The sequence below is a fragment of the Kribbella sp. NPDC058245 genome, from assembly GCF_042882005.1.
In the GTDB taxonomy this organism is placed as follows: Bacteria; Actinomycetota; Actinomycetes; order Propionibacteriales; family Kribbellaceae; genus Kribbella.
Map to the genome: position 1 here is coordinate 173014 of NZ_JBHVWY010000008.1, position 57671 is coordinate 230684.

The following is a 57671-nucleotide window of genomic DNA, read 5'->3' on the forward strand; positions in this document are numbered from 1 at the left end:
TCGGCAGCCGGATCCCGAACGTCGATCACTACCTGCTCCCGATCATCGCCCTGATTGTGCTCGTCTCGCTGATTCCGCTGGCTGTCGAGTTCGTGAAGCATCGGAAGGCTCGCGCCACAGCCTGATCACGCCGAGGACTGTTGCGAGGAGTGCCAGCCAGGTGAGGGCGAGCGTCCAGCCGGCCAGTACGTCGGTCGCCCAGTGGTAACCGAGATAGACGCGGCTGAGACCGACCGCCGCGCTGAGCAGCAGGGCTAGCGCGGTGCCCGCGAGCTTGGTGACGAGGAAAGCGTTCGAGTACCAGAGCAGTGCCGCGAGCAGGGAGAAGAACACCAGCGAGCTGAGGCTGTGGCCGGAGGGAAACGAGAACCCGGTGCTGACCGTCCCGACGACGATGGAGGAATCGGGACGGTGGCGGCCGATCAGGACCTTGAACCCGTAGGTCAGCCCGGCGGCGCCGAGCATGCCGACGATGAGAATGAGGGCGGGCCGCCACCGATGAGTGCCGGCCCGCAGGATCAGGGCCGCGATGATGGTCAGGCCGGTCAGGACAGGGATCTCACCGAGGAAGGTGATGGCCCGGACCAGGGGCGTGAGCTCGTCGATCCGGTGGCTGACGAAGGTGCCGGTCAGGTGCGGGTCGAACGCGGCCAGGTCGTCGCCTTCGGTGGCCGCATCGGCCAGCCCGGCGAAGGCCGCCGCGCCGATGCCGACAGCGACCACCCCGGTGGCGATGCGCGCTCTGCTCATGTCAGCCGCTCCGGGCCGCCGCGCCGGATCAGCGCGCGGAGGCGGGCGACCAGGATCAGGAAGCTGAACGGCTTGGTCAGGTAGTCGTCGGCCCCGAGGTCGAACGCGTCGGTCTGGTCGTACTCGCCGTCCTCCACGATCAGTACCCGCATACCAGCCAGTGTGGTCTGCGGTCGCTGAGAACCAACTGAGTGACGCGGCTGATCACTGCCTCGGGAGCGTGACCGTTGCCGTCGTACCCCCGCCCGCGCGCGGCGTCAGCGTGATCGAGCCACCGTGCGCCTTGGTGATCTCCTGCACGATCGAAAGCCCCAGCCCGGAGCCGCCGCTGGTCCGCGCACGGCTGCTGTCCAGGCGCACGAAACGCTCGAAGACTCGTTGCCGGTCCCCCTCGGGGATGCCGTCGCCGTCGTCCTCCACAGTCAGTACGGCGGCTCCGTCCGCCTCGCTCGCGGTCAACCGTACGGTGGAGTGCGCCGCGCGGGCCGCGTTGTCGACCAGATTGCGGATGAGCTGGCTGAGCCGCGCGGGATCGCCGCTGATCCGGACGGGATGGATGTCGCCGGTGACGGTGAGATCGGGAGCGGAGCCACGGAGTCGCTGAACCTCGGCCTCGACCAGATCGTCCAGATCCACATCGGTGCGTTGCATCCGCAGACCGGCGTCGTCGGCCTTGGCGAGCAGGAGCAGGTCCTCGACCAGCCGGCCCATCCGCTCGGTCTCGGCACCCATCAGCTGACTGAGCTCCTGCCAGGCCCGTCCGGTCGGATCCGCCTCGGCAACCTCCAGCGCCGCGGTCAGAGTGGCCAATGGAGACCGCAGTTCGTGGCTGGCATCGGCGACGAAACGGCGCTGGGTCGCCTGGCCCGCTTGGAGCCGGTCGAGCATCTCGTTCATGGTTGCGGCCAGCTTGGCGATCTCGTCCTGCGTCTCCGGCACCGGCACACGCTCACCCAGGTCACCGGCCCCGATGCCCTGGACGCGCCTCCGGATCCGCTCGACCGGTCCGAGTGCCTGCCCGGCCAGGAACCAGCCGGCCACTCCCACGACGACCAGCAGGATCGGGAAGCCGACGAGCAGGTACTTCGTCACCGTGGTGACTGTCTCGCGCTGGGTCTCGACCGACGACGCAACCACGACGACGTATCGCTGACCGCCGTACTCGGCGCCCTGGGCAACGATCAGGTAGCCGTCCTCGTCGAGCAACGGCATCCGCCCGACCTCGGAACGTTCGATCACCCCCGGTGCTGGGCGCAGTGTGGTCAGCGGCTGGGTGTCCACGCGGCTGGACGAGGCCGCGACGACGTGTCCGGTGGCGTCGATCACCTGAACCAGTTGGCTTTGTCGCGTCGTTTCGCCCAGCTCCGCGCTGAGTCCCTTGACGCCCTCCTCACCGACCTGCCCGACGACCTCGGTGCTGCGGGCGTCGGCGGCGTCGGAGACTCCAGTGATCAGGGCGCGCTGGAGCAGGAGCAGTAGTACTGCGGCGCCGAGAGCCATCGCGACGGCCACCACGACAACAGCCGCCGCGGTCGACCGGCTGCGCACACTGGATCGACGCAATCGCCCGACGACCGTTCCCCGTACCGGCACCGCACACCGTCCTTCCCGCTCGGTATCCATCTTGGCAGAGCTAGGAAGTTCGCAGGGTGGCGAAGAGGTCGTCGAGCGGCGTGCCGGGTGGCCGGCCGTGTTCGACGTACCACTCGTGGCCGAGCATCCTGCGGAACAGCCAGCGCGGGAGTTTGAGCAGCACCCCCACGGTTCGCTGCCCGGATTCGGCGCTGGCCTGACTGGCGTGAGCCTGGAGGGCTCGGCGTTTCTGACCCGCGTACGCGCGGACGTCAACGCGGTGGGTGATCGTGGCGGAGTCCGAGTATGCCGTGTCGTAGGCCGCTGCCCGAACCTGCGGCAGTACGCCGGGAATGGCCTCGACGATCCGGATGAGCCGCTGGATCAGCCGGCGGTCGATCGTTGCCTCGAGCACCAACGGCGTACCGGCCTGTTGTGCGGCGTACACGCCCACGGTGTGCACCTGCTGATGATCGGGGTGGCCGTAGCCGCCGGCCGGGTCGTAGATCGTCAGCGCGTCGGCTCCCTCAGACCTCAACAGCTCGATCAGCGGCGCTGCTGCCTCGCTCACCGGCAACCGGCTGAAGGACCCCTTCGGCGCAGTGCCCGCCGATCCCGAATCCGGAAAGCCGAACCGGACGACGCGGGCGCACCCGAGCGCGGCAGCGGAGCGATCCAGCTCGTCGCGCCGGTGCCAGCCCAAACCACTGCCGGCCCGGTACGGCGAGGCTGCGGCGCCCGCCTCGCCGTCGGTCGCGACTGCGAGCACGACGCGGTGTCCCTCGGCGGCGAGTCGCGCGAGGGTTCCGCCCATCAGCAAGGCTTCGTCGTCCGGATGGGCGTGGAAGGCAACAAGGGTGAACGGCGCCATGGTCCGAGAGTGCCACGCCCTGGAGGTTTCGCCGAGTCGCTCTCAGCGGCGCCTCAGCGACGTGCTTCCACTCTGGGGAGATGGGACGTAGGCGGGTGTTCATCTCGGTAGTGACCGGGCTGGCGACGGTTGCGCTCGTGGTACTGATACCGCGGGTGGTGGGCGCGACCTGGAACGAGGTCGGCGGCATCCTCGGCCGGCTGACACCAGGCGATCTGATCGCGCTCACTGTGATCTGGATCGCCGGGCTCTGGGCGCACACGTACGCATTGGCCGCATCGCTGCCGGGCTTGACGAATCGGCGGGCGCTGACGCTCAGCTTGACCGGGAGCGCGGTCGCGAACGTCCTGCCGCTCGGCGGGGCGGCCGGGACCGGGCTGAACTTCACGATGATCAGGGGCTGGGGTTTCAGCGCCGGCGCCTTCAGCGGATTCATCGCGGTCACGACCTTGCTCAACATCGTGTCGAAGCTGGCCGTGATCGCGGGAGCGCTCGCGCTGATCCCGTGGCTGCACAGTGCCTCGGCGTTCGGGCCGGCGAGTTTGCTGTTCATTCCGGTTCCGGTCGTCGTCGCGTTGATGATCTGGGTGCTGGCTCGTGAGTCCGCGGCCGGGAAAGTCGGGGCAGCACTCGGCAGAGTGGTCCCGCGTTTGCGGTTGACGGACCGGCTGCCCGCCGTACGGCGCACGATTCTGGACGTGTTGCGCGGTGGATGGCGTCCGATGACCGGTGGGATGGTGGGCTACCTCGCGTTACAGCTCGCTCTGCTGTGGTTGTGTTTCGCCCTCGTGGGCGCGCCCCTCGCGATGCCGGTGCTGTTCACGGCTTTGGCGGTCGAGCGGCTGCTGACGCTGGTGCCGATCACACCGGGCAGCGCGGGCGTGGTCGAGGTCGGTACGACGGCGGCGCTGGTCGCTCTTGGCGGCGCACCGGCCAGTGTGGCGGCCGGACTGCTGCTGTTCCGCGGATTCACCTATCTGCTGGAGATCCCGGTCGGTGGCGTGCTGCTGGCCGGTTGGCTGTTCAGCCGGCGTGCGACGCGCGAGGCGGTCTCATGAGAATCGCGCTCGTCAGTGACTGCTACCTGCCACGACTGGGTGGGATCGAGCTCCACGTCCACGATCTGGCGGTTCAGCTGAACCAGGCGGGCCACGAGGTCACGGTGTTCACCACGACGCCGGGCCCGGCCGAACCTTCCGCGGTCGGCGTCGTCCGCCTCCCGGCCATTCCGCGACCGTCAGCAATCAGAGCAGTGCGCGACTTCGATGTCGTCCATGCGCACACGTCGATCTTCTCGCCGTTGGCTTGGCGAGCCGCTCGGGTTGCCGAGGTGCCGCTGATCACGTTGCACTCGCTGCCGAGCGCGTCGATCCCCTGGCCGATCGCGCGCCTCGACCGGTACGTCGGTACGGCACGCTGGACCGCGGTGAGCGAGGTCGTGGCCGACGTACTGCGGTCTGCACTACCCGGGCGCTCGGTCGGGATCCTGCACAACGGAATCGATCCGGCGCAGTGGCAGCAGTTGCGCCTTTCACACCAAGCCCGCACGGTCGTCAGCACGATGCGCCTCACTCGGCGGAAGCGGCCCCTGGCGCTGCTCCAGATACTCGAACGAGTGCGCGAGGCCGTCCCGGCGGAGGTGCCGTTACGCGCGGTCATCGCAGGCGAGGGCAATCAGGAGGCGGCCTTGGTCGGCGAGCTGCGGCGGCGCGGCTTGGCCGGCTGGGTCGAGCTGCCGGGGCGCCTGAGCCGGTTCGAGATCCGGCAGCTCTACGCGGCCGCCGACGTCTACCTGGCTCCAGCGGGGCTGGAATCGTTCGGTATCGCGGCGCTCGAGGCTCGTTCGGCGGGTCTCCCGGTGGTGGCGATGGCGTCCGGGGGAGTGCGCGAGTTCATCCGGCCCGGCATCGAGGGCTATCTCGTCGGCAGCGATCGCGAGATGGCGGACACGACCGCGATGCTGCTGACCGACCCGGACCTGCTCTCCCGGATCTCCGAACACAATCTCCGGACCGATCCGGCGATGGTCTGGGATCAGGTGGTCGCGGATCATCTGGACGCCTACCAGGCTCAGCGTGCTCTCAGTACGCCACATCTAGCGTCGGCCTTATGAGCGCTGAAGACACGGAGTTGGCTGGCTGGGGCCGGACAGCGCGTAAGCGGAGCCGAGTCCTGCGGCCCGCGTCCACCGACGCGCTGGCCGAGTTGGTGCGCAATGAGCCTGCGGTGACGGTGCGTGGGGCGGGCAAGAGCTACGGCGATGCCGCGCTGCCCGGCGCGGGCGTTGTACTGGATATGACCGGCCGGAACCAGATCCTGTCCTTCGATCGGAACACCGGCCTGGTGATCGCCGAGGGCGGTGTCTTGCTGAAGGAGATCATCGAGCGGACGCTGCGGCTCGGCTGGCTGTTGCCGGTGATCCCGGGGACCGAGCGGATCACAATCGGCGGCGCGATCGCCTCCGATGTCCACGGCAAGAACCATCCGGGGGCAGGCTCGTTCGGTCACCATGTGTTGTGGCTCGATCTGCTGCGGTCCGACGGGACCGTCACGCGGCTGTCTGCGAACCAGGACCCGGATGGCTTCTGGGCGACCATCGGTGGCATGGGCCTGACCGGCGTCACGGTGCGCGCGGCGATTCAGCTGCAGAGGGTCGAGACGGGGTGGGCGATTCAGAACCGCCGGCGCACGCGCTCGCTCGAGGGCACGCTGGAGGCGCTGCGAACGCTGAGCGGCTGGCAGGAGATCGATCCGGACCGCCATGTCATTGCTTGGCTTGACGGCAGGGCGGCGAAAGGTGCGCTGGGGCGCGGCATCATCGACGAATTCCGGCCGGCTTCGTCCCGAGACCTCCCCGGCTCGGTGGCGCCCTACCCCGAACGCCGGATGCGAGCCGGCGCCCCCAGATCATCTTTGCCCGGACCCGGCGTCGTTTCGCGTCGGACGATCGGTGCCGCGTCGACCGCGCGCTGGTGGCTGAGCCGTCCGGCCAATGCACGGCTGGTTCCGTTGGCTACGGCGCTCTGTCCATTGGACGGCGTCGAGTCGTGGCCGGCCGCGTTCGGGCGCGGGGGATTGGTGCAGTACCAACTCGCTGTACCGCCGGATCGGGAAGCTGCGATCCAGGACGTACTGCATTTCTTAGCTGCCCGTCGACTGACGCCTGCGCTCGTGACGTTGAAGAGCTTCGGCTTCGGAAATGCTGGACCGCTGTCTTTCCCGGTTCCGGGCTGGACGCTCGCGCTAGATCTGCCGGCTCGCTGGCTGGGGGATCCGAAGCTGTTGCGGCCGATCGACGCGTTGGTGGCCGACGCCGGTGGCCGGGTCTATCTGGCCAAGGACGCCGTCGTCGATCCAGCGCTGATCCCACAGATGTATCCACGGCTGGCTACCTGGCGGGAGACCAGGGCCCGCCTCGATCCGGTCGGTCGCTGGACGTCTGCGTTGGCCGAGCGTCTGGACCTCGTGCCGTGACTGCTTTGCTGGTCGGTGGGTCGTCCGAGATCGGCATGGCGGTGCTGCTGGAGTTGCTCGGTCCGCCGCCGCGCCGCGTCGTACTGGCGGGCCGTGCGAGCGTTGAGCTCTGGACGAATGCGGAGAAGCTACGGGCTGCTGGGTTCGACGTGACGACGACCCAGTACGACGCCACGCTGCCGACCGCCGAGCTGGACGGCCTCGACCAGCCGCTCGATCTGGCGATCGTCGCGGTCGGCGCGATGACGTCTGCGTCGTACTCCGAGGGCATCGTCGTCAACGGATTGTCGGTCGCCTTGCTGCTGCGCACGCTCGCGCAGCGCGGCGCGAAACAGGTGGTCCTCGTCTCGTCGGCGGCAGCCGTTCGCCCGCGTCCGTCGATCGATGCATACTCGCTCGGGAAGCAGCTCGCCGACTCGGCAGCGCTCCTGCTGGCTCGCCAATCCGAGGCCAGGGTGGTCGTCGTCCGGCCGGGGTTCGTCGGCACACGGATGACCGACGGGCTCGCGAAGCCGCCGCTGGCGACGACGCCGCAACAGGTTGCAAAGCGGGTACGGCGGGCGCTGCGCGGCCGCCGTACGGTGGTGTGGGTGCCATGGGGGATGGGTGTCGCGGTGCGGATCCTTGGACTCGTCCCGCGGCGGTTGCTGCCGGTGGGCTGGCGATGAACGTTCTCCGGATCCTCTCAGCGGCTCCTCGCTCTACTGAGACCATGAAGCAGAACGCAACCAAACGCCGGCGCCGGATCCGCAAGCGCTGGATCGCCTTGATCTGCTGCCTGTTGCTCGTGGTTCCGGTCGTGTCGTACGTCCGGGCTCTGCTGTATCCGGGCAGTGCGACCTTCGCGGTCCGGACGGTCGAGTGGCTCCGCGATCACGGCGGCGGAAAGATCATCGACACCATCGAGACCTGGAAGTACACCCATCAGCAGCCGCCGAGCACCGGCGTACCAGCGGATGTGACGACGGCGGCCCCACCGGCGCGGCCCTCGAACCTGCCGACCGTCCAGTTGCTACCCGGTACGGCGGCACTGCCGCACGAAGGCGCCTGGACGGTCGCCCGCCGTACGGCGAGCGGCAAGCCGTTGCTGTGGGCAACATGGTTCCGGCCGGACCCGGCGCACCTTCCGGTCTCGGTCGGTGCGGCCGTGATCCCGCAGTCCGGGACCCGGCTGGTGCTGATGCCGGGGACGCGGGAGCCGGTCGTGGGAATGTCGTCGGCGAACGGATACTCGGTGCCGGCCGCGGATCGGAGCAAGCTGATCGCCACCTTCAACGCCGGGTTCAAGATGAAGGACTCGCACGGCGGCTGGTGGACGACCGGCAACGCCGCCGTGCCGCTGGTCGACGGCCGGGCGTCCGTGGTGATCCACCGCGACGGTACGGCGCAGGTCGGAGTCTGGGGGCAGAACCTGCGGATGAGCGCGGATGTGGTGGCAGTCCGCCAGAACCTCGATCCGGTGATCGTCGACGGGAAGATCGTGGACGGATTGACCGCGAACGCCAACGGACGCTGGGGGAGTGTCCGGAGCCAGTTCCAGTACACCTGGCGATCCGGGCTCGGAACCGATGCTCACGGCAACCTGACCTATGTCGCCGGCAACGGGCTGACCTTGGCGAGTCTGGCGAATGCGATGCACCAGGCAGGGATCCAGCAGGGCATGGAGCTCGACATCCACGCAACGATGGTGAGCTTCGACATCGAGCAACCCGGACGCGGCGGTGTGATCAGCAAGCGCCTGCTCCAGTCGATGAACTCACCTGCGGATCGCTACCTGGTCGACGACCAGCGCGACTTCTTCTACGTCGTGACGCGATGACTGGACTCCGTGCGCCGGCAGTCGCCCAGCCGGTCGGCCTCGGGACCGGTCTGCTGCGACTGAGCCGTCCGCAGCAGTGGCACAAGGCGCTGATGCTGTTCGCCGCTCCGGCCGCCGCAGGGGCCTTGGAAGCACCGCAGGTCGTACTGCGCGCTGCGATCGCGGCCGTCGGGTTCACGCTGCTCGCGGTGGCGATCTACGCGTTCAACGACATCCGCGACGCGCCAGACGATCGTCGGCACCCGCGGAAACGGCTGCGTCCGGTCGCGGCCGGCGTCGTGACTCCGTCCACCGCCGTGATCTTCGGAGTGATCGCAGCTCTGTGGGGGCTCGCGATCACAGCGTCTCTCGGACCTGCCACGCTCGCGCTTGGGGCCGCCTACCTGGTGGCACAGTTGCTCTATGTCTTGGGGCTGAAGCACGTCGCGGTGATCGACCTGATCCTGGTTGCGCTCGGATTCGTCCTCCGTGCGGCTGCGGGCGGCGTCGCTACCGGCCTCCCGGTGTCGCACTGGTTCCTCCTGGTCTCCCTGTTCGGTGCGCTGTTCCTCGTCACCGGCAAGCGGAAGGCAGAACGCACAACCGCGAGCAGGCCGGTACTGGCGTCGTACCCGGCCGAATGGCTCGACCAGGTGATGACGGTCGCACTGCTCGGTGCCGCGATCTCCTACGGCCTGTGGGCCTTCCAATATCTCGGCCAGGACGTGTACCGCGAACTGCTGGCGATCTCGTTCCTGCCGTTCCTGACCGGCCTGCTTCGCTACGCGCTGCTGGTCTCCACCGGCAGTGGCGACCGGCCGGAGCACCAGATCTTCCAGGATCGGGTCCTGCTCGCGGCCGGATTCACCTGGGCGGCATTGGTCGGAGTCGGGCTCTATCTCGCGTGAGGTAAGACCCCGGCGCTGGTGGGCGCCGGGGTCTACCACCGCGAGCTGATCACCCGAGCGTGGTCAGCAGGGCCTGGACCGCCTTCTTCTCGGCGGCCGGGTCCTTCGTCAGCACTGGAGAAGAGCCAGTCTTGACTCTGTAGTTGGGTCCAGGGTTGAGGATGGGGCTATGCGAACCAGCGAGCTGGCTGACCAGGCCGGTGTGAACCCCGAGACGCTGCGCTACTACGAACGCCGCGGGCTGCTGACCCAGCCGCCTCGAACTCCGGGTGGCTACCGCGACTATCCGCCCACGGCGGTGGAGCTGCTGCGGTTCATCAAACGAGCCCAGGAACTCGGCTTCACCCTCGACGAGGTCGAGGAACTGCTGCACCTGGACACCGGTGGTCCGGACAGCTGCGACGCAGCCCGTGCGCTGGCCGAGCACCGCCGCGCTGACCTGGAACGCCGGATCCAGGACTTGCAACGGATGCGCGACTCGCTCGCCGACCTGGTCGCGACCTGCGACCTGCCCCGTGCCGACCGCAGTTGCGCGCTGCTCGACGCGATCGACCACCGCCAGGAGGCGACCCGATGAAGCTCGAAGTCCTGCACGTCCCGGACTGCCCGAACCTGGCCCCGCTGCTACAACGGTTGGCCGAAGTCACCGACCTGCCAGTCAGCGCCCGTGTCATCGACAATGACGCTGAGGCTGCGCAGTTCGGCATGGCCGGCTCCCCAACGCTGCTGATCGACGGTCACGACCTGTTCGCCATCGCAGGAGCGTGCGAGTGTGGGGTGTCATGCCGTCTCTACCGCGACGAGGCGGGTCAGCTCGTTCCCGCACCATCGGCCGACCAACTGCGCGCCGCGCTCACCGCCGCGGACCAGCCGACCGTTCCCGGTGAGATACTGAGCGCCTGGCGAACCCGCGCCCTGCCGCAAGATCCGGTCGAGAAGGCCATCCACCAAGCCATCCTGCGGGCCTTCGCCGCCACCGGCCACCCACCAGCGTCCGCCCACCTCGACCCGATCAGCGCCGGCACCGGCCGCAGTACGGGCGAGGTCCTGAAGGCGTTGCACGAGGCCGACGCCATCCGGCTGGCCCCGGACGGTCAGATCGCACTCGCCTACCCGTTCTCAGCCACCCCGACCAGGCACCGGGTCCGCATCGACGACCGGGTCGATGTCTACGCGATGTGCGCGATCGACGCCCTCGGCATCGCCGCCATGCTCGACCGCAACACCCGCATCGAGTCCGCCGACGTCGCCACCGGCGACCCGATCACGGTCACCACAACGGCCGGGCACACCAACTGGGAACCCGCCGGAGCGGTGGCGTTCATCGGGGCCGATGCCGGCGGCGGACCCTCGGCCGACAGTTGCTGCGACTACCTCAACTTCTTCACCGACCGCGCCGCGGCCGAAGCCTGGACGGCCAGCCACCCGGCAGTTCCCGGGCAGATACTCGACCAGGCAGCAGCCGAAGACCTCGGAGCCCGCCTGTTCCGGCCGCTCCTCGCGCCCTGAACGTCACCGACGGCTAGAGAAGGTGGCGAGTGATCCGCCGCAGCAGCCCCCGGCAACTGACAGGCGATGCCATCCGCGCAGCGCCCGTCCCAGCGGTGATTCTCTGGTCGACTGTGCGCCGGCGGGTCAGGCACAGGTTCGCCGCAAAGTCAGCGCTGTGACCGACCGTGTGTTTCACGGCGGTGCCGGGGTGGTCGCGCGACCATCACCCGCTGACCACGCTGGCCGATGCGGCAGACGTCTTGAAGCAAATCTGAACTTGCTCCGAAGTTGCTATGCCGCGGCGGTTACTGCGCTCGGCGCGTGCCTGCACCATGGGTGAGCAGTGCAGCGACAGCGGAACGAAGTCGGACAGGGCAACGAACGGCGTGCCTTGAGCCAGCGACGCCGACTACGTCGTCATACGGTGCCGGTACCCAGCCGGAGTCGACGATGCAGGTTTAGCTGTGTCCGGCGTGGTGGCGGGCGACGCGGGCGCGGTTGCCGCAGGCGGGGCCGCACCAGGCCTGGTTGGTACGGCGCTGGAAGAAGAGCTGGCCGCATCCGGGGGCGTCGCACAGGGCGAGATCGTCGCGATCCTCGATCAGTACGTCGCGGACGGCGGCGGCGAGTTTGGTGAGGAGCAGGGCGAACGGCGCCGGAGAGCCGATGACGTGCGAGACCGCCGTACCGGGGTGGTCGCCGAGGATGAGGACTTCCGGGAAGCGGGTCAGATGCTCGTTGAGAGTTTGGACGTCGGCGCGGTGCCGGGCGCCGTGACCGGCGGCAGCGCGGAGCAGGCGGAGGGCGGCGTCGCGGAGTGGCAGGAACGCGTGCAGGTCGTCGTCGGTGACGACGGGTGGACGCGCTGCGGGCAGTGCCGCGGCATCGAGCCACGACTCCAGATCGGCGGTCGAGGTGATCAGCTCGTGCTCGGTCCAGCCGCGCCGGATCACGGTGTTCGCGAGGTCGAGCGAGGGATAGCCCTCCAGCCACGCCCAGGTCAGCTCGATCGCCACAAGACGAGGCTACTGCACAGATCTAACGGTTTACAAATCTAAAACCATTAATATACGGTGGGGTGGATGGAGAGTTCACGGAGTCGGCTCGTCGCCCTGTGCGCGATTCAGTTCGTCGATGTGATGGGCGTGACCGTGGTGGTGTCCGCGCTGCCGCGGATGCTCGCCGATGTCGGTGGATCCGCGGCGCAGGCCGGGCTGCTGGTGCCGGTCTACGCGGTGGGCTTCAGCAGCGCTCTCCTCCTGGCCGCACGCCTCGGCGATCGGTTGGGGAGTAGGCGAGTCCTGATAGCAGGCTTGGTGTTTTTCGCGGTCGGCTCGGTCGTTGCGGCGGCGGCCCCGACGATGGTGATGCTCGTCGCAGGGCGCGGGTTACAAGGCCTGGCCGCCGCGGTCTCGGTACCGAATGCGTTGGTGTTGCTGACCCGCGCGGCCGAGTCCGAGGCCGCCCGGGCGCGGGTCCTCAGCGCCTGGAACGCGTGCGGTGGACTGGCCGGCGCAGCCGGGTTGCTCGTGGGCGGTCTGACTACCTCCGCCGTGAGCTGGCGAGCGATCTTCTGGGGCAATCTGGTGGTGACCGCGGCGCTGGGGGTGATGGTCTTGCGCGTGGTCGAGCGGGATCAACCGATCGCAGACCGGCCCAAGGCGTTCGCTCCGCAGTCGATCGGGTTGCAGGTGCTGGTCGTCGCCGCGATCGTCGCGGCCGCGAATACTTATAGCCAGCCGTGGCCGGTCGTGACCGCGCTCGCCCTGATCGGCGTGATCGCTGCAGTCCTGCTGGTACGGCGCGAACGTCGTACCAGCTCGCCGTTGGTGCCGAGCGAGTTGTGGCGGCGGCCGTTCGTCGCGGGGCTGGCCGGTTCGTTCGGCATCACGGCGACGACGAGCTCCTTCGTTGTCGTCGGCACCATTTTTCTCCAGGAGGCCCGCGGATTCAGCCCGGCGACGGCCGGTTTGGGCATCTTGCCGTTCAGTATCGCGGTCGTGGTAGCGGCGTGGTCCGCGGGCCGCTTGCCGGTCCGGGTGAGCCTGCGCGGCAAGCTGGTCGGTGCGCTGTTGTTGATTGTCGCCGGCGCCGTGGTGGCTGGTGTGTGGCTGTCGACGGCAGCGTTGTTCGCCGGTCTGGTGCTGGCGGGTCTGGGCAACGGGCTGGGGGCCGTTGCTGCCTACGGTCTTGGTACGGCGGTGCCGGCCGAACAGCAAGGCAGCGCGGCCGGTCTCCTCAACACCGGTGCGCAGATCGGCACTGCGACGATGGTCGCGGTCACGATCGCACTGGCCGGTCGCGCCACCGGCCTGAGCTACAGCGTCGGGTGGCTCACCGTCGCAGTCACTGCAATCCTCGTGACGGTCGGCGTCTCCTGCGTTACCCGGAAACGCACGCGGTCCTAGGGACAGCTGCGGCAGTACAGCAGGCCGTTGGGAGGACCGGCCGCGGCGAAGTCCGAGGTGGGGGGACTGGCCGCGGCCGGCGTTCGGGGTCAGTTCCACCAGTAGAAGTAGTAGCCACCGCCTCGGTAGTAGATCTCGCCGACGATGTAGTTCTTGACGAATCCGTAGTCGTACCACTGCCTGACGCAGGCGTCGTACACGTAGCCGCACGACACCTCGCCTTCCGACTGGGTTCCGACGGGCTGTGCCGAGGCGGCGGTCATCCCGCCGCCGGTCACAGCCGCCACGATTCCGGCCATCGCGATCGCTCGTCCGATAGGTCTCATAGTTGTTTCACCCTTCGCTCCCGCTGCTTGCCGTGCGCAACATCGTCACGCCTTGTGAATTTCGGTACCCTCCGTAATTGCTCGCAATCGCTACCGTTGGTAACGATTGATTGCGGAGTGGAGTGGTGGGGCACCGGTGCGCCAGCGCGCCCGTTTCCAGCCGCGCCGATGATGGGGGGCTGGCGTTGGGTCGAATGGGCGTGGCAATCTTGTTCTCACCTGTTGAAAAGCCAGCAGTCGAAGCGAGTGCGATGTTTTGGCTGGAGTCGGGATGACTGTCGGTGGTGTTGACACCTACTACGACTACGACGAGAAGCAGTGGAAGAGCCGTCGGCTCGGTGGTGGTCCGATCGCCTCGGGACCGGTGTGCCCGGCGCCCCAGCGCGCGGCCGGTGCGGAGAAGCCGACCGCGGCCTGTTCGGCCCCCGAGGGCCGTCCGGCGCGGGCGAAATAATTGCCTGCATAAGTTCGGTGCGGGTGGGTATCAGGTAGTCGCTCTTTGACCGCGGTTCAGATGTGTGCCGCGCCGTGACGAGTTGTCGCGAGGTCAAAATGACGGTTTCTGTGATGAGTGTTGGTCATTCGGTCGCGGAGGATCGGGCCGCCCGGGAGGCGGCGACGGTCGAGCTGTTCGAGGCGCGGGCCGCGGCGTCGGATCCGGAGCGGCAGCGGGTCTTGCTGGAGCGGATCGTGGAGTTGAACCTGGAGATCGCGCGGGGGATCGCGCAGCGGTTCCGGGGTCGCGGTGCGGAGCTCGAGGACCTGGAGCAAGTGGCCTACGTGGGGCTGATGAAGGCTGCCACGAACTACCGCCTCGAGGCGGACACACCCTTCATCGGGTACGCCGTACCGACGATTCGCGGCGAGGTGAAGCGGTACTTCCGCGACTGTGCGTGGACGGTGCGGATCCCGCGGCGGTTGCAGGAGATCCAGGGGCTGGTGTCGGCGAAGTTGCCGGAGCTCGAGCAGTCGCTGGAGCGTGAGCCGTCGACCGAGGAGCTGGCCGAGTTCCTCGAGCTCGAGGTGAAGGATGTCGAGCAGGCGTTGGCGGCGCGGGGTTGTTTCACTACCTTGTCGCTGGACCGGCCGGCGGACGAGACCGGGCTCAGCCTGGCCGAGGTGATGCCCGACGAGGACGATGTCGCCGTCCGCCAGTTGGAGGCTGTGGACATGCTGCAGCCGATTCTGCACGACTTGCCCCCGCGCGAGCGACGGATCCTGGAGTTGCGGTTCGTCGAGGGGTGGACGCAGGCCGATATCGGGGCCGAGGTCGGTGTCAGTCAGATGCAGGTGTCGCGGCTGCTTCGCGGCACCCTCGACAAGCTCCGGCATCGGCTGACCCCGCTCCAGGCTGCTGCCTGATCGGAAGCTTCATCCTCCGCTCTCGACCTTCTTCCTCAGCCCGGTACCCCCGGTTGTGGGAGATACGCGTGGTTTCGCGGCGGCCGTCGTGGTCACCGGTAGGGCGTGCGGTCGCGCCACGATCCCCCCTCGGCCGGCGCGACCGTGCTCCAACTACACGTAAAGGTGGTCATGATGGGCAACATCACCGAGTCGGTGGACGTGAACGTGCCGGTCCGGACGGCGTACAACCAGTGGACGCAGTTCGAGTCGTTCCCGCAGTTCATGGACGGTGTCGACGAGATCCGCCAGACCGACGACACCCACACGCATTGGGTGACCTCGATCGGTGGGGTGAAGCGGGAGTTCGACGCGACCATCACCGAGCAGCACCCGGACGAGCGGGTCGCCTGGAAGACCGAAGACGGCCCCAACCACGCCGGGGTCATCACCTTCCACCGGCTGTCCGACGCGGAGACCCGGGTGACGGCACAGATCGACATCGATCCCGACGGCCTCGCCGAGACGGTCGCCGACAAGACCGGAGTGATCTCGCGCCGGGTCAAGGGCGACATGGCCAGGTTCAAGGAGTTCATCGAGGCCCGCGGTACCGAGTCCGGTCAGTGGCGCGGCGACGTCCAGCCGGAAGTCTGACCCCGTTACCCACGTGAGAGGGCGAAGACATGGCTGACACGGTCGCTGACGTGATGCTGGCGCGGTTGCGGGAGTGGGGTGTCGATCACGTCTTCGGGTACGCCGGGGACGGGATCAACGGGCTGTTGTCGGCCTGGCAGCGGGCGGGGGACCAGCCGCGGTTCGTGCAGGCCAGACATGAGGAGATGGCGGCCTTCGAGGCGGTCGGCTACGCGAAGTTCACCGGCCGGGTCGGAGTCTGTACGGCGACCAGCGGGCCGGGCGCGATCCACCTGCTCAACGGCCTGTACGACGCGAAGCTCGACCACGTACCCGTGGTGGCGATCGTCGGGCAGACGGCACGCAGCGCGATGGGTGGCAACTACCAGCAGGAGGTCGACCTGCACACGCTGTTCCAGGACGTGGCGAGCGACTACTGCGAGACGGTGATGGTGCCGGAGCAGTTGCCGAACCTGCTGGATCGCGCGATCCGGATCGCCGTGTCCCGCCGTACTGTCACGGCATTGGTGATCCCCTCCGATGTTCAGGAGCTGGAGTACACCGCGCCCGGTCACGAGTTCAAGATGGTGCCGTCCAGTCTCGACCTGACGTGGTCGGCTCCGGTGCCGGGCGACGCGGATCTGCGCCGCGCGGCCGACGTGCTGAACGCGGGGGAGAAGGTCGCGATCCTGATCGGCCAGGGCGCGCGTGGCGCCGGCGAAGAGGTCACCGCGGTCGCTGAAGTCCTGGGCGCCGGGGTCGCGAAAGCCTTGCTGGGCAAGGATGTGCTGTCCGATGAGCACGCTTGGGTGACGGGTTCGATCGGGCTGCTGGGCACGCGGCCGTCGTACGAGCTGATGACCGGTTGCGACACGTTGTTGGTGATCGGATCGAACTTCCCGTACAGCCAGTTCCTGCCGGAGTACGGCAAAGCGCGGGCGGTGCAGATCGACGTGGATCCGACGATGATCGGACTGCGTTATCCCTTCGAGGTGAACCTGGTCGGCGATTCGGCCGAGACCCTCCGCCGGCTGCTCCCGATGCTCGAGCCGAAGACCGATCGTTCCTGGCGCGACGACCTCGAGCGCAAGGTCGCCCGGTGGTGGGAGGTGATGGAGCGGCGCGCCCACACCTCGGCGGACCCGGTCAATCCCGAGCTGGTCTTCCATGAACTCTCCTCGCGCCTGCCGCACAACGCGATCGTCACCGCCGACTCCGGCTCGGCGGCGAACTGGTACGCGCGGCACCTCCGCTTCCGCGGCGACATCCGTGGCTCGCTGTCCGGCACCTTGGCATCGATGGGACCGGGTGTTCCGTACGTGATCGGCGCCAAGTTCGGCCGGCTCGGCCGGCCGTGTATCGCGCTGGTCGGTGACGGCGCGATGCAGATGAACGGCATCAACGAGCTGATCACGATCGCGAAGTACTGGCAGGACTGGGACGACCCACGCCTCGTCGTCGCCGTCCTGCACAACAACGACCTGAACCAGGTCACCTGGGAACTACGCGCCATGGGCGGCTCACCACAGTTCCTGCCCTCCCAGGAGCTGCCGGACTTCCCGTACGCCGGGTACGCACGCAGCCTGGGGCTCGGCGGCATCCTCGCCGCCAAGCCGGAAGAGGTGGCTCCCGCCTGGGAGGAGGCGCTCGCGGCGGACCGGCCCTGTGTCGTCGAGTTCCTGACCGATCCCGCCGTACCGCCGATCCCGCCGCATGCGACGTGGGATCAGCTGGAGAAGTCGCTGGAGTCGATCGTGCGCGGGGACTCCGACCGGATCGACGTGATCAAGGAAGGCGTGAAGTCGAAGCTCCAGGAGTTCCTCCCGGGACGCGGTGCCTGACATGTTCGGTTGATCCGTACGGCACCGGCCGATCGTCGATCGGCCGGTGCGCGGTCTTTCTACTCGGCCGTGACCTGCTGCGCGCGGTCCCAGGCGCGGTGCAGGCCGACGGCGGCGAAGAGCTCGGTGGTGAAGGGCTTGCCGATCGCGTCGCCGAGGACGATCCCGGGCGCGGTCGTGTCGACGCCGGCCGCGGTCAGCACCTCGACTCCGTTGCCCTTGCACGCGAATGAGGCGTGGGCGTACGCGATGCTCGGCGCTGCTGATCTGGTGTGCGACGCACTCGCTCGGGCGGAGGGCGAGCTTGATCGAGTCGATGTTGCGACGGTTCCGTCGTGGGCAAGATTCTCGCTGGCTCCTGGGGAGCTGGATGGCATTTCGGGCGTCATCTACGGTCGCCTGGCAGCGCATTCTGAACACCGGAAGTACGCGACACAGGCGATTGAATGTGGCGCTAGCGCATTCGGTCGACGGGTGGCGGGGGAGGAGAGGAGCCAGACCTTTGACGCGATCTCTGTTGCGATCGGCTACATGCTCGACGGGCAGTTGAACGAGGCTGAGCAGTACGGGCATCGGGCGGTCGAGATGGCCACTGTGACGGCGTCTGTTCGTGCGGCTGACAGGCTCCGTGGTCTGGCTGCGTTGGCGACGCCGTACAAGGCTCACAGCGGAGTTGCCGAGGTGGTCGCTCGCATCGGCGCACTCGCGACGGGCTAACCTACGGCGGCGTGACGAGTTCTCAGCGCGAGTGAGCGGGCGCGACTGTTTGATGGGCTGTCCGCGATCTGCCTCGCGGCTGGGTTTGACCCGAGCGATGCGGTGCTGCTCCGGTACACGATGAACGCGGTCTTCCGCTTGGATCGTGCGGGCGTCGTGGTCCGGATGGCGCCGATCACGAGTTCAGATGTGGTCGACAGAGTCGCCAAGGTTGCGACCGCCTTCGGGCAGCTTGGATTGCCGACCGCTCGGCTGGCGCCGGGGATGAGCGAGCCGGTTGCCGAGGGCAGTTGGATCGCCACGGTCTGGACTTTGCTGCCACAGGCGCCAGGGCGTCGTCACGACCCTGTTGATCTTGCTGGGCCGTTGCGGGCGATACACGCTCTCCCTGAAATCGACGTCGAGCTACCGGGCTGGGACCCGCTCGGACAGATCAGTGGTCTGCTCTCCAAGGCTGCTTCCCTGACCGGTGCCGATCACGACTTCCTGTCGGAATGGGCGACGCGAGAATTCGGCTTGGCGCTCGGCCAGGTTCTAGATCATCTGCGGGACAAGTGCGGTGAGCTGGCTGTCGATCTGGAGGCGGCGGAATGGACACTGCCGCGCTCGGTCATCCATGGCGATGCGCATGCCGGCAACCTGCTGGACGACTTGAGTGGGCGAGTCGTCATCGGCGACCTGGACTCGGTATCGATCGGCCCGCCGGAGTGGGATCTGATTCCGGCTGCACACGGCGCACTGAGGTTTGGCGATGATCCTGCGCAGCATCGGGCGTTCGCGCAGGCTTATGGGCTTGATGTTTCGGTGTGTCCCGCCTGGGACGTTCTGAGGCGGGTCCGTGAACTGCAGTTGGTAACAAGCGTGATTCCGGACCTTCGCGGACGCCCAGGTGTGGCCTCCGAGCTGGCGCGGCGTCTTGCCAGCACCTTGACCGGAGCGGTCGGGGAGAGCTGGAACCGCTACACCTAGAGTCCATCGCAGGGGACCACGATGGACCCCTGCGATGGGTCCGTACTAGGCCTCCCCGACGGGCTCCCGGCAACCGGCCCCACGATCACAAACTCAGGCATGTAGCGCAGAAAAGGCGTTGCAGTCACGGAGGTGAGCATCCGAACCTCACGTCGTCTCTCACCTCCGTGACCGTCCTTCTACGTCGTCTGGGGAGTGGGTTCGTTGTCCGACGGGTTCTGGATTCTGAGTGTGGTTGCGGTTGCGCTCTACATGCGAATGCTCGTTGAAATCCGCGAAGAGGTCCGGGGCCGAGGATGAACGACCGTCGAGCGGACGTCATCCAGTCTGCGTACCCGCTGGCCCTGGGCTACATGCGGAGGTATCCGCTGACGCGAGTTGACGAGGTTGCGCGGACTCAGGAAGCGCTCGCCAGCTACGCCCGACGCAACGGCCTCACCTTGGGAACCGTGCACGTCGAGGACCTTCTGACCGATCCGCAGGCGTTTCTCGAGATGGTTGCTGCGATCAACCTCTTCGAGATTCCAGCGGTGGTGATTCCGACAGCTGCTCATCTCGGAGATCCCGTAGTGCCTGAGTCGAAGCGAGCCTATTTCGATCGCGAGACCAAAGCCCGAGTCCTCGTTGCGGACCTGTCGAGATCGCCTGTCACCTGAGCCGGAGCCGGAGCCCGAGGCTCCAAGACGTCCGGAATCCCTGCGTCTGTCCGGGGCGCCTTGAGTCTCGGGGTTGAGGTCCTGTTGTCAGAAGTTCCATAGGCCGGCGGGGCGGGCGTGCTGAGGGGTCCCTCTCCTCGATGTCCCCTGCACTCCGCGTCCGTTCCGCCGCCCCACCGGGTCTTGTCTCCGAGCTACCTCACGGGCCGTGAAGGCATGACCTACGAGGCCCGGTCCGTGCTGACACCTCGCAGCGCGGGCCGGGCCTCGATGTGCTGTGGGTGAGGTCACAGGCGCTGTCAACTACTTTGGTCGCCGACCGCGATGGGCGGGGTGATTGCGGTGCCGCATGTCCGCGACGAAGGAGCGGGCGGGAGCGGCGGCGGTTGGGGATCACGGTTGCCCGGGATTGTTTTTGGAGATGAAGCGGCGGTAGCCGCGTGAACGGGTGGGTGGGGCGAGGGGTGGAGCACGCGACGTAGGAGCGGGCGTGCCCTGAGCGGGGGCGAGCGTCGTACGGGAATGCGAAAAGCTCCGGAAGCTTGTGCTTCCGGAGCCCTTATTGCTGTGTCCGAGGCCGAACACGCACCTTAACCACACGCCTCAATCTCGACCCGGAGTGGCTCGACCGAACTCCGTGACCGCTGACTAGTAGCTGAGGTTGATCGCCCTTTGCCGCCGAGGCGCGGAAGCCACGGCAGGCTGCATAGATGGTCCGTGGGTTGTCGGCGAGACGCGCACGACCATGTCGCACATCCAAGCGTGACGGCCAAGGTAGCCGACAGGGTCGGCCTTGCCCTGGCGGTGGGCTTACAACCACATCGGGGAGTCGCGGATCCGAATTGTCGGAGCGCCCTGGCACTGTGGATGCTCTTTCGGGGCCGTCCGCGATATCTACGGCAGCACCTTGTGGTCCCTGGTGACCGCGAAGGGGACCCTGCTGAACTGAGGCAGCGCCACCTCGCCCTCGACACGTTCGCCGACCGAGTGCGCTCCGTCCTGGGTGCGCTCGCCTGGCGGGGCGTGAGGATGTCAACCTCGCTGGTGGCCCTCGGCAGCGCCATCCGTCAAGGAGGACCACGTCACTCATCAGCTCGTGCCGTCTGGGCGCTGGTCGTGCGACGCGTTGAGTAGCGGCCGTATCCGACGTCAAGAATTTCTGCGATCTCGCCGACTCGTTCGAACGATTCTTCAACCATGTCTTCGCCAAAGACGAATCGAGGAGCGTCCGGGTTCGTCTCCCAAGGTCCACCTTCGTCCAGCAGCCGGTGTGCGAACGAGTTGCGCCGCTGTGTCAGCCAGCGGGTGTTCTCCAACACGTGCTCAACTGTGGCGCGCTGAGGCCACAGCGCCATCAGTGCCTGCACCTTTCGGCTAAGGCCGCGAACCTCGATGCGATCGGACGTCGGCAGGAGATCGGTCAGCAACGATTCCAGGGCGCCACAGCATGCCATCAGAATCGTTCCGGCGCTGATCGGCGCCACGTCCTGGTCGAGGAGGTCGAGCGAATCGTCGAGATTGTCGTCGGACTCAGCGTCATAGCCGGGCACGAGATGTGCGCCGGACCCTCGGATAGCTGCGAGGTTCTCGACTTCGGCGTCGATCGCTGCAGTAGTGGCCCGGTGTAGCCAAACAAGTCCGGCAATCTGATACTCGAAGCGCACGAACTGGATCACACCACTGCTCAGCTGCATGTAGGGCTCGAGCAGGTTATGAACATCGAACGGGACGCGGCCCGCTGTCTCGGCTGAAGTCACGCCATACTGCTGGCGTCGAGGAAGACGAGTTGGCGGTGCTCGTCGGGAGCGCCCTCGATGACGACCGGCGCATTATTCGCCCGCTCGCGGCCCAGGCGGAATCCGCCGTCGGGGTGGGGAACCAGGTCGACAAGATCGTCGATGGGCTGGTGAGGGCCGCCCACGTCGGCGAGCATGTCCAGGACGGTTTCGGAGGGGATGGAATCCGGCAGGTGCGTGGGTAAGGCTCGCGCCGGTACTCGCACGAGCTGCGGCCATTTGGTCTGGCCGCAGCGAAGGAGCTGGTTCCAGAACTCTCGCCAGTCGACCGGATCTGGCGGAGTAGCCAGTGACTGTCGCGGTCCCCAAAGCTCGGTTTTCGTGCGACCGGTGAACTCGTAGCGAACCAGGCTTGCCAGGCTCTTGCGGGCCGGCCGCACCGCCAGGTCGAACTTGGGGTGCAGCGCCCGGGCTATCTCGGCGGCGGTCAGAACCACCATCCACTTGGCGAACCACCATTTCGGTCCGCTTCGTCCGTACGCCAGCTCGGTCACGCTCTTGCCCGCGGCGAGTGCGGCCGAGTGCAGCTCGCCGGACCAGACCGGTCGTGGGAACGCGTAGAAGGGCTGCTGGCTCAGTGGCAGTTGGAGGTAGTTCCACAACTGCAGTAGGTCGATCAGCACGTCCTGCCGGTTGGCAGCTGTGATCGTCGTCGTCTTGAGCTCGATCTGTACCGCCTTGCCCGGGCGGCGCGGCAGCGAAGTGACGCGAATGTCCTCGCCTTTCGAGGGCCACCACAGTGACGCCTTGGCCTTGAAACGGTAGCTCAAGTACTGGCTGGACCAGTGCTCGAGGGTCTTCTCAGGTACTGCAACGGATCCCACCCGGCGGTAGCCTACCGGGCTGTGAGCGAGACGATGTCGTTGGCGGCGCAGGTCAAGGAACTGAGGGAGGCCGGCCTCGCTCACCGGCTTCGGCTGTGCTGGGACGGCCGGCTGGACGAATGGCTCCGTACGGTGCTTCCAGCAGGGGCAGCGGAACGGCACGAGGAGCGGCTCGACGATGACTTCTGGGACGCCCAGGACTTGGGCGAGGACGAGAGCGTGCAGCAATGGACCGACCGGCTCAGAGCTGGCTATCACTTCTGGTGCTTTCCATCGGCTGAAGTGCGGCAGGAGTACCTGAGCTCGGTGTCGTCCCGCTCGGAGGACGAAGTTCGGGCCTTGTTGCGGCTCTTCCTGTTCGAGGAGTCCAGCTTCGCGCGTGACAGCGAGACGCTCTATCAGGCTCTGCACTGGGACTACGACGTTGTCATGTCGCCTCTGCCGGTGGAGTATCGAAGGCGTTTGCATTTTTGGTTGGGCGGTGCTGCCAAGCCGCATCCGAGCATTCGCTGGGTTCGGGATCTGCTGCCGCATGCACCAGGCCAGGCCATTCACGCGATCGCCGGATACCTCAACGTCTACCGGGAAATTCGGCCCGAGGGGAGATCGCAGGGTCTACTGGACGCGATATCGATCATCCGGGCCCGGTACGTCGATGATCTGACGGCGGGCACGGACGCGCTGTACGACGTCAGTCCACGTGAGCTGGAGAGACTTGTGGCTGCGCTCTATCGGGAGCTGGGCTACGCAGTTCAGCTGACACCTCCATCGCGGGACGGGGGCCGTGACGTCGTTGCACGGAGGATGTCTCCGGGACGGACTGAGCTGATCGAGATCGAGTGCAAGGCACACACTGCTGCGGTTGGTGTCGAGATTGCGCGGCAGCTCCAGGGAGTTGTTGCGCGGAGTGGGGCGAGTCGAGGCGTTCTGGTGGCCATTGGCCGATTTACCCGCGGAGCCGTCGCGGCGGCTGCGGACGACAGCCGGCTCGAGCTCGTCGATGGGGCGACATTGGTTCGGTTGCTAAATGAGGTGTTCGGTCCGATGTGGCTCGAAGATCGGTCCTGGATCTGCGACGGACTGGACTAGGTTCCTCAGCAGTCGTCGGCGGGCATGGAGACGTGGGAGCAGCAGCCTTCGCCGCGCCAGACTTCACGGCTGGCTACGGTGCCGATGAGGGTTGCTCATTTGCGGATGCACAAGTTGTCGAGTGGCTCTGGGTGTCGTGGGCTGGTGGCGTTGGAGGCTGAGTCTGTTGCGTACGCCGTACTTGCGAGGTATGGATGTGTGGTTGACCGGTCGCCTTCTGACCGTCTGTCTGCTGTCGCGTCGGTGGTGGGGACCAGACCGCCGGCTCGGCTGATCGATGCCATGCGCAGCCGCGTGGTCACCGCGGCCGGCCGTTTGGCCGGTGGAGTTGAGCGGCACTCGAACTCAAGCGCTGAACCGATCCGGGTTCGTTCGCCGCGAGCTGAGACCGATGTACAGGGGCGTTTCGCTGAGCAGGATCTTGGGCTCTCGCTGTGATTGCGGCCGTGTCCTGGAATCGATGATCTAGGTTCCGGCCACCTCGGTTGGTGGCGATGTTCGAGCCATGGATTTCGTGGGTGGTGTACGGCCGGATGCAACGTCTGATCGGGCGGCGAGTTGGCGGAATGCGCGCCTGATTGAGCTGCTTGATGCCGCGATCGATTCGGCTGGAGCACAGTTGGCTCGATCCGAGGGGTTGCGGTTCGACTGGACGGATGACGAGCCGGCAAGGTCCGCCCGGCGTACGAGGGCTCGGCGGCAGGATTCGATTGCGCATCTGGAGGAGGAGATCGAGCTGCAGCGTCTCAAAGAGAGTTGCGGGCGTAGGGGGCGAGCTCATGGCGGGTGTGAGGCTGCTGTCCTCTGTTGCACTGGTCGGTGTCCTTGCCGGGGCTGTCGGCGGGCTAGCAGTCCCATGGTTCGGTGCCAGCCGTTTCGAAGAGTTCAAAGGAGACTCAGGAGGCGCTGGGCCTGCCGGCCCGGTCGGCGCTCGCGGACCACGAGGTGCGGCCGCTCCTCAGTACAGGGGCGGCATGCTCCTCGTGTTCGGCGTTCAGGAGCTGCCCCGAAGGAACGACTTCGTGGGGATCGATTCAATCGCTGTCAACGGCGGAAGCTGTACCATGTGCACGACCGGATAGCTGTACGCTAATCCTGAATTACCGATAGCCCAAGTCGGCGGAGCGTCGGAGGACGGTGCCTATGTCCGAGCTCAACCAATTCTCGCCCCAACTGGCCGAGATTCTCCGTGATGCCTACCGGACCGTCAGCTACTTGCCTACGGGCCAGCGTCGCAAGCTCTACAACCAGTGGCGAGTGACTATGGGGACGATTGCACCGGTTGATAGCTTCTACGTCGCATTCTTCCGTGACAACCAATATCTCGTCATCCCTTACATATTTGATACGCCAAAAGAGGAGCCTCCAGGACACCAGACATATGGACCGGATCGTCTTGCGGCCTGGATAAAGAAGAACTCGAAACCCTACCTGTACAGCATGGACGACGGACGGTTGCTCAACCGGGGGCATTCGTTCGGTGATCAGGAACGACTGTCCCGCGATGCTATCGCGGTTCCTCTCCTTGAGCCGTCCCTTGACGGACCGACGGTCGTCGGACTCGCCTCGATGCAGAGTTACGAGTCCGGCGTCTACGACGAGGAGATCGCCCGAGCCTTTCAGTGGCTAGCCGAGAGCGTGGTCAGAGCACTAGTGCGTGAACGGGAAGATGTCGCTCGTGAGTCCAGGCTGCTCGGCGGCGATAGCCCGGGCGCCGGGCCCATGTCAGTCGTGGACGTCGTCGAGGCGTCCGGCCACCGGTTGGAACAACTCCGCAGCAAGATCATCAGCATCACTGAGAACGACCTGCCTGACCCTGAGGCTGTACGACGTGAGCTCGGCAAATTGCGGGACATGTGCGAGCGCGCGCAGAGTGAGATCAACGACCTGCTGCTGAGGCCGTCGGCCGAAGCTCAGATCTTCTTGGACAAACTCACTTCGCGGGAGCAGGAGGTCGCGCTCCTGTTGGCCGACGACCTCACCAACAACGAGATCGCGAGTAAGTTGAGAATCACGGTGCCGACAGTGAAGGCCCACGTAACTCGCATCTTGGAAAAGTTCGGGGTACGACAGCGGGCGGCGGTGGCCGCCAAACTTCATCCATACGGATGATTGTGACTCGCCATGCCTCAGTTCTACGACTTTGTCGTACAACGGGCGCCCGCAGTCTCAGCCTCGGTCTAATGGTGCCGAACGAGTTGCCGACTCAAGCTGTTTGTACCAACAGGCGATTGCCGCAGAACACGCCACGCGGCGCTGCCACCGAAGAAAGAGAGTCGGTTCGTGAAGCAAATGCAGAGAAGAGGTGTGCGTCAAGCGCTTGCATCGCTCGGCGCCGTCGCGGCGTTGCTGGGAGGCACCTTGGCAGCTGCCCAATCAGCTGCCGCCTGGTCGAACAGCAGCACGGTTTACGTCAAGGGGACTGCTGGCTGCACCAATGTGGGTGGCATACAGCATATTCATGCCGAGGGGAGCCTTGACGGAGCGAAATTCGTTTCTGATTCGGACGCAAACGGCACCCCCAGATACCAGATCAAATTCACGAATGTTCGATCTGGACGCGTCCCAAGTGGCGGTGGATGGGCATGGATCACTGTGAGCTGCAACATGGGTGGGTATCACCAGTCGTGGGTCGAGATGTACCGACCCGACTGGGGTGACACGATCACAAAGAACTTCTGACGCGATGCCAGGCGCCCGGATCTACCCGGGCGCCTGGCCAGGAGTCCGGTGATTCAGCTCTTCGCAGCCGAAGTTCGTGGCCATGAGGCGTGCGACGTTTGGGGCGACGACAAAGTCGCGGGAATAGAAGGAAGAATTCCTGGCGAGGTTGCCGACCTCTGCAGCGACGACACTCGGGACAGCGTCTACCAGATGACACCTGGCGCGACAACACGTCCGAACTCCTTAAATTCTCACGCTCACCTTGAAAAGAAGCCTGGGCGCTGGCAGTCCCGGCCAATGACGGCTGATACGAGCCCTACGGACATGGACGGGGTCGCGGCTGATGCGCTTGGCGACGTCGGCCAGCGTCATCCCGGATTAGTGCAACTGGCAGATGAATCGAATTTCTGATCGTTCGGCGAGAGGTGACGTTCCGGCACATCTCGCCGCAGCACAGAAACTACACACCAGGCGTCGTCGTCATCCTCGTGCTGTAGGTCGCTTTCGCGACAACTGGCCGTTTCCTGGCCTCCGACTCGTCGGTCTAAAGACGAAGCTCTGCGGCTCGTTGTTGAGCTTGGTCTGCACCGTGCAGCCATTCTGAGCCTTCTTGTGCTGGCGTCTGTCGTAGCAGCTGTCAGTTGAATCAGCGACCCCACGGAGTTCGGCGGCGGTCCACAGGCGATCGAGCGCCGGTGCCAGTCCGTTGGCCGCCGCAAGTTGAGCAGATCCGGGAAAGTCGCTGCTTTTCCTGATGTCCTTGCTGACGGTGACCACCGTGGGCCGAGGTCCCGGATCTGTGATTCGAGGTTCTCGACGAAGATCGGGCTGACGACGCTCGTGTCATGAATCGCGTCAAGGTGACGGTTGATGACCTTCGGCGGGTGGTGGATGTCGAGGCGGCGCGTCGATGGTCGGGTGGCAGCGGTGCAGAGGCTTGATGCCGCGGCGACTCTGCGTGGTCTGTAATTTCGCAATGTTGTTCTGGTCAGGATGCAGTTGCCGGGAGGCAACGTGGGTCGATCGACGCGTTGGGTGGCAGCGGCGGAACCGGAGGGTGATGCGTGGTGATTCGGGAATTAGGATCATCTCGCCGGCGGTTGGGAGGGGGGAGCCGTGAGTTCGTGATTAATAGGAGGCCGCGCCGTACTTTTAGAGGTCTCCGACCTCGAAGAACTTCCTGATTCGGGCCGGCGGCGCTAGGCGGACCCTGTAGCGCCTGGCGCGTACGGTGTTGAGGGATTCCCGCCCGTTGTCCTCAAATCGAGGTCGTGTGGCGAGATGGCTCCGCGGCCTCGAAGTACTGCCGTGGGAGATCTATTCAGCGCTGTTCGACGGCTGGCCGCTCATGTGCGGTCACCTGTGCGCAGTTTCTGCAGACTTAAGCATCGACATGAACTTCTGCAGCGTCGTGACGATCTGACGCTCTTGCGCTACAGTGGCCGCCACTTGTTCCATGGTCTTGTCGTCGATCATGACGAGTTTGCCGGTTCTCTCATCAAGCATGATGTAGTAGCCCGTGCCAGCGATCACTGGGGCACCGCTCAGGGTCACAGCCACGGAGTCGAAGGCGACTTCCGCCCCCATTTCCGTACGCAATGCGGCGCGCAGGCTCTCCGGGGAAAACTCGCGGCCGGCCAGTGAACTGTGCTGCGTGAACGTGAAATCAATGTCCGCACTGGCAATGCGGCCATTCGCCACCGGAACCGTGGCGCGCACTGTTACCTGGTTGCCACCAGTCGGATCCTCTCCGTTCGGCAGGATGTCGAGGTCCCGGTTGATCGTCAGGTGTGGTCCGGATAGTGCGTCTCCCACACCGTCCTGATCTTGTCTGGTGGTGATGAAGTCCATGTGACCGATATCCGCCAAGCCCCTGTTGTAATCGCTCGGAGGGCGTGTGATGAGGAAGCCCACTATGTCCGCTGCTGCGCTCCCACTGGCCCCCTCGACGGTGTCCAGAACCATCGACGGGGAGACGCTGGGAGTGACGGCAGGAGGATTGGCCTCATCCTTGGCGGTGGTACATCCCGCCAAAACGCCGACGGCTAGGATGGCGGCGGTCATGTTCGCCGGGCGACCTTTGACCCTACTCATTCTTCACCGTGATTTTCTTCGTGGCGGCCGTCGCGCTGGTTAGCTCGAAGGGTTTGCCGTGATCGTCCATGGAGATTGTCCGAGTGCTCCCGTCTGGGTCGACGTATCGCAACTCGATCACGAAGAGGCAGTAACAGTTTTCGGTTGTCGGAACGACCGTGAACGCCTCGATGTCAGTTCGTGAGACTGTGAGTGGGAACGACCATCCAGCGGCTAGGCGGACGGTGGCGGGATTCTGATCGAGATCGCTGAAGAGGACTCGGTCAGGGCCGGGGCCGGCGCCGTTCGGCACGACGTGGGTCCCCGCTAGCGGCTTCCGCCGTTCCACCACTCTGACGCTTGCGCCGACGACGAGCGTCGGTTCATCGATATCGCTTCTTGCCACAAAGCTGATTGCGACGGTGTTCGCGTACACGGCTCCATGCGAACGGGCCCACTTCTTGAAGTCCTCGTTATCACCCGGTGGTTGGTCTCCGTCGTTGACGGTTCCGGGCACGACAGCGTCGGGTGACGTGTTCTGTCCGATTCGGAAGTCGATCGGCGAGCGTTGCAGGACGAGCGGATCATCGTTGAGGTGTTGGATCAGGCCAACGACGAGCGGTGCGATCACCACGACTGCGGCGAGAGCTCCCGCGCTTGCCAGCGGATGAGTCCTCGCTTCCTTGGTGATCGCGCTCCACAGTGCCTGTAGCCGGCTTGCCGGTTGTGTCAGCCCCTCCTCCGTCCGCGGGGCGTCGGTCGCCGCTGCCGCAAGTACAGTTCCCTCGGGCGCCGCCGATCGCTTAGCCTTGACTCTCATGTCGCGACGCGCAGCGCGAGCCTTTGATCTCTTGCTCAAGGTCGGTTCTCTTTTCGTTATCGACGGCGCGTGGTCCAGAGGCACCGGCAGAAGATGCCGGCTCACCTGTGATGGGACCGTATGACTAGGCGCCGCATTCGCGCGCTGGTCGCGGTGGATGCAGAGTGCTGCACAGATATGGATTTCTGGCCGCCGGAGGGACCTCGATGTCCCTGAGCAGCCCGTCACGGACCCAGCGGTACGTGCTCGTTTCGCCGATCCTGAAGCCGCCCGACGAAGACTCGAATACCGGGTGCACAACGGCTCGGCCACCACCGCCATCGTTGATCGCGTACCGGACCGACTTGAGCGTGAGGCGCATCGTCCGACCCCCCGCATCGATCGCGACCGAGTAGACCAGGTCGGCGAAGCAGTCCTCGTTGAAGGGACGTACGCAGGACACCCGGTAGATGCGGCTAGTCGCCAGGTGGTTGGCCTTCACCCGAATTTCCCACCCATGGACGTACCAGTCGCCGATGAATGCCGCTCGCCCAGGGCTCGGTTTGCGAGCTCGCTCGCTGTATCTCGCGTCGACGGTGAACTCGCAGGAGTGGCAGTTCAAAACCTCTGAGGTGGGTGTGGCAGCGGCGATGGCGACGACATCTGGGTCGATCAAGACCCGTCGCCCGTTGGTTTCGAGGACGAGTTCGTTCTGGTCGGCGTACGTGGCGTCAGGCAGAAGGAGCAAGCGTGCTGATCTGCCGAGCGGGCGCACCTGCCACCTCGGCTCCTTTGAGACCTGGGACCAATGCCCGTCATGAAACCTCCACTCCGTTGGAGGTGTCGTCAGCCGGGGATTGCCGACGCAGCGCCCTGCATATGCGGTGGCATGAAGGTCACCGTCGGACTCCCACCACAGGTCGCGGGTGTTGACCATCGAGGTGACGCCGGCCTGGTCGCCTCGGGCGGATATGTCGGCAATCTTGGTGTTCACCGGGGGGCGTTCGACGAGTGAATCTCGACTGAGCCGAGTTCCGCGCATTCGTACTCACTTTCCTTCACCGATGAGCCGACGGCGAACCGGATTTCATCGCCCAAGGCGACTGCGCTAGCCTCCGAAACGAAGCGGATGGCATTCTTCGGATTCGTCGTGGATGCGGACAGCCGGTATTTGCCGTCGCGGTCGTAGATGTAGAAGACACTTTGCTCACGGACATCGATGCCCATCAGCAGCGCTTTTCCTGCTGCTCCGGCGGCGAACATGACGTGCGTCAATGAAGCTCCGTCATCGGCTGCGCGCGGCAGCGGCACCGACGCTCCAGGTGAGGCTAGATCTGCCCGCAGCCCGCCGCTGAACTGCGCATTCCGCGTAGCGTCGCGACTTACCGACGCCAAAACCTCGCTTCCACCGACCGCCACCAGACTCGTGCACCGGGGGCACTTGAGGCGTCGCACCTTGCCGGTCGCGGCCTCTACAGAGACGAGTTCGCGTTGCGCCGGGTCCGCGCGTTCGATCTCGGTTACGTCATCGACCAAAGTCGCGACATACCGGCCATCCGCGGTCCAGACAGCGCCACGGTACTGAGAGACGTAAGGTGCGGCCACACGCGCGACAATCTCTGTTTCGCGCATGACGATGAGATCTGATTTGGTGAAGTACGAGTAGAACAATCGCGGCCAGACCTTGGGCGCGGCTACCTCGCCCAGATCGCTCTGCCTTGTCATGACAAAGACGCCGACGCCGCCGGTGAGTACCGCCATAGTCACCGCGAGCGCGAGATTCTGTCGCCAGGACGTGTCCCGAATCAGCAATTTGCTCATCCCCCCGACCCATGTATCGAAGAGAGTCACAAAGTGTTACACCGCGGACCATGGCTAAGGCTGGCGACGGCAACGTCGGACCGAGGCGCTGGGGCCGATAGATGTTGCGTATCTCCGCTCACGCGCTTGGGACTCGATCGGCCAGGTGCGGTCGCACCGGCGCGATTCCGTGACCGATAACGGTTCTGAGCTCGACCTGTGTCGCGTCCCATCGCAGTTGGGCACGCCGGTCGCGGACCTTTGTCTCGGCTGAGGTTCAGTTGCGATGGTGCAGCACTATGGGCTCACGCCTCTTTGTCCTATCGGGCCTCGTCTGGCCAATCGTCATGCTCATCGGATGGCACGAGTGGCTGAACTTTTGTCGAGATGTGATGGCGGGGCCCGATGATGCGGTAGCGCTCGTCAACGCACCCAAGGTTGCTGAGGCCTTCCTGCGTCCGCTCGTCGCCCGCCGCGCGCGTGCACTCCCTCCGGCGCGAGACAGTGAGCCGGCGAGGTGTCGAACAGGAGGTGCTGGGCGACATATGTGCGGCTCGCGCGGACCGACATCGGTCACCGGTGAACGCATCCGCATCTACCCGGATCGCTCGCTCGACCTCGCGAAGCTCAGCCAGTGCACGCCGTTCGGGAGCCGTGTTGCCCATGGCGCTCAAGATCAAGACTCGCTGCTTAGTCATTCAGTCCTCGGCACGCGAGGGGCCATCACGTGCCCGGCAGAGCGCAAGTGGCGCCACGATCCCGCCCAAAGACGGCCGTCCGCTAGCCCCATATTTGGGTGGCCGAACGCACGAGATGGCATTGGATGCCGTCAATCAGCCTCCGGAACGGGCTCTACTGGGGTGGGCCGGGGACCTTCTAATCCAGCATCGGATCATCATGGTCTACGTCGACCTGATCGCGCCAATAGCCCAGGTGGGCATGAGTTTCCACTGTATCAGGATGACCGGCTCCGAGGACTCGCAGCTGATCGATCAATAGATCTTCGAAGGCACCGACCGCACCCGCGACATCACCCGAACGACCGCGCAAGTGGGCCAGGGTACTGCGAGTGGCGAGGGTGTGCGGGTCTTCAGGCCCCATAACCCTTAAATGGTCGGCCAGTAACTGCTCGACTGCGGTCACCCCGCCAACGACGTCACCAACCGTGCTGCGGAAGTGGGCCAGGTTGCTGCGGGTAATGAATGTACTGGGGTGATCAGAACCCAATATTCGTAACTGATCGGCGAGCAACTGCTCGGTCGCGACCGCCGCGCCGGCGATGTCACCAATCTCGCTGCGCCAACTGGCCAGGTTGCTGCGGGTGCTGAGCGTATCGGGGTGATCAGGTCCGAGGACTCGCAACTGGTCGGTCAGCAACTCGTCGAACGCGGCAACTGCCCTGATCGCATCACCAGCTTCGCCGCGCCATTGCGCCAAATTGTTGCGGGTGGCGAGTACATCGGGATGATCGGGTCCCAGGACCGACAGTTGGTCGGTCAGCAATTGCTCGAACTCGGCGACCGCGCCGACGGGGTTGCCAGTCTGGCCGCGCAGGGACGCGAGGTTGCCACGCGTGGCCATGGTGTTGGGGTGCGTAAGGCCCAGGCAACCCAAGAGAGCAGGTAAAAGCTGCTCGAACTCGCCTACTGCACCCTCGAGGTCTCCGGCTCTGCCCCGCCAGAGTGCCAGGTTGTTCCGAGTTGCCAGTACATCTGGATGATCAGATCGCAAGACCCGTAATTGATCGACCAGCAATTGCTCGAACTCTGCGGCCGCACCTGCAGCGTCTCCTGCCTCGCCGCGCTGATACGCCAGGTTGTTGCGGATTGCGAATGTGTCCGGATGGTCAGGTCCCAGGATCCGCAACTGATCCCTGAAACTTTGCTCGATATCTTTACGTGTGCCTACGATGTCGCCGGACTTCGACCGCCAATATGCCAGGTTTGCGCCGGTACGTAGCGTGTCGGGGTGGTCGGCTCCCAGTAGATGCGATTGGTCGGCCAGCAGTTGCTCGTATGCGGCAGCTGCACCCGCGATGTCGCCGGCCGCACCGCGCGAGCCAGCCAGGTTGTTGCGCGTCTGCAGTACGTCAGGGTGTTCGGGCCCAAGGACTCGCAACTTGTCGGCCAGCAGTTGTTCGAACGCAGCGGCTGCCCCCTGGGCGTCACCGGCCTCACCGCGCGAGAAAGCCAAGTTGCCGCGGGTCAGGAGGGTATTTGGGTGATCTGGCCCCAGCACGCGCAGCTGGTCTGTCAGCAACTGCTGAAAATCGGCGGCCGCCCCACGGGCGTCACCGGCTTTGCCGCGAGAGCATGCCAGATTGCCGCGAGTAACGAGAGTCTTTGGATCAAGGGGTCCCAGGATCCGCATCTGCTCAGTCAGCAACTCTTCGAATGCGGCGGCCGCGCCAATAGCATCACCCGCCTCGCCGCGCCAGTAGGCCAGGTTGTTGCGAATGGTGAGCGTGACTGGGTGATCTGATCCTGCGAGGCGCAGGACATCGACCATGATCTGCTCGAGGGCGGCGGCTGCACCGGCGACATCACCAGTTCGTCCGCGCCAAACTGCAAGGTTGCTGCGGCTGATGAGGGTGGTGGGATGGTCAGGACCCAGCTGGCGTTCCGCGGTGTCACAGAGTCTTGCGGTGGCAGCGATCGCGTTGGTGAGAAGCCCAGCGTCTCCCAGGCTCGAGGTGTGGCGGAGCAACAAAGGGTGGACTCCGCTGATGGGCTTCCACAAAGCCTGCTCGTGCAGCGACTCTCCGAGGACGTTGGTGTTGGTACGAAGCTGCCGGATCTTCTCTGGGTCGCTCTCGATGTCGGGCCAGGCAGCGAGGAGCATGTCGGCTGCGGCGATAGTGACGCCTTCGGCTACGCGCGAGTCGGTGAGAAGCGTTTCGTGGGCGGCGCGCTGGACCAAAGCGTGGAATCGCACGGCGCCGCTCGCGGCACTGTGAGTGATCAAATTGAACCTGCGAAGGTTGGCCAGCGCGAGGCGGGTGAGTTCGCGTGTTGCTACTCCTTGCACTGTCGCCGTGATCCTGGCCGCGACGTATTCGGTGGCTGGCTCGGTGCCAAAAGCGTCTGCTGGGATCCCATTGGGATCGAGTAGGCAGCCTAACTCGAGCAGGGCGCCGGCGACTCCGGGAGGAGGGGCGTCATTCGCGCGTTCTATTGCGAGGCTCATCGTCGCTGCGACGGTACGTACGGAGCCGTCGAATAGTTCGCTCAGGTGCGGGAACAATTCCGCGAGGCTGCGCTTCTTGTCTCCGAACAACTTGCGGTACGTACTGCACCTCAGTTCCTGGTCGTTGAGGTAGGCGGCGGCGTGACTTAATGCCAATGGCAGATGTTGCAGGTCCTCCGCGACACCAGCGATGTCGTCGGCCAAGCCCTCGCGAAGTCGCTGGCGGAGGTAGGTCTCGGATTGCTCGGGTAAGAACGCCGCGAGCTCGATTTTGCTGCGTTCGTCGAACAGCGTGTCATCGTTCCGAACCGTTGTCGCGATCACCTGGCCAGTTTCTGGCCGGGGGACCGGCCATAACCCAATCAGAGGTCCGGGTTGCTCGATTCCGTCGAGCACGACCAGCCATCGCGCCTCGGTGCTCGCCGTCCACCCCAGGAACCGGCGCGCGGCGGCTTCGGGATCATTCGGGTCACCGACTCCGACGTGTCCAGCCGCGGCCGCGTACAAGGTTGTGATGCCGACACGATCATCTGCGGGCGCCCACAGGACCAGGTCTAGCTTCTTGGCGTTCCACCTCTCACTAGCGTACGCCGCGGCTAGATGACTCTTTCCGGTACCGGGGAACCCGGATACGACAGCCGCCTTGCCAGCCAGCCGTGCGCTCTCGAGACCGTCCTGCTGTGCCTGTCGTGGCTGGAACGAGGCGGGTCGAGTCAGCTGCGTGCCTAGCCACAGCGGCTCCCTTGGCTCGGCCGGACGAGCGCTTGGCCCGACGCCTTCTCCGTGGGCATGCTTCCACCGCCGTGCGCATTCCACTACGGCGTCCGAGCCCCCCAGTGCCCACGCGATGGCCGCCACCGTGTCCCATCGCGAACTACCCCTACCCGTCAGTGCGTTGGAAACTGTCGCTATCCCAATACTCGAGGACGGTTCCCGTGCCTTGATCCGACGGACGATCTCCCCATAAGTGGGATTTTTCGCTTCAAGACGCACGCTCCGCAGCCAGGCCGCGAACTCAGCTATCCGGTCATCACCTCCGTCCGGCCGTTCGGCCTTTTTCGGTGCCATTCGATTTCCCCAATCGCCGTATCGCTGATGGCTAAATGGTCTCACTCAACCCGGAGTGCCGCTTGTTGGGAGACATCCAGTGACCCTGCTCGTCGTAACTCTTGCCGCCCTCGTCTTATCTTGGACGGGACCGCTACTCGCCACCTTCGTCGCCGTTCTGTCTCACGATCCGCATCGTCGCGCTGACGCCCGCCGGGTCTTGCGCCTGCTCCGCAATGCCTCGACCCGAGCGCCTGCCGGCCTGAACCTGGCGGTTGTCGGCAAACCGGCGAGTGCGGAACGATGCATCGGCGTCCCTGCACCCGACCTGCAACGCGAAACCGACAACTGACCGCGGCAGCAGCTGGCCAACAGCATCACTCGCCACCGCTTCGAACAACGAACGCTCGATGCGTGAAATGGCCGACCGCAGCGCAACCAGTCTCTCGAGCTCGCCGGGTGCCGCACCCACCCCTTGCGGCACCCGGTCAGCATCACCAGGGATCCGGCCTGCGGGGCCAACTATTTCCGGTCGTGCGCTGCCAGCCATTCTCGCAGCCAGCCAACTGCCCAGCCGTGATCGCCCTGACGACGAGTGATATCCGTCCTGCTCGTCTGCCAGCACCGCCACCAAATGCGGTAGTGACGCCAGCCGATGCGGAATCGGACGAGTGCAGCGAACTGCTGGACGATCAGCCACTCCGCCGACACATATCTCGATCCCGGTGGTGAACGGCGGCGGCGCTCACCGCCGCTCGCGCGCTGATCGTCTCCTCGGATCGCGAGAGATAGGCCAAGCTGTTATGGATGCCACCGAGCTCGGCGCCTTCTGCGCTGACGAGCCCCAGTCGGCTTCTTCGATCATGGCATTTCACTGTTGAAGCTCGCATTTGCACGACGTCGCGTGTTGGTCTGGTTCCGTTGCCAGCAAGTCCGAGCGGCGGCGATGCTCGCTTGGCTCGGGCTGCTGACCTTGGCGACATGAAGGGCGCGACGCCCCGATCGCCTGGTGTCGCGTTTGCATAGATGAGAAGAAGTCGGGCATTGATCAGGTTCACGGACTTCATCCCGGTGCCGAAGCCGGAGCTGACGAAGGTCAAGTTCAACATCCGTGCAGGGATGGGCGGCGCCCAGGCGTGGGATCTGCTGCTCGCTGAGGACCCCGAGGACTGGCTGGACATGAACCGCCACCGGGAGCGGCACCAGAACAACAACCTCGGCAACGCCCAGTACCTCTTGAGTTTCGCCCAGTACGCCTACGGACCGCAGTACTTCATCTTCGGTGGCTTCTTCCGGGTCACGCCGGTCGTGCCCGAACTCATCGGCGGTCCGGGGTACGCGCTGACACCTCTCGTCCAGCACTCGGAATACATCAAGTGGCTCATCATCAAGCTGAACAGGCCGATCTGTGGCGCGGGCGAGGGTGGCGAGTTCCATGGTGCCGGCCATGGAGGCTTCGTCGACGATGACGAGTTGGTTCTTGTGGAAGGTCCAGCGGTCGTCTTCGGCGCGGAGGCAGGCGAGTTGGATGGTGAGGTTTTGGTGGCGGCGTCGACGGCGGCTGCGGTGGGCGAGGTGTGCGGCGTACTCGGTTTCTTGGATGCGTTGTCGGCGGATCTCGGCGCCGAGGCCGGCGGATTCGTAGATCCATTTGGCGATGTTCTCGGTGGGGGCTCCGATGGCGTCCGAGAGGATGGTGGAGGCGGCTGATGAGGGTGCGAGGGCGATGATCGAGCCTTCGCCGTGGGCTGTTTGCCAGGTCGAGCTTAGGGCGGAGAGGAGGTTCGTTTTGCCGGTTCCGGCTGGGCCGCGGAGGGCCTCGACCTTCTGTCCGCTGGTGGTGACGCGGTGGAGTGCGCGGACCTTGTCGGCGCTCAGGTCGTCTGTCTGGACCCGTCGGCCGCTGATCTTTGGGCCGGAGGGGTCGCGGGCTAGATCGAGGAGTACGGCTTCGGCGCCGAGGATGACGGGGGAGGTGTAGATCTGGCCGTTGTGGATGGTGAAGATGCTCTCGCCGTTGGCGCGAGCTGTCGGGACGGCGACGAGGTCGGGTGCGGTGAGGTTGATCGAGTGCTGTTCGGCGCGCTCGACGATCGACTGGAGTACGTCGAAGCGGTCGCTCGATGAGACCAGTCGAAGTAGTCGGGTCTGGCGGGCTGCTTCGGCTAGTAGGTTCCAGCGGGTCCAGGTGGCGCGTTTGTTCTGGAGGGTCAGAACGGTGGCTGCGCCGTAGGCGTCGAGGGTCTCCGGGCTGAGGTCTGCTGCGGCGAGTGGTCGCTCACCTTGCTGGTTGAGGGACTGCTGGATCGTGGCCAGGACGTCTGCCCCGATGGCTCGGTTCGCGCGGTTCTTCCACTCGGCCATCATCGCTGCGAGTGGTCGCGTGTGGTGCTTCGGTGGCCGGTTCAGGAGTGTTGCCTGCTGTCTAAGGACGTATATCTCAGCGCGGTTGGGCGGGTGGGGCTGGTCGCCGCGTTGTTCGAGCAGTGCGGCAAGGTTGGCCTCGATCTGTTCCGTCCTGGTGGGTGGGGACGTTGTTCGATCCGTTGCATCTGGAAGCGACGATCGAGGCGCTTGTGGTCGATGACGATCTTGAGAGCGATCGGGGCGCGTATGTCGAGGAACTGCGCGGGCGTGTCCGTGCGGCAAAGGTCACCATGGGGCGGGCCCGGAAAGCGCTCGAAGCGGGATGGGATCCGGCGGAATTGCGGGATATATACAACGCTGCGGCGGCTGAGAAGCAGGTGGCGGAGCGGGCGCTGGCCGCGTTGCCGGAGCAGCAGAGTCTGAGTCGTGACCAACTAGTTACTTATGTAGACCAGTTGGGGGATGTGGGGCGGGCACTCGATGCGGCGGATCCGGCAGAGCTGAGTGCCTTGTACGAAGCTCTGAAACTGGGCCAGACATACAACTACGCCGACCAATCGGTCGGCGTAGAGATTGATCCGCTTGCGGATCGTGTGGCTAAGTATCGTGTCCGAGGGGGGACGCCAGCACGATCTCGTCGCATACCTGCGAGATGCAGGTAGTCATGGCGCAAAGGTTAGCAGCGCGCATCATGGCCGCGAGTGCATCCGACTGGGTCTCGTCGGTCCAGCCATGTGTTACGCAAGGTTCAGGGGATATGGCGCTCGGTAAAGCTGCTCGTGCGGGACCATCTCCAGGAAGTCCGGCCTTGACGTCCGAGGTGGTCGTCTCAGCGCCGGTCTGGTTACCGAACAGATGGACGGTGGCGTTCTCCGATTCATGGGCAACCAAGGTCATAGAAAGCCTTCCCGACGACCGCAGGAACCCGTCGGAGCGCAGACGCCTCTGAGGTCCACAGTCGATGTGAGCTACGGATCCATCAACTCGCTCGCTATCGCATGAAGCACTGGGCTCCTTGGTCCTAGCCGACACTGCGTCGTGTGTCCTCGCAGTCAGAGGGCGCGCGTGGCAAGATCGGGCTGTGGTAGCTGACCTCGGGATACTAGTCGGCGTGGGGCTGTCTGTTGCCCGTTTGGTGACTCGACTTGCGGGGAGCGACACTGCCGCTGACTTGCTTGACGACGGGACTGGGGCTGCCTCAGCCCTCGTTGGACGTCTCACCGAGGAGCGCCTTCCTCAGATCGGACAGAGGATCGCGGAAGACCTGGAGCAGTACCTGAGGGTTGAGTTCGGCCTGGCGGAGCCGAATGACCGCGAAGCAGCTTTAACTAGTCTGAGTGAGCTTCTGGCGCGTGAGCTATCCGATCCCGAGCGCTTGATTGACGCAACTCGAGAGGGTGGACTACTCCTGACCTACCTGATGCGACGGGGCGGCGAATCGATGGCGGAGTCGCTCGGGGGCGAGGCGGGCGCAATGTTCGCGTTCTTGCTCGAACGCTCGGTAGAGCGAATCAGCACCCTCGCGCCGAGGCTGCCAGGCTTTCAGCCCGCCGCCTTGGTGCATCTGGTGAGGACCATCGATGAAGTGTCGGCAGATGTGCACGAGCTGACCGAGCGGCCGATCGCCGGGACACTGGTCGCGAACGACGTCTTGGCCGCAGCGCAGCGAGTTCGCGGTCTTCTCCCTGAGGTGCTGATCGACCGTGAACATGAACTGTCGGTGATGGCCCACTTCGCCACAGAGGGACCTGCGAGATGGTGGCTGTGGCAGGCTCCGAGCCAGTCCGGAAAGACAGCGTTGATGGCTACGTTCGCCGTCCGACATCATCCCGGAGTCGCAGTTGTGCCATTCTTCGTACGCCGCGTGACGGCGGCTGCCCGTGACCGTCAGGCATTCCTCGCCGAGGTGCTGCCACGACTGGCGCACCTGGCAGGGGATCGCTACCTGTCGAGTATCCCAACCAACGCCGTCCAGGAGGTCAATGCCTTCCGGGTATTACTAACTCGAGCGGGGGCATCTTGTCAGAGTCGGGATCGACCGGCGGAACTGCTCCTCCTCATCGACGGACTTGACGAAGATGACTGGTACAGAGAGCCAGTCAAGGGATCTATCCTGGCGCTGCTCCCCACGGAGCTTCCCCCTGGTACTCGTGTTTTGCTTGCCTCTCGGCCAAATCCACCTCTGCCTTCGGACATTGAGCAAGGCAGCCCCCTGCATGACCTGACCACCGAAGGGCCCCTACACGAGCTGGCTGAATCGCCGCATGCGCATGCTGCGTTCGATCGAAGCGATGTCCTCGACTTCATGAAGTTTCCGGTCGGCGAGGCGGTCGCGGCGTTCATGCTCGCGGCGGGCAGCCCGCTCACCATCGGGGACCTCGCTGAGGCGGTGCGCGAATGCTTGCCCGGAGCAACCGAGGCAGAAGTTCGCGAAATCATTGAGACGAGTCACGGCAGGCTTCTGACTCCGCTGCCGGTTGACCCCAGCCGCCACGATCTAAAGGGCTATACCCTTGCCCATGACAGGATCGGGCAGCACGTACTCACCGTACTCGAGCCCACACTGGCCGAGTTAGGTCTAGATCGCGACGATGCACTTGCCTGGAGCAAACATTCCGACCGGATCCTCGCACCCTGGATCGAGAAGATCAGCCAATGGGCAATGAAGAATCAGCAAACTGGCTGGCCTCAGACTACGCCCACATTCTTACTTTCTGACGCGTTGCCGGCGCTGCTCGTCAACCACGGCAAGTTCCATGAACTTGCTGTCGAGATCCTTACGGACGGCGCGCGCCAAGACCGGATCGCCGAGCGCCACGGCACCCTGGCGTCAGCTCTTCGGCAGGTCCGAGTGGCCCAGGCCGAACTGCTGCGGCAACACGCAGCGGAATCACCCATGATGACTGGGGCTACTCTCGATCTGCTCGGCAGACTGGTCTTCACCGACCAGGACCTGTCTCGCCGCTTAGGGCGCATTCCGGAGGTGCTGCCCGCCGCATACGCGCGGGCTGGTTACCATTCGATGGCCCAGCATCTAGTCGATGGGACTTTTAAACCCCGGCTGGCACAGCTCGCCATCGCCGAGGCCTACCTGGCTGCGAAGGATCCGCAACGCGCTCTCGCAGCGACCGAGCGGCTGGTGCAAGACATCCACCGCGAGCCGCAAACTCCTCAAACCTTTGAATTCACCCGTCGGCTGGTCCGTGTACTGGTAGCTGCGGGTGGTCGGGACCGTGCACGACGCCTCGTCGCCGAGGCAGGGTCGGTGCCAGGGAGCGAACACCAATCGGTAGTCGAGGAGGCCGTTCGATCCTGTGCGTTAGTCGGGCTCCATCGCCAGGCACGCGAGCTGGTTGATCAGCTGCCCGAGAACGATAGGTGCCAGGTAGTTTTGCATGCGGCCTACGATTGTCTTGGAGTTGGCGACCTGGTTGGCGCCTTGCTCCAGGCCGAAGAACTCGCCGCATGGCATCGTTCAGATTCGTCGATTTCTGCGCTGGATATGGTCGCGCTGGCGAGACTGTATCTGAGGTGTGACAAGTTAGATTCGGCGAGACTGATTGCCCATAGGCTAACGGGAGTAGCGTCTGCCCGCGTATATGCAGCCTGCGCGGAGGCGCTTCTCGCAGTGGGAAAGACCGACGAAGCCGCGGCCGCCTCCGACGCTGCCGCAGGCGCCCTGAGTGACGTTGACCGGACCTTCGCGCGCAAAGATTTCGCTTCGGTTGCGAGTCTGATGGTGAGAGTAGGCGACGCGGTCGCTGCGGCGACATTGATTGATTCCTGTCGCGACATCTTCGATGCGAATGCCTGGACGAAAATGGCATCGGCCTTCTTCGCGATCTCTGAAGCCGAAAGTGGAGGATCCTATCTAGAACTTGCGTATCAGAGCGCGCTTCTAGAGGGAGCCGATTGGAGTCGTTTGGACGCGATCGCCGAGATCATGTGGGTAGCCGTTGACTCGGCTTCTGCTGAGTTCGTCGATTCACTCGTCCGTGAGGCCATACGTATCTGTGATGCCTCCCCCCGGGACGAGTTCGTTGTTCGAGCGGTCGCGCGGTGCGCTGAGGAACTCGCTCGATCTGGTCGCGTTGATGGCGCCGTCTCGCTCGTTCAGCGGCTGGATGCTGGGCCGGACACCCTTGGGTGGCGTGCCGTGTGGCAAGGGGTCGTGAAAAGCACTCAGCCGGAGCGGGCGTTGGCGGTCCTATTGCAGTCGACGGATGGTCGCCTGGAAGGGGGCGCAGATAACGCCAGTGAGCTCGCGATTGAGCTTGCCTACCGTGGTCACGGTTTGCTTGCTTTGGAGGCTGCAGACCATGCACGAGCGGCTTGTGCCGGGGGCGACCTCTCGAGGACGGATTTGAGCGAGGTCGCGATCAGCTTGGCGCACATCGGCGAGCTCGATCTCGCACTCGCTGCTCTCCAGGCTCATGATTCTCACCCGACGGTATACGGCCCCGTCTTCCGTGAAGCCGCTCTAAGGGACTATCAGCACGCCGAGGGCGCGTTGTCAGTCCTTTCAGAGGATGACCCGAGGCTCTTCCCTGCGCTGATCGGGCTGGCCGAGGCAGCCTTGCTCGACACCCGTCAAAAAGATGCGGTGACCCTTATCTCTCGGGCTACGGCTGTAGTTTCTCAGCCGAACTTCGATGGCAGTGAAGAATCAGTTGCGCAACTTGCAGTCTGCGCCGCGCAAGCCAACACTCCAGGCCTGGCAGAAAGCGTCATTGATAGCGCGGCGCAGGCTTGTCGCCCTTTCTACGGTTATGCGAGGGTGGCTGCGGATTTGGCTCGGCTCGGTGAAGAGGCGGCGGCTCAATCGGCCGGCCGGCAGGCTGTAGAGCGAGCTCGGTCCTTGGAGGATCCGCTCATAAGACTGGCTGCATGCTCGCTAGTAGGCCAGACCCTGTCTCGCCAGACGGAGCTCGCGTCGCTTGTGGTCGAGGCGGCCACTGACGGCCTACAGGTAGTAGACGGGCTGCTAGCAAGCGGGCAAGACCAGTCGCGCCGTGTAGCGGTCGATCGTGTCGAGGTGATCATCGCGGCTCTTGCTCGTTGCGGGGAGGCCGAGTCAGCGCGACACCTTGTGGGGACGTACGGCGACGAGATTCAGTCCCGAGTTCTGGAGATCGGCTGTGCTTTTGCTGCGGCTGGAAATTTGGCTATGGCGTTAGAAACTATCGATCGGTCTCCTCAGAATCGAGATGGTTTTGCTGGTCATCTCGTAGCTGCAATGTCTGGATCAGGGCACGTCAACGACGTGCGTCAGTTGGCGGCTGAGATCACGAACCCGCGGGATCGCGCCACAGCCGTGATGCATGTGGCTCGTTCGCTCGCGGCGACGGGTGGTCAAGCTGCGGCTATCGACGAGATCAAGACGGCCATGGACGCAGCTAGTCTCGTCGACCACGGCGGGAGCCGCCTGCTAGCCGATGCCGCTTACCTGTTGGCCGTCTTGAAGCAGTTCGATCGAGCAACTGAGGTCGCAGTCGCAGCTTCCCAAGCACCGGATTGCGAAAGCCAGACGCTGGTGGTCTGTGCTGAAGCCCTCCGCATCTGCGGTGAGGACGGAATGGCGACGCGATGCCTGGCAGAGGCGTGGGTTCGCGACCATGACGCGTGCATTGGATGGCGCACGTTGGTCCAAATCGAAGAACCCGTGGCACTTGCGCTTGCCGGCAGGCAGTGGGGCTCCTCTGGCGTTGAGGACGCGTAGTCCAGCTTTCCGGCGAACTGGATCGGCTCAGATCGAACCCCCAGGATCTTGTGGAGCTACACGCGAGGTGAGCCGCTCGAAGCGACGTCATACACCCGCAGTCAGGGGACCGGATCAAACGAATGGCGTTCGGTACAGCGGCACTTGGCGCCGGTGACTGTGGCGGGTCGTCGCCCGATTCGTCAAGCGCTGCCGTCGTCGGCGCGCCGCAGGTGTTGGATCGCCGTGTCGGCCCAGAGGCTCCATCGGGTCATGACGCGCTGGGGTGGCCGTGGATTTACTCGGCGATCGAGGAGTAGGTATTCCCGCATCGACATCGCGTGAAGGCTGGAGCCTTCTTTCCCAGTGAGCAGGTCTGTCAAGGCCTGGCCGGTCTGTTCGACGAGGCCCTCGATCATGTGCACATCTTCGATCTCCATGACTTCCAGGGGAGCTACGTCGTCTCCTTGCAGAACGCCTGTGTCTTTCAATCGGTCCCACAGAAGGTTGGTGAAGATGGGACCGGTCGCGAAGCGGTCCGCGATGACGAGGATCGGTCTGAAACGCCGGCGAACCGGCGCGGCGGTGCCGGTGAGCCTCTCTTCCTTGTTCCGTAGGTTGTTGATTGTGGCGTCGAGTTGCCGGGCCTTCTTGATGCAGTCGTTGATGTCTGTGAGCACCGCGTCGTCGGAGATGCCTGAGGCGGTGGCGGCTTGGATTCCGGCAGTGGTCACTTCGATCACGATCCAGGTGTCGCCGTAGTCGACTGCCGCGTCGGCAACTTTGGTGGAGGGGTAGGCGGCCTTCAATCGCTCCTCGCTGTAGAAGCGTTCCGGGCTGTGGGCAACTATGCTGTCGAAACCTTCGAGCACCCAGGTCTCGAACGAGAGCGCAACAGCTGTTCTGACTGCGCCAGTCAGCTTCCTGTTGCCGCTGGATTCCAGGCAGCGCAGGATGTCGAACAAGGGCCATTTGCCGCTCGCACGGCCGACAACCAGGTCTGAGTTCATCACAGTGAGGTGGCCGCTGGGCCAGCGCACAACGGGGTACTGCTCGAAAGTCCTCGTTGACCACTCCAGGCCCTCCTGCTCGGCGGGGCTTGAGAGAGCGCCCTGCAGAGTTGCCCGGTCGGCAGAAATGAGGCTCAGGACTTGATGAAGTCGATGCTCGCTCCAGCCGAGCGAATCGAAGTAGTCCGGCGCGATCGTGCTCGTGCCGTTTCCCGCAGACGCCCACAAGGCACCGCAGACGGCGACCAAATCGTCGAGCGCGACCCCAGTTGCGGACTCGTACTCGGACGGGAGGTCAAGCATGCGGGGGTTGTCGGCCAGCTCCCGTGGCAACTCCCGCCAGCATCGCTCGAAGGTAGCCCAGATACCGCGAAGATCTCTGGTCGAATTGAATATTTGGTTCGCGATCAACTCTCGACCCAGCGGCCCTGGACCACCGTCAAGTTTGAGATCATCGTCTGATAGATCGCTCTGAGGTCCCAACCCTGTGAGGACACAGAGATAGGCGAAAGCAGCTTGGCGGTCGTCATCATCTGTTCCAGGAACGCCTCGGCTCTCGCAGAAGAGCAGCGCGTACTTGGTGAACTTGAGCAGGGCCTGTCGGATAACGAGCGCTCGTTCGCGATTCCTCAGCAGATTCGCCACCCTGGTGCGGTGCGGCTCGCCGAGGTAGCGCTCGACGAAGTCCCGATCGACGTCCTGCTGCCTCCGGCTCGGGTGGGTCAGCATCGCCATCCAAGTAGCTGCCCAGCTCACAGCATGCTCCACCGAGAGCGCCATGACCGCGGCTACAGTTAGTTGGGGATCTGAGGGCCGCCCGAAGATCTCCTCAGCGTCAAGGTAGGTCCGTAACTGGTCGATCGGTTGTGGCACGCGCACTGATGCCGCAGGAACCAGCAGCCCACTCGAGGTCCGCGTCATTGGGACCTGCAGCGGGGCCACGGTGCTTCCTGCGAAGTACCGAATGCCCGGCTGAGTTCGTGCGAGATACGCCGGACCACCGGGTGTGGCGCCTCCTAGGAGCTGCTCCACACGCCGTAGCTCGTCTCCGAGGCCCTCGCTCATCCGTCCCCCATGCATCTACATCAGACAGTCACCATTGGACCAGAGATCACCGACAAGTCGCGGACGTGCAATGAGGTAGCTGTCGGGCGACCAGCAAACCAAACGTTGGTATGACGCTCTCCAGCTCAGCCAAGTCGACTCCGACGCTGACCTCCTCCGCGACGCGGCGCCTCGCATCTAGTCGGAGACACCGAGAGCTAGTGGGGTTCATCCGCAGTGGAATCAGGTCTCGACGAGGGGATGGCTCTGGCCGGTGAGGGCTGCTACCGCTGCCGCGACCTCGGGGAGCCCGGCCTTCACATAGGTCGGGGTCGCACCGGTGTTGGTGTTGTCTGTGTGGCCGGCGTAGGCGTAGGCGCGGGCGGTGGCGTAGCCGAAGTTGCGCTCTACCCAGGTCAGTGAGGGTCTGTCGGCGTCTAAGTCCTGGTGGTTGACAGCGTGAGTTTCGAGAGTGTGCGCATATCTCGCACCAGGCGCGAACGCTGAAGGCACGGGTCAGTTCCATTCTCGGCGGCGTCGGCGCAGCACCGTCGAAGCAACTGATCCACTCAGGATCGCCACCAGGGTGGTGTTTCTCGAAGACACGAACCGCCGAGCCCAGGGCTTTGCTGGGCACCAACGGAGCCGCCGCCGACCGTAAGCTCCCGTGCGTCCACGGCGTGGAACGGGCTGTGACGCTGGCGGCGGCGATATTTCGATGCCCCGTCGATGTGGCTTGGTCAGGCTGCGAGCAGGTGTGATCAGACCCGCCGTCACTAAATCTGTAGCGCCCGGGAGGAGACGCTCACCAGGAGCCCGGTCGGATCGTCCGATCGCTCGTACTGGCTCGTTACCCGCGCCGAAGGCGCAATGTGCGGCTGGGGGGTCGCTGCCTTTCCAGCCGGTGGCCACCAGATTCGGCACGCAGCGCAAATATGTCGGTTGGCGCACCGACCGGGTATGGGTCAGGATCAGCTGTGGCATCGATCGTGTTCTTCAGTGAAGGGCCGCTGACATATTTCTCACCGGTCAGCAGCAGTACCGGTGTGCCGGTGATCACTGACGTCACCGCGGACGAGTACCTGTCGTTCGCCAAGTCGGACATTGAGCCAGGCACGCTGCACGGAGCGATCAATGGGTTGGGGAACGCGAAGCGGGCGCTGCACCTGATGATCGACACTGTGCTGCAGAACTACGGCATGCTCGTGCATAACCCAGCCAATTTCCCGACCAAGCTCAAACTGCTAGACCAAGTCGGACTGATTGCTCTGAACGTCTTCGGCAAGCTAAACATCGAGCGGAACGTCGCCGAGCACGAGTACTCCGCACCGTCAGTCGAGCGGGTGCAGGAATTTATCGATGTGTGTCATCTGCTCCGGTTGGCGCTAGAGAGGCTTGGTCAGGACGTGCCATACCAGGTGGTCGCTGGCATCCGGGATACTGGCGAACACGTTCTGCTCGAACTCGAGCCGCTCCTGGGATACTTGAGTTTCCGCCCTTTGATCGAGCCGGTAGTGCGAACGATCAGCCAGTTCGGCACGGAAGTCGAGTTCGTCACTACGATCTACCGTGTGCCGGAGGCGGTCGGGATCTCGGAGTCGCCGTCCAGGACGCTGGAGCTGCGGTCGAAGAACGTCGACGAGTGGGCCGGGATAATCAACGGCCTAGTCGAGTACCAGGGCAGGACCGGACGCGTGACGAGGGTCGAGCACGACCTGGTGACGATCTGGCAGTCGATGACGATCCCGACGGGGGTATTCAACCAGACCCGGATGGCTGAGATGTTTGCAGCGCGCGTCCATCGCGAGGAGGCAAATACCGACGACCTGTCTGGGCTGACCCCGGCGACCACTTCCTTGGCCATCCAACCCCCGGGGGATGAAGCCGCGCCGGTCTGAGAATCGCGCCGGATTGGATTCTCAGCTAGATATGGGACAACACGAGCGCAATTTGCCTCGAGCGATGGTCAGGGTCGTTGCCGGCGCGGTGTTTGCCGGAACTTGTCGGAGGGCCGCGGAAACTATGTGCTGTGGCCAAGCAGCACATGCGATATAGATGTTGCTGTAGGCAAAACCCTTGCTCCGACACTACTCCGTGGAACGTCGACCAGCGATAATTGACGCCGAATCACGTTTGAGGCGCAGGTGAGAGGCAACTTTCAGCGCTCTATCCCGGATATCCCTCGAGACTGGATGAGATCTACACCATCCTCGAAGGCACCTCAGAAATCCAGCGCCTAGTCATCTCCCGCGCAATCTCAGGTATGCGAATCCGCTGACGTTTCCGCAGGTCAGAGTCCTATTTCAGAGCCTGAAAGACATCGGTCGTTGTCTGGCTCCTACAGGGGATCGCCTGCACGCTGGCTCCGTCACGGCTCCGTGAGCCGTGACGGAGAACAGAAGGCCAACGTAGAGTCCACCGCCTTCCTTGCCCGCCCATGCGACGACGGCGGCATGTGTGTGGACGACCGGAGAGCGAATCCCGGATCTCCGTTGGCGAAGGTGCTCCGTCGCTTGGTCTCGGTGCACCACGTGCTGCGAGCGCCTCAACCGGAGCGCGCCGAACCGACGAGCTCGTCGAACGAATGACTGACTGATGCACGGTCCTTGTATCAGCAGTCCGTGGGCCGGCCTCTCTTTGATGGGGGCTCACTCGGCGGTAGGCATCGTGCGGAGCCACTTGGTCAGTGTGGATGGAGAGATGTGCACGGTGGTCAGAGATCACGCTGAGGCTCGAGGATGGCAGGGATGATGGATGACCAGTCGGGGATCGAGAACGGTCCCCTTCGTGCGTGCTGCGCCGCACGAGACTTACTGGGATAGGCCGGGATGAGTCACTTTCACGAACGGCTAGACGAGTTGCGCGCTGCGGCCGGAATGCCGACGTACAGGTCTATGGGGGTCCGGGTTAATGTTCCAGTTTCGAAAGTTCGGGAATGGTTTGATGGCCAGATTCCCGCGCCGGAGCCTCTCGGTCGCCTTGGCGCGCTCATCTTCTTCCTTGAGGTGATGGCGGCTGAACGCGGACAATACGTGCCTAGGGGCCCCGAGTACTGGCAGCAACTGCGAAGCAAGTCCGCTGAGGACCTTGCTGACGATAGTGGGGCGGGCGACGCAGGCGAGCCTGAGTCAGGGTCTCCGATAGCGACGAGCATCGCTGAAGTTGTGCCCACTTCGGGGGAAACTGGCTCACCTTTGAGTAAGTGGGACGTGCCCAGCGCGTTGGCGTTCGTCGCTCTGGTAGCTGCGGTCTTCCAGATCACTAAAGGGATGTTCGCGGTGCTCCTGTGCGTGGCTCTCGGCTCCGTCGTTGCCTGCGGCATCGCGGCCGGACACGCAAAAATTGGATACTCGCGACTTGCGAAGGCTGGGTACTTCCTCTTCTTGATCGTTTCAGTTGGACTGTTCCTTGTCGACGCGAGGATTTCTAAAAGCCCAGAAGTATTCGCCGCGCCGTCTGCCGGGCCGACGCAGTCATCACCTCTGTGTGAGGACGTTGGCAGTGTTGTAATTCTTGCCGCAGTACATGCGAACACGTCGGGTAGGGGTGCTTCGATGGAGATGGTCTGCACGTTATGAACCGCGTTGCGGCTCATAACGGACGGGTGGCGGTAATCGCGCTCGACGGGACGCCTGAATTTGTGCTCGACGAGCAGTACGAGAGCGATACCCCGAACGCGGTCATCTCTGCGCTTCATGTCGGTGCCGACAGTGATGGGTCGAACCTCGCTGCCGGGATTAAGCTTGCGACGGACTACTTCCGGCGACATCGGAGCGAGATGCCGCGACTGGTCGTGATGGACTCAGGGCTTCCGGATCGAGGCTTGATAGATCTGACGCGCCCGGGGCTGTTCTCCGGAAAGATCAATATCAAGCGTGAAGTCGCGTCGATACTTGATGGTGTGACTAAAGAAAAGCCCGTCATTGAACTAGTTGGTTTCGGTAATACGAGCCTGCCGCAGAAGCCGCTGAAGAATTCTCAGGTCAATATCTTAACCAATATATGGAAAGAAGCTTTCGAAGCGGCCGACTGCCGGGTGATTGTTCACAGAGTTTTTGACGCTGCGCCTGGTCCGAATACAAAATACCGTACTCGGACCGTCTCCGTGTGAAGTCTGAAGTCCGGCTAACTATTCCGGCTTGCTATCGAGTCTTGTTCGCGCCTTTCCATACAGGTGCGTAGATGTACTTGCTGTCCATCAGATGATGAGCAGGCTGCTCACGTTGGCTGGTCTGCACGGTGTCGATCGCCTCGAACTGTGCATGGAGCGGTCGGCAGTGCGTGGGTCGTGGACCAGCCATCGCCAGCCCTCAGGACGGCTGCCTGGCCGCAGTTGCCTTGCGGCGGCTCTGGGGTCGATCTGCGCACCGGACTGGCCAGCCGCAACCTTGTTGCGGCTGTCGGACGGTGTCGTATGCCACAGTGGCGGCAAAGGCCGGTGGCCTACTGTCGATCTGTGGGGGGACCACGATGAGCAGTGCGATGTATCGCAGGCAGCACGACGCGAAGGTGAAGTCGGAGGTCGCAGCAAAGAAGTCCGCGGCCGCTCTTCGAGGAAAGGAGAGCGACAAGCGGGCGAAGGCGGCCAAAGAAGATGTGGCCGCAGCCAAGGCTTCGACCGACGGCAGCCGTCGGACGCACTTGAATGCAGCCAAGCGCGCAATGGACGAGGCGAACAAGGCAGGCAAGGATGCGGCGGCGCTGGAGGTGAAGGCTGCCAAGTACGGACAGGAGGCTGCGGGCCTGCTGCAGAAAGTCGTAAAGGCCGAGCAGACCGAACGTGCGCAGGCCGAGTTGAAGCGGCAGCGAGACGATCAGTTGCGCCGTCGCCGCGAGGAGGCATCGCGAGCTGTCGAGCGCCGCGAGGTCGACGAGCGCTTGGCTGTCACCGAGGGCAAAGCCGACCAGGCACTACGGCGACTGGCCGAACCGAAGTCCGAGAAACTGCGGGTGCTGATGCTGGGCGCGTCACCTGAGGGGGATCTGCGAGTTGGTCGGGAGCAGGACAGGATTGAGAAGGCAGTTCAGGCGGCACTGCACCGCGACCAGATCGAATTTCGGGTTCGTCGCGCAGCTGCGCCCGCCGATCTGCTCGACGGCATCTCCAACTTCCGTCCTCACGTGGTGCACTTCAGCGGGCACGGCGATGATGAGGTCATTGGGTTTGAAGAGGATAAGGATGAACACAACGAAGGCATCGTGGTCACCGCTGACGCCTTCGCCGCCGCCTGTGCGGCCACCAGCACTCCGCCCATTCTGATCGTGCTGAACTCCTGCCACTCGGCGAGCACCGCCGAGAAGTTGGTAGCTCAATTCGCGGCTACCGCCATCGGTATGAAGGGCTCTATCGACGACGGTGACGCGATCCTGTACGCCACTGGCCTCTACACCGGCATCGCCAACGGGCATGCCGTGTTCTATGCGCACGCTCAAGGCGTGGCTGCGGTGCAGCTGGCCGGCGGCGAGCATGAACTGCCAGATCTGGCCTTCGCCACTGACGTCGATCCTCAACTCGTCCACCTTGTGAAGACGCCGTCGAACTGATCAGATACCGGGCGGTATGGGCGGTCTGACGTCCCGAGGACGTTGCGGGTGGGCTGGCAACGACCCACCCGCAGCTAGATCGAGCGAATGTCCGGCGGCTAGAACTCGGCGAGCGGGTGAGATTCATTAGTAAGGGCGGCAAGTGCCTGGGCGATCTCAGAAAGGGTCGCCTTGACGTAGGTAGCGGTGGTGCCGGCGCTGGGAGTGTCGGTGTGGCCTGCGTAGGCGCGGGCGGTGGCGTAGCCGAAGTTGCGTTCTACCCAGGTGAGGGTGGTGTGGCGGAGCCAGTGGGTGGAGATTTGCTGGGTGGCGACCCAGGGGAGATGGGAGCCGATGCGGCTCCAGAGGTGGTCGTAGCGGCGGCTGGTGATGGGTTGGCCGTTGGTGTATCGGAGGAGCTGTCCAGTGGGTGAGGCGTCGCGGGTTTCGGCGTGGTGCAGGAGGTGGGTTGTGAGGGTGGGAGAGATGGGTTGCCAGCGGACGGTTTCGCCTTTCTCAGTGAGGCGGACTAGGGACTGGCTAGCGTCTAGGTCGTTGGGGGTTAGGGCTAGCGCGCCGCCTCGGCGGCAGGCTGTTTCGGTGTGGAGTCTGAGGATGAGGGTGTCTAGGGCTGGGTCGTTGCCGGTGGTGGCGGCGATGTGGTTGATCTCGGCTAGTTGGTGGCCGGGGATGGCTCGTCGGGTGGAGTTCAGACGGCGTGGTTTGGCGACCTTGAGGGCTGGGTTGGTGCCGGGTGGGACGAGGGGGTCGTTTTCGGCGTGGCGGTAGATGCAGCGGAGTGCGGCGATGAGGTGTTCGGTGGCGGAGCAGCCGCCGCGTGCGTTGCGGCGGATGGTGAGGGTCGGCTTGATGATTTCGGCAAGGTGTTGGATTTCTGTGGGGGTGGGTTCGTCGAGTCGGCGTGCGCTCCAGTGCTCCACGACGCGTTTCCAGTAGGAGTTGTAGACCCGGCGGGTGCCTGCGGTCACCGCCGCTTCGACGATCGGGACGTACTGGGCGAAGGTCGGTACGGCGGATTGCGGAGCTGCAACCGCGAGTAGATCGGCGGCGCTGACTCCTAGGCGCGAGAGCAGGAGACGTGCGGCCTCGATGTCGGCGTTGTTGGGGAGGGGTCATGAGGTTGCTCCGTTGGCCAGGAGGACGTCGAGGGCGGCTGGCGAATAGACCTGCACACGAGTGCGGTCAGAGTCCGTCGCAAGGAAGACGCGGTCGCCTGGGATGAGTGCGCAGAGATGCCGCGGCGGTGCAGGGATGCGCACCTGGCCCTGGGAGGTAACGCGGAGGCTCGCCGTCACGTCGGGTGTGATGATCAACACTCCACGTGTTGCGGTGATTGCCGCCTGGAGGTCAGGTTTCCAGGCGAGAGCGCGCATGAGCTTGGTGTCGACGAGACGACCGCGGTTGTCGATGGTCGAGAGACCGTAGACGGCCGTCGAGGTGCGTCGGATCGCCAGCGCTGGCAGGGGAAGCGCCGTACGGCCGGGTGTGGCTGCTGACTGCTTTGTTGTCGAATCGAGACCCCGGCCGGGCGGCACCAAGGGCGCTACGTGGGCGCTCATGAAAGGCACCTCGACGCCGCAACGTGAGAAAGCTCCGTGCTGCGCTGAGCGGTTCACGGAGCCGACTTACTTGGGTCCTTCTGGTGTTGCAGGTATGCACCGCTGGTGTGTCCGAGCCGGACACGCACCTTAACCACACGGCTAGAGCTTGACCTGGATCCGCCGGCCCGAACCCCGTAGCCGCTGATTTGCAGCCCAGGTTGCCCGCCGCTTGTCGATGATACGCAAAATCGCTTGCTGGTAAGGGACTCCGGAGGGATCTGTGACTCGAAGATACTCATCGCTGACCATCTTCTCGTGCTGATTGAGGTGCGTAAAGAGGTGCGCTGGGAGGGGTCGGCTGCGAACAGGTTTCCGAGGATCGGCGGGGGCCCGGCCTACACGCCGTCCCGGACGGCCACCCGCACATACTCGCCTTCCTCGCCGGCCTCCGCGGCGCGGCGACACGACCCGGTACCTCGGAATCAGCGAGTTCGGCCAATTCTCCGACCTGACCGACGGGTGTGAGATCCACTGCACCGACAGACCACCTGAAGCTCATCAAGCGTCCGCCGCCTCGTTGTGTGCTTCGCCACTCGCACTCCTTCGCCTGGATTCACGTCGGCGGCTGGGCTGGACCCACAGAGCATCGGGATTCAAGTTATCGCGACTCTCGAAGGCTGAGCGAGATCCCGTCAGAAGTGGCGGTGTACTCGATGCCGCTTGTGTGCAGCAGGCATACGTCGAGATGTGAAGCGGTGGCCACAATGCCGACACTGATGGGGTAGCGACCCATCGTCCAGATCTCCGCAGGCTGTGACCGATCGGCAATCCGTAGCTCCACCGTCAGATGGCTAGGAGGTAATGGACTCATCGGCTGTTGGAGGCTGACTGAAGTCTCGTGATCCTCGATCAGTTGTCGTAGCGGGCTCTTGCTCGGAGACCTGCAGAACTCCGCGAGGTCTTCGACCTCCCGGGGTGACGCGCCGAACTCGCGCTGCCAGCCGTCGATGTGCAGATCCCGCAACCAATTGCGGACCTGTCCCCAGGCAATCTCTCGGTCCTCGGCTTGCTGGCCAATGAGGTGGGCGACACGTCGCGAGCTCACTCCACTAATCAGCAAGTTCTGGGCTATCCGTGTATCGACTCCGTAACGGATGAGGTAGGCAAGCTCCTTCGGGAGCGCGGCGAGACCGCCCCGCTCCACAAGCATCTCGTTGACCTGCGACGTGACCACGCCGACTGTCCAGCTCAAGAAGTGTTCGAATGCTCCACTGACGGCGTCGACTGTCTGCTCTAGGCGCCATGAGGTGTCGGAGACTGTCGGCAGTATTGCGGCAGCGAGCCCCGGCATGTCCATACCTCGCAGCCAGCCACGTAGCGCGCCTATGACCGGCACATCGATGGAGGCCCTGGCGGCCACCGACGACTTGAAGCTCCACACTTTGCCGGCCTCCGGCAGGTTCAGGAGGAGCAGGAACGCATCTGCGGCTTCGAGTGCCTCAAGCGCCTCGTCGGTTGAGAGGACCGATGTCACCGGGCCGGGAATGCCAGAGGCGCCGAGATCACCGTGCCGCGAGGTGATCTCGTCTGCGACTGCGATCGCTATCTGCTCGATTGCCACGGCGCTGCCCAGCGCGGTGCCTGCCGTCATCCAGCGCAGTCTGCTGATCGCTGGAGTTCGGACGTAGACCTGCCCGACGTGATTTGCGAACGCTATCCACCGCTCCTCGAGGTCTGTTGGCAGCTGAGCGAATGCCAACAGTCCCCGGACTGCCTTTCGTAGGTCGGGATGTGTGGCCAAGGAGTCAAGGCGCTCAGCGGCGGTGAGCACGAACCAGACGAACGATGCGAAGTCCGCGGTTTCGCCCTTCCCGAGCTTGAAGATCGCATCGGCCGTTGTGGCGATGAGTTCCTCGGCCTCCGCAAGTCGGGTCAAGGCCACCTCGGAGCACAACGTCGAGCTGATCACGAGTTCTTCGGCCGCTGGCTGTAAGAGGTCGAAATGCTGGTCATCCGGCGCCTGATTGAGACCCAGCACGATCCATCCCTCGGATTCCTTGCCTGCTCGGCCGGCACGGCCGACGGCGTTGAGCAATCGCGGTGCATCGAGCTGCTGTCCTGGATCTTGACCTTCGTACCGAGTCTCGGAGATCACCACCGTTCGTACCGGTAGGTTTACGCCGTCGGTCAACGTCGAGGTAGCGAACATCGCGATGAGGACTTCGGAGCGCATTGCCTGCTCCAAAGCATCGAGAACATCGATGGGGAGACCTGCGTGATGGTAGGCCACTCCGTGGCGGACGCAATCGACGAGGGGATGCTCTCCACCGAGCCGCTCTTCGAGGAAGTCGCACAGTGCGGACGTGCGCGGAGCGATGCTCAGGAGCTGAGACACCTCCTGAGCAGCGTTGCGGGCGTAGTCACGTCGCGAGAGGATCATTAGCAAACTGCCGGCAGGCAGTAGCGCGTGTGCCGTCCTCGCGCACAGACGATAGAACGGTGTCTTGCTCTTCGGTGACCAAGTGCCGTCCTTCCGTATGTTTCGCAGGACCTCACCAATCGGTTTGTCGACCGAGGTGGCAAGCCGTTGGGGGTTGCTCTCGGCGGCGCGAACTCGCAGGTCGGCGATCATCGGATACCGAGCGATATGGTCGAATGCCTTTGACTTCGCTGGGAGCTGGTCGCCGCTCTGCCACACGATGTTGGAGTACAGCAGCGCATGGAGACGCCGTGGGCCGCGCCAACTCGAGCTGAACAGCACGTCGGTGCTGGTTGGATCCAACCAGGTAGCGACTTGCTGTGCGTTGCCCATTACTCCTGAGAGTAAGATCAGACGTGCGTCGCTGAGTGACAGCATCGCCAGCAAGGACTCCAGCAGGAATCCCCGACCGGGTTGGGCCAGCAGGTGTGCCTCATCGACGACGAACATCGAGAACTGCTCAAGAACGCCTTCCGGATCCTGGCGGAGTAGGTGTGACAACCTCTCCGGCGTCATAACCTCCACCGAGCTATCGCTTGGCTCCTCGAGCAGGCTGAAGAGGTCCTCGATGGTGATGTCGCCGAAATCAGGAAAGTCGCCGCCGACTCCCTTCTGGAGGACACGCAGCCTACCCGCGAGCGCCTGGCGCATCTCGCGGCCAAGGCTGCGCAGCGGCGTGACGTAGCAGACGTTCCCGGATTGGGTTGCGAGGTGATGGCAGATAAGGATCTGCGCGACCAAAGTCTTGCCAGCGCTGGTTGGAACCGACAAGAGGAGCCGTTTGGTGGCAGGATCCAGGGGGTTCGCGGTGGTGCGCTGCAGCAGTTCGCGTTGCGGCGGCCAGAGAGTGAGAACGGGGGGCGAGCCCACCGTGAATGCCTGAGCCACGACGCTTGGCGTACCGCTGGGCAAGACACTCCAGACGCTGGAGGTCTCCATTCCGTCAGCGATGGTGCGCAGGTGGGCCGCTACCCACCGTGCGTCGTGGTCGCCTTGGCCCGCCTCTAAATCGATGACTGAGTTGAGGCGGGCGCGCGCCTCTTCAAGCCTAGTGCGTTCGCCGTAACGCAAGAAGGCCATCAGATCAGCAACTGCGGAAACCACTGCCTCCGCTGGACCAAACATTGTCGATCTCAGCGTCTCTGCACCGATGAGAGTAGCCATATCTAGCGCCTCCGCTCGCCAAGCGCCAAGGAGTTGTCCGACACGACCGACGTCGAGTCCGAGAAATGCGACTCCCGCGCGCAAGGCCATCGTGATGAAGTTGCCCGGCGAGACGGATCCTGGTCTCGCGTCGAACTCGGATGCGCCATCCGCTGCGTGCGAGAATACGACCTGTATTGCCCCCTCGGCTTCGTCGTCGGAGCCAGGCTGTGGTGAGTCGAGCAAACCGTCCACCCGTCGCCAGACCGCGGTCGCATTGGGGTCGAGGTCTGCGCGTCGATACCCGACCTGGGCGCCGAACGCGAGCGTAAGCCGATCGTGCGCTGGCCGGTCGAGATCGTTGAGCGCCAGATCGAAGATGTGCGCGGAAACGGCGAATGCCCGTTGTTGGCGGGCCAGGGGATACAGGTTTTCTGCCTCGGCAGCCGATGCGACGCCATGGAGGTACCAGGCGGTCCTCAGCAACTCGTCATCCACACCGGTCGGTCGGATGAACGCCCTGACCTCCACATCGGCGATCAGTTCGGCTAACTGCTCGACCGTAGGCAGTGTCCCCGCTGCATGTTGGCCCAGCGCGTCTGCCAGGAACTCCGGATTCAGAGCACGGTCCACAGATAGGTCCTCACATCTCGTGCCAGCCCTTGGAAGTCCTCAATCGCCAACAGCAGCCCCTCGAGCTGTCCAGCCTGAACTAAGCCCGGGAACTGTTTTCCCATGGTGGTGAAGCATGTTTTCGGCGGTGGCACCCGTGCCGACGCGACTCCCACCCCGACACCGGCGCTGTCGCTGTTGTCGATCCAGAAGTCGACCAGCTGCTTGCAGAGGTCGCCAACAGGGCCGGATTGCGCGGAATGGATGCTGGTCAGTTGAGCCAGATACCGCGTCGCGTTGGTACTGAGCTGCGTGTAAGCATCACCCACCGTCTTGGAGACAGCCGAGGCACCGGTGTGCTGCTTGATCTCCCACAATCGAAACGAGTTGTCGCCTGTGTCGTTGTCCTCATAGATCACAAAGCCGTCCGCGCCAGGTTCGGTCACGTTGAACTTCGGCGGTTCGAGCAGTGCGACGGTACGGGTCGAATCGACGACCTCAAGCGCGTGCAAGTACCACAGCCACTCGGCGACGTGGCCGATCAGGTGCTCCTCAGACTTGCCGTCGGGTGGAAGCCCGAATACACCATCGATGAACGCTGCAACGAGCTGTCGTTCGGGGCTCGCGAGCTTGGCCTGGGCAAGGGCCGCGGTCCGCCACAGGGTAGCCGCCCTCGAGCCACCGGATCGCTGGTCCATAACAGCATTCGCGATGATCCAGGCCAAGGCTGCGCGCTTCGGCCCGCTGACGCCGATCACTGTGCCAAGGTGCCAGCGGCACTTCTGAGGAGCAATCTCTGTTTGCTGCACGATGCTGAGCAGATTCGTGGCCATGTTCCCGTACGTCTGCGCTACGGCCTGCGCGGCATGAGCCTGAACCACTGGCGTCGTAGAAAGGGAGACGTGCTGGATAGACCCGCTTGAAGCTGGCTGCGTCGCGTCACTGCCCACTACGCCCTCCTGGCAGCGGCCCGCCCCGGTCGCTCCAGGTGCATTCTCTCAGCTTACTCAACACATTCCCAGTGCGCCTGCCGAACTCCCTTACCCGCAGCCGCCGGCCAGCCAGCGACTACTGCGGAACTTGCGAGACCAAGGTGGTGGCGGGAACGCCTGGCCGCCGGGACGATTTCCTGTCCGAGCAGGAGCGCGCCGGTGGTCGCAGCATCACGCCTTGTGTGGCGGGCGGTCGGACCGCGGATCG

47 protein-coding genes and 1 pseudogene (1 of these 48 running past the window's edge) are annotated in these 57671 nt (G+C 64.4%); 26 read left to right on the forward strand and 22 right to left on the reverse strand.

All coding sequences use genetic code 11. From position 1 onward, the window contains the following. Positions 1-125, forward strand: the end of a protein-coding gene (locus ACFVWG_RS20480; protein ID WP_391544912.1) for a DedA family protein. Its footprint begins 475 nt before the window's first position; only the last 125 of its 600 coding nucleotides appear in the window; its start codon lies beyond the left edge, outside the window; the stop codon is at positions 123-125. Here ACFVWG_RS20480 and ACFVWG_RS20485 read toward each other — a convergent pair. The 4 genes and pseudogenes from ACFVWG_RS20485 to ACFVWG_RS20500 all read right to left on the reverse strand — a co-directional run bounded on the left by ACFVWG_RS20485 (position 43) and on the right by ACFVWG_RS20500 (position 3193). Beyond that, positions 43-750 carry a phosphatase PAP2 family protein gene (locus ACFVWG_RS20485; RefSeq protein ID WP_391544913.1) on the reverse strand — a complete coding sequence of 236 codons (708 nt, stop codon included), beginning with the start codon at positions 748-750 and terminating at the stop codon, positions 43-45. The two genes, ACFVWG_RS20480 and ACFVWG_RS20485, sit on opposite strands and share 83 nt — an antisense overlap. A gap of 8 nt (positions 751-758) precedes the next feature. After that, positions 759-851 (reverse strand): annotated as a pseudogene (locus tag ACFVWG_RS20490) (response regulator transcription factor); the annotation flags it as partial. A 103-nt stretch (positions 852-954) separates the two neighbouring features. Continuing rightward, the gene (locus ACFVWG_RS20495; RefSeq protein ID WP_391544914.1) at positions 955-2343 is read right to left on the reverse strand and encodes a sensor histidine kinase; all 1389 of its coding nucleotides are present in this window, start codon (positions 2341-2343) and stop codon (positions 955-957) included. A gap of 40 nt (positions 2344-2383) precedes the next feature. After that, on the reverse strand, positions 2384-3193 hold the full coding sequence (locus ACFVWG_RS20500; RefSeq protein WP_391544915.1) for a PIG-L deacetylase family protein: 810 nt from the start codon (positions 3191-3193) through the stop codon (positions 2384-2386). Between the two features lie 80 nt (positions 3194-3273). On the opposite strand from ACFVWG_RS20500, the gene ACFVWG_RS20505 reads away from it, so the two are divergent. The 8 genes from ACFVWG_RS20505 (at position 3274) to ACFVWG_RS20540 (ending at position 10882) form a co-directional block, all read left to right on the forward strand. Next, positions 3274-4251 carry a YbhN family protein gene (locus ACFVWG_RS20505; protein ID WP_391544916.1) on the forward strand — a complete coding sequence of 326 codons (978 nt, stop codon included), beginning with the start codon at positions 3274-3276 and terminating at the stop codon, positions 4249-4251. Further along, positions 4248-5306, forward strand: a complete 1059-nt coding sequence (locus tag ACFVWG_RS20510; RefSeq protein ID WP_391544917.1) for a glycosyltransferase family 4 protein — start codon at positions 4248-4250, stop codon at positions 5304-5306. The genes ACFVWG_RS20505 and ACFVWG_RS20510 overlap by 4 nt, the downstream gene beginning before the upstream one ends. Next, on the forward strand, positions 5303-6667 hold the full coding sequence (locus ACFVWG_RS20515) for an FAD-binding protein (protein WP_391544918.1): 1365 nt from the start codon (positions 5303-5305) through the stop codon (positions 6665-6667). Before ACFVWG_RS20510 ends, ACFVWG_RS20515 begins: the two co-directional genes overlap by 4 nt. After that, positions 6664-7335 (forward strand): SDR family NAD(P)-dependent oxidoreductase, encoded by a 672-nt coding sequence (locus tag ACFVWG_RS20520; protein WP_391544919.1) that lies wholly within the window; start codon positions 6664-6666, stop codon positions 7333-7335. Before ACFVWG_RS20515 ends, ACFVWG_RS20520 begins: the two co-directional genes overlap by 4 nt. 44 nt (positions 7336-7379) lie before the next feature. Beyond that, positions 7380-8486, forward strand: coding sequence for a phosphodiester glycosidase family protein (locus ACFVWG_RS20525; protein WP_391544920.1), 1107 nt, complete (start codon positions 7380-7382; stop codon positions 8484-8486). Next, entirely contained in the window at positions 8483-9373 is an 891-nt protein-coding gene (locus ACFVWG_RS20530; protein WP_391544921.1) for a decaprenyl-phosphate phosphoribosyltransferase, read from the forward strand. Before ACFVWG_RS20525 ends, ACFVWG_RS20530 begins: the two co-directional genes overlap by 4 nt. 169 nt (positions 9374-9542) lie before the next feature. Then, a complete protein-coding gene (locus ACFVWG_RS20535) occupies positions 9543-9950 on the forward strand; it encodes a MerR family transcriptional regulator (protein WP_391544922.1) in 408 nt (135 codons plus the stop codon). Beyond that, positions 9947-10882, forward strand: coding sequence for an alkylmercury lyase family protein (locus ACFVWG_RS20540; protein ID WP_391544923.1), 936 nt, complete (start codon positions 9947-9949; stop codon positions 10880-10882). Before ACFVWG_RS20535 ends, ACFVWG_RS20540 begins: the two co-directional genes overlap by 4 nt. 440 nt (positions 10883-11322) lie before the next feature. Here the strand turns inward: ACFVWG_RS20540 and ACFVWG_RS20545 are convergent, their stop codons facing one another. Further along, on the reverse strand, positions 11323-11880 hold the full coding sequence (locus ACFVWG_RS20545) for an ABATE domain-containing protein (protein WP_391544924.1): 558 nt from the start codon (positions 11878-11880) through the stop codon (positions 11323-11325). 66 nt (positions 11881-11946) lie between these two features. On the opposite strand from ACFVWG_RS20545, the gene ACFVWG_RS20550 reads away from it, so the two are divergent. Continuing rightward, positions 11947-13272, forward strand: a complete 1326-nt coding sequence (locus ACFVWG_RS20550) for an MFS transporter (protein WP_391544925.1) — start codon at positions 11947-11949, stop codon at positions 13270-13272. An 89-nt stretch (positions 13273-13361) separates the two neighbouring features. Here the strand turns inward: ACFVWG_RS20550 and ACFVWG_RS20555 are convergent, their stop codons facing one another. Beyond that, complete coding sequence (locus ACFVWG_RS20555; protein WP_391544926.1) at positions 13362-13598, reverse strand: hypothetical protein; 237 nt, start codon at positions 13596-13598, stop codon at positions 13362-13364. Between the two features lie 271 nt (positions 13599-13869). Here ACFVWG_RS20555 and ACFVWG_RS20560 point away from each other — a divergent pair, with 271 nt between their 5' ends. The 4 genes from ACFVWG_RS20560 to ACFVWG_RS20575 all read left to right on the forward strand — a co-directional run bounded on the left by ACFVWG_RS20560 (position 13870) and on the right by ACFVWG_RS20575 (position 17413). After that, the gene (locus ACFVWG_RS20560; protein WP_391544927.1) at positions 13870-14052 is read left to right on the forward strand and encodes a hypothetical protein; all 183 of its coding nucleotides are present in this window, start codon (positions 13870-13872) and stop codon (positions 14050-14052) included. Between the two features lie 113 nt (positions 14053-14165). Further along, positions 14166-14960, forward strand: a complete 795-nt coding sequence (locus tag ACFVWG_RS20565) for a sigma-70 family RNA polymerase sigma factor (RefSeq protein ID WP_391544928.1) — start codon at positions 14166-14168, stop codon at positions 14958-14960. A gap of 174 nt (positions 14961-15134) precedes the next feature. Continuing rightward, entirely contained in the window at positions 15135-15593 is a 459-nt protein-coding gene (locus tag ACFVWG_RS20570) for an SRPBCC family protein (protein ID WP_391544929.1), read from the forward strand. Between the two features lie 29 nt (positions 15594-15622). Beyond that, positions 15623-17413 (forward strand): thiamine pyrophosphate-requiring protein, encoded by a 1791-nt coding sequence (locus ACFVWG_RS20575; protein WP_391544930.1) that lies wholly within the window; start codon positions 15623-15625, stop codon positions 17411-17413. A 59-nt stretch (positions 17414-17472) separates the two neighbouring features. On the opposite strand, the gene ACFVWG_RS20580 is transcribed toward ACFVWG_RS20575, so the two are convergent. Next, positions 17473-17616 carry a hypothetical protein gene (locus ACFVWG_RS20580; protein WP_391544931.1) on the reverse strand — a complete coding sequence of 48 codons (144 nt, stop codon included), beginning with the start codon at positions 17614-17616 and terminating at the stop codon, positions 17473-17475. A 271-nt stretch (positions 17617-17887) separates the two neighbouring features. On the opposite strand from ACFVWG_RS20580, the gene ACFVWG_RS20585 reads away from it, so the two are divergent. From ACFVWG_RS20585 to ACFVWG_RS20595, 3 genes are all read left to right on the forward strand, one after another. Next, positions 17888-18130, forward strand: coding sequence for a hypothetical protein (locus ACFVWG_RS20585; RefSeq protein ID WP_391544932.1), 243 nt, complete (start codon positions 17888-17890; stop codon positions 18128-18130). Between the two features lie 120 nt (positions 18131-18250). Continuing rightward, positions 18251-19099, forward strand: a complete 849-nt coding sequence (locus ACFVWG_RS20590; RefSeq protein ID WP_391545094.1) for a phosphotransferase family protein — start codon at positions 18251-18253, stop codon at positions 19097-19099. A 296-nt stretch (positions 19100-19395) separates the two neighbouring features. After that, entirely contained in the window at positions 19396-19755 is a 360-nt protein-coding gene (locus ACFVWG_RS20595) for a hypothetical protein (RefSeq protein WP_391544933.1), read from the forward strand. 1082 nt (positions 19756-20837) lie between these two features. On the opposite strand, the gene ACFVWG_RS20600 is transcribed toward ACFVWG_RS20595, so the two are convergent. Then, positions 20838-21512: a hypothetical protein gene (locus tag ACFVWG_RS20600; RefSeq protein WP_391544934.1), complete on the reverse strand. Its 675-nt coding sequence runs from the start codon at positions 21510-21512 to the stop codon at positions 20838-20840. Then, on the reverse strand, positions 21509-22375 hold the full coding sequence (locus tag ACFVWG_RS20605) for a hypothetical protein (protein ID WP_391544935.1): 867 nt from the start codon (positions 22373-22375) through the stop codon (positions 21509-21511). Before ACFVWG_RS20605 ends, ACFVWG_RS20600 begins: the two co-directional genes overlap by 4 nt. Before the next feature lie 21 nt (positions 22376-22396). Between ACFVWG_RS20605 and ACFVWG_RS20610 the strand changes: the two genes are divergently transcribed. The 3 genes from ACFVWG_RS20610 (at position 22397) to ACFVWG_RS20620 (ending at position 26146) form a co-directional block, all read left to right on the forward strand. After that, complete coding sequence (locus ACFVWG_RS20610; RefSeq protein ID WP_391544936.1) at positions 22397-23464, forward strand: restriction endonuclease; 1068 nt, start codon at positions 22397-22399, stop codon at positions 23462-23464. Between the two features lie 1143 nt (positions 23465-24607). Then, positions 24608-25576: a LuxR C-terminal-related transcriptional regulator gene (locus ACFVWG_RS20615; protein ID WP_391544937.1), complete on the forward strand. Its 969-nt coding sequence runs from the start codon at positions 24608-24610 to the stop codon at positions 25574-25576. A 171-nt stretch (positions 25577-25747) separates the two neighbouring features. Then, positions 25748-26146: a hypothetical protein gene (locus ACFVWG_RS20620; RefSeq protein ID WP_391544938.1), complete on the forward strand. Its 399-nt coding sequence runs from the start codon at positions 25748-25750 to the stop codon at positions 26144-26146. Between the two features lie 1338 nt (positions 26147-27484). Here the strand turns inward: ACFVWG_RS20620 and ACFVWG_RS20625 are convergent. The 7 genes from ACFVWG_RS20625 to ACFVWG_RS20655 form a co-directional block, all read right to left on the reverse strand. Continuing rightward, on the reverse strand, positions 27485-28192 hold the full coding sequence (locus ACFVWG_RS20625) for a hypothetical protein (protein ID WP_391544939.1): 708 nt from the start codon (positions 28190-28192) through the stop codon (positions 27485-27487). A 22-nt stretch (positions 28193-28214) separates the two neighbouring features. Then, the gene (locus ACFVWG_RS20630; RefSeq protein WP_391544940.1) at positions 28215-29021 is read right to left on the reverse strand and encodes a hypothetical protein; all 807 of its coding nucleotides are present in this window, start codon (positions 29019-29021) and stop codon (positions 28215-28217) included. 124 nt (positions 29022-29145) lie between these two features. After that, the gene (locus ACFVWG_RS20635) at positions 29146-29748 is read right to left on the reverse strand and encodes a hypothetical protein (protein WP_391544941.1); all 603 of its coding nucleotides are present in this window, start codon (positions 29746-29748) and stop codon (positions 29146-29148) included. Positions 29749-29990: 242 nt separating this feature from the next. After that, positions 29991-30821, reverse strand: a complete 831-nt coding sequence (locus ACFVWG_RS20640; RefSeq protein ID WP_391544942.1) for a hypothetical protein — start codon at positions 30819-30821, stop codon at positions 29991-29993. Between the two features lie 855 nt (positions 30822-31676). After that, positions 31677-34310 carry a tetratricopeptide repeat protein gene (locus tag ACFVWG_RS20645; RefSeq protein WP_391544943.1) on the reverse strand — a complete coding sequence of 878 codons (2634 nt, stop codon included), beginning with the start codon at positions 34308-34310 and terminating at the stop codon, positions 31677-31679. A gap of 877 nt (positions 34311-35187) precedes the next feature. Continuing rightward, positions 35188-35517, reverse strand: a complete 330-nt coding sequence (locus ACFVWG_RS20650; protein WP_391544944.1) for a hypothetical protein — start codon at positions 35515-35517, stop codon at positions 35188-35190. A 377-nt stretch (positions 35518-35894) separates the two neighbouring features. After that, positions 35895-37400, reverse strand: a complete 1506-nt coding sequence (locus ACFVWG_RS20655; RefSeq protein ID WP_391544945.1) for an AAA family ATPase — start codon at positions 37398-37400, stop codon at positions 35895-35897. 167 nt (positions 37401-37567) lie between these two features. On the opposite strand from ACFVWG_RS20655, the gene ACFVWG_RS20660 reads away from it, so the two are divergent. Beyond that, positions 37568-38062, forward strand: coding sequence for a hypothetical protein (locus ACFVWG_RS20660; protein WP_391544946.1), 495 nt, complete (start codon positions 37568-37570; stop codon positions 38060-38062). Between the two features lie 449 nt (positions 38063-38511). After that, on the forward strand, positions 38512-43119 hold the full coding sequence (locus tag ACFVWG_RS20665; RefSeq protein ID WP_391544947.1) for a hypothetical protein: 4608 nt from the start codon (positions 38512-38514) through the stop codon (positions 43117-43119). 182 nt (positions 43120-43301) lie between these two features. Here ACFVWG_RS20665 and ACFVWG_RS20670 read toward each other — a convergent pair whose 3' ends face one another. Together ACFVWG_RS20670 and ACFVWG_RS20675 are read right to left on the reverse strand one after the other, a co-directional pair. Continuing rightward, positions 43302-44843, reverse strand: a complete 1542-nt coding sequence (locus ACFVWG_RS20670; RefSeq protein WP_391544948.1) for a hypothetical protein — start codon at positions 44841-44843, stop codon at positions 43302-43304. Positions 44844-45395: 552 nt separating this feature from the next. Beyond that, positions 45396-45665, reverse strand: coding sequence for a hypothetical protein (locus ACFVWG_RS20675; protein WP_391544949.1), 270 nt, complete (start codon positions 45663-45665; stop codon positions 45396-45398). A gap of 464 nt (positions 45666-46129) precedes the next feature. Here ACFVWG_RS20675 and ACFVWG_RS20680 point away from each other — a divergent pair, with 464 nt between their 5' ends. From ACFVWG_RS20680 to ACFVWG_RS20695, 4 genes are all read left to right on the forward strand, one after another. After that, positions 46130-47050, forward strand: coding sequence for a hypothetical protein (locus ACFVWG_RS20680; RefSeq protein WP_391544950.1), 921 nt, complete (start codon positions 46130-46132; stop codon positions 47048-47050). A 930-nt stretch (positions 47051-47980) separates the two neighbouring features. Beyond that, positions 47981-48730, forward strand: a complete 750-nt coding sequence (locus ACFVWG_RS20685; protein ID WP_391544951.1) for a hypothetical protein — start codon at positions 47981-47983, stop codon at positions 48728-48730. Next, positions 48727-49263, forward strand: a complete 537-nt coding sequence (locus tag ACFVWG_RS20690) for a VWA domain-containing protein (protein WP_391544952.1) — start codon at positions 48727-48729, stop codon at positions 49261-49263. Before ACFVWG_RS20685 ends, ACFVWG_RS20690 begins: the two co-directional genes overlap by 4 nt. Before the next feature lie 359 nt (positions 49264-49622). Then, positions 49623-50696: a CHAT domain-containing protein gene (locus ACFVWG_RS20695; RefSeq protein ID WP_391544953.1), complete on the forward strand. Its 1074-nt coding sequence runs from the start codon at positions 49623-49625 to the stop codon at positions 50694-50696. Between the two features lie 98 nt (positions 50697-50794). On the opposite strand, the gene ACFVWG_RS20700 is transcribed toward ACFVWG_RS20695, so the two are convergent. The 4 genes from ACFVWG_RS20700 to ACFVWG_RS20715 form a co-directional block, all read right to left on the reverse strand. After that, positions 50795-51664 (reverse strand): tyrosine-type recombinase/integrase, encoded by an 870-nt coding sequence (locus tag ACFVWG_RS20700; protein ID WP_391544954.1) that lies wholly within the window; start codon positions 51662-51664, stop codon positions 50795-50797. A gap of 144 nt (positions 51665-51808) precedes the next feature. After that, a complete protein-coding gene (locus ACFVWG_RS20705) occupies positions 51809-52255 on the reverse strand; it encodes a hypothetical protein (protein ID WP_391544955.1) in 447 nt (148 codons plus the stop codon). Between the two features lie 640 nt (positions 52256-52895). After that, complete coding sequence (locus ACFVWG_RS20710; protein WP_391544956.1) at positions 52896-56492, reverse strand: DEAD/DEAH box helicase; 3597 nt, start codon at positions 56490-56492, stop codon at positions 52896-52898. Next, positions 56477-57304 (reverse strand): hypothetical protein, encoded by an 828-nt coding sequence (locus ACFVWG_RS20715; RefSeq protein WP_391544957.1) that lies wholly within the window; start codon positions 57302-57304, stop codon positions 56477-56479. Before ACFVWG_RS20715 ends, ACFVWG_RS20710 begins: the two co-directional genes overlap by 16 nt. Between the last annotated feature and the right edge of the window lie 367 nt (positions 57305-57671).

What these genes read in the sequence shown, in the direction of transcription:
- ACFVWG_RS20485 (WP_391544913.1), bottom strand. Translation starts at nt 750, where the DNA reads ATGAGCAGAGCGCGCATCGCCACCGGGGTGGTCGCTGTCGGCATCGGC.
- ACFVWG_RS20500 (WP_391544915.1), bottom strand. Translation starts at nt 3,193, where the DNA reads ATGGCGCCGTTCACCCTTGTTGCCTTCCACGCCCATCCGGACGACGAA.
- ACFVWG_RS20505 (WP_391544916.1), top strand. Translation starts at nt 3,274, where the DNA reads ATGGGACGTAGGCGGGTGTTCATCTCGGTAGTGACCGGGCTGGCGACG.
- ACFVWG_RS20510 (WP_391544917.1), top strand. Translation starts at nt 4,248, where the DNA reads ATGAGAATCGCGCTCGTCAGTGACTGCTACCTGCCACGACTGGGTGGG.
- ACFVWG_RS20515 (WP_391544918.1), top strand. Translation starts at nt 5,303, where the DNA reads ATGAGCGCTGAAGACACGGAGTTGGCTGGCTGGGGCCGGACAGCGCGT.
- ACFVWG_RS20525 (WP_391544920.1), top strand. Translation starts at nt 7,380, where the DNA reads ATGAAGCAGAACGCAACCAAACGCCGGCGCCGGATCCGCAAGCGCTGG.
- ACFVWG_RS20530 (WP_391544921.1), top strand. Translation starts at nt 8,483, where the DNA reads ATGACTGGACTCCGTGCGCCGGCAGTCGCCCAGCCGGTCGGCCTCGGG.
- ACFVWG_RS20535 (WP_391544922.1), top strand. Translation starts at nt 9,543, where the DNA reads ATGCGAACCAGCGAGCTGGCTGACCAGGCCGGTGTGAACCCCGAGACG.
- ACFVWG_RS20540 (WP_391544923.1), top strand. Translation starts at nt 9,947, where the DNA reads ATGAAGCTCGAAGTCCTGCACGTCCCGGACTGCCCGAACCTGGCCCCG.
- ACFVWG_RS20550 (WP_391544925.1), top strand. Translation starts at nt 11,947, where the DNA reads ATGGAGAGTTCACGGAGTCGGCTCGTCGCCCTGTGCGCGATTCAGTTC.
- ACFVWG_RS20555 (WP_391544926.1), bottom strand. Translation starts at nt 13,598, where the DNA reads ATGAGACCTATCGGACGAGCGATCGCGATGGCCGGAATCGTGGCGGCT.
- ACFVWG_RS20560 (WP_391544927.1), top strand. Translation starts at nt 13,870, where the DNA reads ATGACTGTCGGTGGTGTTGACACCTACTACGACTACGACGAGAAGCAG.
- ACFVWG_RS20565 (WP_391544928.1), top strand. Translation starts at nt 14,166, where the DNA reads ATGAGTGTTGGTCATTCGGTCGCGGAGGATCGGGCCGCCCGGGAGGCG.
- ACFVWG_RS20570 (WP_391544929.1), top strand. Translation starts at nt 15,135, where the DNA reads ATGGGCAACATCACCGAGTCGGTGGACGTGAACGTGCCGGTCCGGACG.
- ACFVWG_RS20575 (WP_391544930.1), top strand. Translation starts at nt 15,623, where the DNA reads ATGGCTGACACGGTCGCTGACGTGATGCTGGCGCGGTTGCGGGAGTGG.
- ACFVWG_RS20590 (WP_391545094.1), top strand. Translation starts at nt 18,251, where the DNA reads ATGAACGCGGTCTTCCGCTTGGATCGTGCGGGCGTCGTGGTCCGGATG.
- ACFVWG_RS20595 (WP_391544933.1), top strand. Translation starts at nt 19,396, where the DNA reads ATGAACGACCGTCGAGCGGACGTCATCCAGTCTGCGTACCCGCTGGCC.
- ACFVWG_RS20615 (WP_391544937.1), top strand. Translation starts at nt 24,608, where the DNA reads ATGTCCGAGCTCAACCAATTCTCGCCCCAACTGGCCGAGATTCTCCGT.
- ACFVWG_RS20625 (WP_391544939.1), bottom strand. Translation starts at nt 28,192, where the DNA reads ATGACCGCCGCCATCCTAGCCGTCGGCGTTTTGGCGGGATGTACCACC.
- ACFVWG_RS20630 (WP_391544940.1), bottom strand. Translation starts at nt 29,021, where the DNA reads ATGAGAGTCAAGGCTAAGCGATCGGCGGCGCCCGAGGGAACTGTACTT.
- ACFVWG_RS20640 (WP_391544942.1), bottom strand. Translation starts at nt 30,821, where the DNA reads ATGAGCAAATTGCTGATTCGGGACACGTCCTGGCGACAGAATCTCGCG.
- ACFVWG_RS20655 (WP_391544945.1), bottom strand. Translation starts at nt 37,400, where the DNA reads ATGATGGCCGAGTGGAAGAACCGCGCGAACCGAGCCATCGGGGCAGAC.
- ACFVWG_RS20670 (WP_391544948.1), bottom strand. Translation starts at nt 44,843, where the DNA reads ATGGCGATGCTGACCCACCCGAGCCGGAGGCAGCAGGACGTCGATCGG.
- ACFVWG_RS20685 (WP_391544951.1), top strand. Translation starts at nt 47,981, where the DNA reads ATGAGTCACTTTCACGAACGGCTAGACGAGTTGCGCGCTGCGGCCGGA.
- ACFVWG_RS20690 (WP_391544952.1), top strand. Translation starts at nt 48,727, where the DNA reads ATGAACCGCGTTGCGGCTCATAACGGACGGGTGGCGGTAATCGCGCTC.
- ACFVWG_RS20695 (WP_391544953.1), top strand. Translation starts at nt 49,623, where the DNA reads ATGAGCAGTGCGATGTATCGCAGGCAGCACGACGCGAAGGTGAAGTCG.
- ACFVWG_RS20705 (WP_391544955.1), bottom strand. Translation starts at nt 52,255, where the DNA reads ATGAGCGCCCACGTAGCGCCCTTGGTGCCGCCCGGCCGGGGTCTCGAT.
- ACFVWG_RS20715 (WP_391544957.1), bottom strand. Translation starts at nt 57,304, where the DNA reads ATGGCCACGAATCTGCTCAGCATCGTGCAGCAAACAGAGATTGCTCCT.